We start from the raw sequence: 54,669 nt of genomic DNA on the forward strand, positions 1-54,669 counted from the left end.
TGTGTTTGGAGACAGCCAGTTTACCAGCACCCTGTCTGTCAACTTCCACTTCCCCAAGATCCCGCGAAGAACCTTTTTTATTGCCTGAAATTCAGCACTCACTGGAGGGCAAGCGGGCACTATGGTGCTGTTCGTCGTTCACTTGTTGCCTGCCTGTACCGGAAAAAGTTGCGGCTGCTCTGGCCGCATTGAACCCACATGTTGGCTCTCTCCGTTTTCATCATTTTTAGCGTAATAACCCAGTCGGAGCCGTTCTGTCTAAACCCGCCGCCCGCGCTGCGATTGGGGTTGTATCTGAATCATAACTCGGTAGAGTAAGGGGCATTCTGGGTTGGTCCGTGCCATGGTTTCGGTTTCTTTTTCTGGTATGGGACTCTCCGCCTGTTTTCATTCACCTTCACTCAGTGGTACCGATATGGAACAAGTAAACAAGTCAACCTTCAACGATGTGCTGGAATATGTGCGTATGTCCCGTCGTCAGAACAAGCTCAAGCGTGAAATCGCGGACAACGAGAAAAAGATCCGTGACAACCAGAAGCGGGTAATGTTGCTCGACAACCTGAGTGACTATATCAAGCCCGGTATGAGCATTGACGAGGTTCAGGCCATCATCGCCAACATGCGTACCGATTATGAAGAGCGCGTAGATGACCATATCATCAAAAATGCCGAGCTTTCCAAGGAGCGCAAGGAGCTGAGTACCAAGCTGAAGAGTATGAGCACCAGCAAATAATACCGCCCCGCTCTCGTCAACACCGGCCTCTGGCCGGTGTTTCATTTTCATGCCGCAGCTCGGATCTCTTGCCGCGTTGCAACAATCGGCTCCCATTTTCACAATCGCCCTGTTAACATCGCTGCAAAGCGGTCAATAGATTTCAAGCCCTTGACTTGAAACGACTAAGCTTGATTGAAAGACAATAAATTGCGCAACCATGGTGGGGCTGATATGGGCGCATCAAAACAGACGGATTCAAATAAAGTGGCATCTCAGGATTCATCCGTACCTAATACGGACGGGCAACAGCAGCGTAAACGCCGACCCTGGTGGCGCTGGTTGTTCTGTTTTATCTTTTTGCTTTGCCTGGCTGCCGTGATCGCCCTGGTGGGTTATGAAATGAAGACCTCCCGACTGCAGTCACAGGAGATCTCCCGCTATGCGGCCACCCTGACCTATCAGATCGAACCCGGCCCCAGCAAGCAAATTGCCTTCCCCGACGACGGCCCGTTCGACAAGCGACTCGGTTATGTGCTGATGCCCATGATCCAGGAACGTCTCGTTCAGCGTGGCTACCAGGTGAGCGAACAGGTCCGTTTTTCCGATGCGCTCTACAACTACGCCAGCCACGGTTTCTTCGTGCCTTATACCGAGAAGGTCCAGGCAGGATTGACACTCTATGACTGCCGTGCAGAACCTTTCTACCAGTACAAGTATCCGACTCATTACTATCCGGATTTCAATGCCATACCGCCCTTGGTCATCCAGTCTCTGCTGTTTATCGAGAACCGTGAACTCCTGAGCAACAAGGAACCGCTGGCCAACCCGGCCGTAGACTGGCCGCGCTTTGCCAAGGCGGCGCTGTCTCAGGTGGGCAAGGCGCTGGATATGCAGGATCAATCTGCTGGCGGTAGCACCCTGGCGACCCAGGTGGAGAAGTATCGTCATTCTCCCGATGGACTGACCGTTTCGCCGACCGAGAAGATCCGCCAGATGGTCTCGGCCAGCGTTCGTGCCTATCGGCTGGGGCCCGAGACCCTGGAGGCCCGCAAGCTGGTTGCCTGGGCCTACCTCAACTCGGTCCCGCTCTCTGCGGCGCCCGGTTATGGCGAGGTGCACGGTCTCGGTGATGGCCTCTGGGTCTGGTTTGGCGCCAATGTCGATGAGGTGAATCGACTGCTGGATCCCGCTCGCAACCAGGATTCTACCCTGGCCGAGCAGGGCCTTGCCTTGCGCCAGGTTGTCTCCCTGATGATCGCCCACCGCCGTCCTTCCTATTACCTGGCGCAGGGTAGAGAAGCACTGTCTACCCTGACAGACAGCTATCTGCGACTCTTCGTGCAGGAGGGAATGATCACGCCCCCCCTGATGGAGTCGGCTCTCAAGGCCAAGCTGGTCTTCCGCGATTTCCTGCAGGCACCTGCCATCACTCGAGTCAACAACAACAAGGGGCTGCAGGTGGCTCGCACTCGTCTCAGTCGTCAGCTCGGGGTGCAGCTTTATGATCTGGACCGCATGGATCTGACGGCCAACACCACCCTCAACATGCCGCTGCAGAACGAGGTGTCACGGTATCTGCAGCAACTGGCAGACCCTGCATTCGCAGCCCAGGTGGGCCTGTTTGGTGAGCGCCTGCTCTCGCCGGAGAAGACGGGTGATGTGAAGTACAGCTTTACCCTGTTCGAGAAGACGCCGGAAGGGGTCAAGGTGAGGGTGCAGACCGACAACACGGACCAGCCGTTCGACATCAATGAGGGCAGCAAGCTTGAACTGGGATCCACCGCCAAGTTGCGGGTGCTGACGACCTATCTCGAGATTGTCACCGAGTTGCATGACAGCTACGGCAACATGCCGGTGGAGAGCCTGCGAAAGATCGAAGTGTCCGATCAGGACAACATCAGCCGCTGGGCCATCGCCTATCTGATGAGTACCAAGGACAGAAGCCTGCCGGTGATGCTGGAGGCCGCGCTGGACCGCAAGTATTCAGCAAGCCCCTATGAAGGCTTCTTTACCGGTGGTGGCATGCACACCTTCAACAACTTCCGCAAGGAAGACAACGGCCGCATCCCGCCTATTCGTGATGCGCTGCGGGAATCCATCAACCTGCCCTTCGTGCGCTTGATGCGGGACATCGTCCGCTACAGCCTCTACAAGGAGGGCAATCGTGCCCAGTTGCTGAAAGATGACAGGGATCCGCGCCGTACCGAGTACCTGGCCAAGTTTGCCGACAAAGAGGGCCAGACCTATCTGCTGAGGTTCTGGCGTAAATATCGTGGCAAAAGTGCAGAAGAGCAGCTCGATACCTTCCTCGATGGTCTCAAACCCAGCGCGGTGCGTCTCGCCGCGGTGCATCGCTATCTGATGCCGGAAGCCTCCCAGGCCGACTTTGCCGCTTTCCTGGCCAAGCGCCTGCCGCGGGAGAAATTGACCGAGAAGCGCATAGAGCAGCTCTATACCAATTACGGCCCCGGCAAATATTCTCTGCCGGATCAAGGTTATATCGCACGGGTGCATCCACTCGAGCTGTGGTTGCTTGCCTATCTCAAGGAGTTTGACAAGGCCACCTTTACCGATGCGGTAACCGCCAGCCGTGACGAGCGTCAGGAGGTCTACAGCTGGCTGTTCAAGACCCGTCATCGCAGTGCCCGGGATAGCCGGATCCGCACCATGCTGGAGGTTGAGGCCTTCCTCGACATCCATCAGCGCTGGGCTCGCCTGGGCTACCCGTTCGATCACCTGGTTCCGTCCCTGGCGACCGCACTGGGCAGCTCGGGCGATCGTCCTGCAGCGTTGGCCGAGCTGATGGGGATCATCCAGAACGGCGGCATTCGTGCACCGACTTTGCGCATCGAGCACCTCTCCTTTGCCAAGGGGACCCCCTTCGCCACCGTCTTTGAGCCGGCGAACACCCAGGGGGAGCGGGTGATGCCTGCCGAGGTGGCCAACGCTTTGCGCAATGCACTCTCCAAGGTGGTGGAAGGGGGGACGGCGCGGCGTATCGCCGGGGCCTTCGCCTTGCAGGATGGTACTGTCCTGGCCCTGGGGGGCAAGACGGGGACCGGGGACAACCGGATCGAGACGGTTGGTCGCTACGGCAATGTGACCAGTTCACTGGCTCGCAACCGGACTGCGACTTTCGTCTTCTACATCGGGGATGATCACTTCGGCACGCTGACGGCCTATGTACCCGGCAGCCAGTCCGACAAGTTCCGCTTCACGTCGGCGCTGCCTGTACAGGTGCTCAAGGGGATGGCCCCCCTGCTGGTACCCTATCTGCAACCCGCTACTCACACCCAGTGCATGGCGGGCAGCTGAGCGGACATCGCATGAAAAAACGGGGCCATTTCGGCCCCGTTTGATTGTGTACTGCACGCCGCCATGAGGTGGACGTGAGTCATCACTTACAACAGATCTTCAATTTCACCGCGCAGGTACTGGTACATCTCGCGATAGGCTACCGGCGGCTTGTTCAGCTCCCGCTCCTTGTTGGTGGTGCGGATCAGCTGACGCAGCTTCTGGCGATCCAGCTCGTGGAACTGGGACATCAGCTCGTTGAGGGCGCTGTCGCCTTCGGTGATCAGCCGCTCGCGCCACTGTTCGAGGCGGTGCAGGCGGGCGTTCACGGTGGAGTGACGCATCTTGATGATGGAGAGGGCCTCTTCGATGGGGGCGACATCGCGGCTACGCATCAGACGGCCGATGAACTGGAGATGGCGGCGGAAGGACTCATCCTTCTTCGGCTTGAGCTTGCGGCCCAGCTCGACCGCTTCGGCAAGCTCTTCATCCAGGGGGATCTTCTCCAGCTCGCTGTGACTTAGGGAGACGATCTCTTCCCCCATCTTCTGCAAGGCCTCGGCATCACGCTTGAGCTGGCTCTTGCTGGGGCCCCAGTCTTCCCACTCGTTGTCGTCTTGATATTGACTCATCGGTCTCTGTATTCCTGTCATTCACGTTTGGCGGATATGTTACCAGCTTCTCCCGCTGGGCGCAGGGGTCTGATATGCTTAGCCCCTTTCCTTCCCTTCATACAGATGTGAGTTATGGACCAGCAAGATCAAATCCGCCAGGATCAATCCCATCTCGAGGCCGTGGTCGCCGAGGCCCTTGAGATAGCGAAAGGGCTGGGCGCGGGGCTTGCCGAAGTCTCCATCAGCAAACAGACCGGCCTCTCGGTGAACACCCGGGGCTGCGAGCTGGAAAGCATCGAATTCAACAAGGATGGCGCACTCGGCATCGCCGTCTATCGCGACGGATGCAAGGGTTCCTCCTCCACCACGGATCTGACCAAGCCGGCCATTCGCGCCGCCGTGGAAGCGGCCATGGAGATCGCCCGCCACACCTCTCCCGATGACTGCGCCGGTCTTGCGGATGCGGATCTGCTGGCCTGGGATGCCCCGGACCTGCAACTGTGCCACCAAATCGAGCTGGATCCCCAGCGTGGCATCGCGCTGGCCATCGAGTGCGAGCGGCTGGCCCTGGGGCGGGATGCCCGCATCAAGCACTCTGACGGAGCCAGTTTCTCCAGCCACCTGGGCGTCAAGGTCTATGGCAACAGCCACGGCTTCGTCAAAGGCTATGCAGCGTCCCGCAACTCCCTGAGCTGCGTACTGATCGGCGAGCAGGATGGCGACATGCAGCGCGACTACGGCTACTCCTCCAGCCGCTCCCTGGACGGGCTGTGGAGCCCCCAGCGCATCGCTGACGAGGCGGTGGAGCGTACTGTTTCCCGCCTGGGGGCTCGCAAGATCAGCACCCGCCATGCCCCTGTGCTGTTCCACCCCGATACCGCTGCCGGTCTGTGGGGCCATCTGGTGATGGCAATCAGCGGGGGCAACCTCTATCGCAAGTCGAGCTTCCTGCTGGACAAACTGGGCAAGCAGATCCTGCCCGAGTGGCTCACCATCCAGGAGTTCCCCCACTTGCCGGGAGGACTTGCCAGCACCCCGTTCGACGGGGAAGGGGTTCGCACCCGCGACATGGACATCATCCGCAACGGCGAGCTGATGAGCTGGCTGCTCACCTCCTACTCCGCCCGCAAACTGGGCCTGACCACCACGGGCCATGCCGGGGGTATCCATAACTGGCAGGTTTCCAATACCGGCCAGGACTTCCAGGGCATGCTCAAGGAGATGGGTACCGGGCTGCTGGTGACCGAGCTGATGGGGCAGGGGGTCAACATCGTCAATGGTGATTACTCCCGCGGCGCAGCCGGTTTCTGGGTTGAAAATGGCGAGATCCTCTATCCTGTGGAGGAGATCACCATTGCAGGCAATCTGGCCGACATGTTCAGCCATATCGTGGCGGTGGGCAGTGATGAGGATGAGCGTTCCAGCCTCAAGACCGGCTCCGTGCTGGTCGAGCAGATGAAACTGGCGGGGCACTGATCCCCTCCGTCCGATCTGGTACACGGCCATGAAAAAGGCCCCCTCGCTTTGCGAGGGGGCCTTTTTATCGTCGGCTCATGGTGAAGCCAGCTTATTCCTTGATGCGCTCGATGCGACCACCCAGGCCTTGCAGCTTGTGCTCGATGTCTTCGTAGCCACGGTCGATGTGATAGATGCGATCGACGATGGTGGCCCCTTCGGCCACGAAGCCGGCCAGCACCAGGCTGGCGGAGGCGCGCAGATCGGTCGCCATCACCTGGGCACCTTTGAGCTGCTGGGTGTCGCGGCAGATGGCCACATTGCCCTGCAGTTCGATGTCGGCACCCATCCGTACCAGCTCGGGCACGTGCATGAAGCGGTTCTCGAAGATGGTCTCGGTGACCATGCCGGTGCCCTGGGCGACCGCGTTCAGCACGGTGAACTGTGCCTGCATGTCGGTCGGGAACGCCGGGTAGGGGGCTGTCTTGATGGTGACAGGTTTCAGGGTACGACCTGTCATGTCGAGGGTGATCCAGTCGTCACCCTTTTCAATCAGGGCGCCAGCCTCTTCCAGTTTGACCAGTACGGCTTCCAGTAGGCTGGGGTCGGTGTTGCGGCAGGTGATCTTGCCACCGGTCACGGCGGCGCCCACCAGGAAGGTGCCGGTCTCGATGCGATCGGGCTGCACGCTGTAGCTGCCACCGTGCAGACGTTCTACGCCGTCGATGGTCAGGGTATCGGTGCCCGCGCCCTGGATCTTGGCGCCCAGCGCGTTGAGGAAGTTGGCCAGATCGACCACCTCGGGCTCACGGGCGGCGTTTTCGATCACGGTGCGACCGTCAGCCAGGGTGGCGGCCATCATCAGGTTCTCGGTACCGGTCACGGAAACCATGTCCATCAGGATGTGGGCACCTTTCAGGCGGCCGTCGACGCGGGCTTTGATGTAGCCCTCTTCGATGACGATCTTCGCGCCCATCAGCTCCAGGCCGTGGACATGCAGGTTGACCGGGCGGGCACCGATGGCACAGCCGCCGGGCAGGGAGACGTCTGCTGCACCGAAGCGGGCTGCCAGCGGGCCCAGGGCCAGGATGGAGGCTCGCATGGTCTTCACCAGCTCGTAGGGGGCGACATGATTGTTTACCGCACCGGTCAGCACGGTCACGTTGCCGTTGACCTTGGTGGTGGCGCCCAGCATCTCCAGCAGCTTGAGGGTGGTACCCACGTCTTTCAGGCGCGGTACGTTGGAGAGTTGAACCTCTTCATCACACAGCAGGGTGGCAAACAGGATGGGCAGGGCGGCATTCTTGGCGCCGGAGATGGTCACTTCACCGGAGAGGGTGCAGGGGCCGGTGATCTTGAATTTGTCCATGGTTTACTTCTTTACCAAATCAGGAGGGCAGCTGGAATTTACGCTCGCGTTTCCACTCGGCGTCGGTATAGGCCTTGATGGAGAGAGCGTGGATCTCGTTGGTGGCGATCTTGTCCATCAGCGGGGCATAGATGGCCTGTTGTTTCTTGATCCGGCTCATGCCGTCAAACATGTCGCCGACGGCGATCACCTGGTAGTGACTGCCATCCCCTTTGACATGGACTTCGGACAATGGCAAAGCCTCGAGGAGTATCGCTTCAATTTCAGAGACTTGCATTATGAGTCCTCAGTTGTGAGCGGGGTTGAATGAAAGAGGCTGGCCACACCGTAGAGGTTGGCCAGCGTATGGAAATCGTTGGAGGCACCCACCAGTGTCGGAGTAGCACCCCGTGCCAGTGCCGCCTTGGCCCACTTGACCAGCAGGGCAAGGCCGGCGGAATCCAGGGTAGTGACAGCACCGAGTTCGAGCCGATCGTTCTGCCACCAGTCGGCGCGGCGTTGCCACAGATCGTTGACCTGCGGGGCCTGCAAGTCACCGCTCAGGATCATGACTTGATCACCAGCGGCTTGGCGTTGTGTTCACGCAGCTGGGCGATCACCGCATCGATGCCGTTCTGGCGAATGAGGCCGCCCAGCTCGTTCTGCTTGGCGGAGAGCAGGCTGATCCCTTCGGCAACCATGTCGAAGGCTTTCCACTCGCCGGTCTTGTTGTTCTTGCGCAGCTTGAACTCGAGGAAGATGTCCGGCTTGCCGGCCTCTTTCACGCTGACGTTGACGGCGGTGATGTTGCTCTCGGCGGCTTTACCGGGCTGGACCTTGACGGTCTGCTTGTCAAAGTGTGCCAGGGCGTCGGCGTAGGAGCTCACCATGTACTCGGTGAAGACGTCCACAAAGGCGTCACGCTGGGCAGGGGTTGTCTGTTTGATCTGGTTGCCGAGCACCTTGTAGGCGGCGAAGCGGTTGTCCACGTAGGGCAGCAGCTCCTCGCGGATGATAACGCGCAGGTGATCGGGGTTGCTCTTCACCTGGGCCTGATCGGCTTTCAGGCGGGCAAAGGTCTGCTGGGCGGCCTGATCCACGAGGGCATAGGGGTCCGAAGTATTGACATCCGCACGGGCGACGAGGGAGAACAGCATGCTGGTCATCAGACCCAGCATCAGGGCGATCTTCTTGAACATGGTTACTCCTTGGTTGCGGGTGTGTTGGCCGGGGAGGACTGGCTATAGAGGAACTTGCCAATCAGATCTTCCAGCACGATGGCGGACTTGGTGTCTTCGATCATGTCGCCATCCTTGAGCATGCTGGTGCCCATCTCCTCATCGCTGAACCCCGGTGCCAAACCGATGTACTGCTCACCGAGCAGGCCAGAAGTCAGGATGGAGAGGGTGCTGGTCTCGGAAAACTCGCCGGCACTCTTCTGCATCTGCAGGGAAACGATGGGGACCTGGCTTTTGGGATCCAGGGTGATGTCGCTGACACGACCGACGACGACGCCGCCGACCTTGACCGGCGAGCGCACTTTCAGGCCGCCGATATTATCGAAATGGGCGCGCAGGGTATAGGTTTCTCCTTCCGGTTTGAAACTCAATCCCGCCACTTGCAGTGCCAATGCCAGAATGGCGGCGATGCCAGCCAGCATGAAGGCGCCAACCAGAAATTCTACTTTGCTGAACTTCATCTTTCCCTTATCCAAACATGACTGCGGTGAGTATAAAATCCAGACCGAGCACGGCCAGGGATGAGTGAACCACGGTACGGGTCGTCGCCTGACTGATCCCGGCCGAGGTCGGTTTGGCATCATAGCCGTTGAAGAGCGCTATCCAGGTCACCACCAGGGCGAAGATCAGGCTCTTGATGGCGCCCTGCATGATGTCGTCCTGCCAGTCGACGGAGGCCTGCATGGCGGACCAGAAACTGCCTTCGTCCACCCCCAGCCAGTCGACACCAACCAGCTTGCCGCCAAAGATGCCGATCAGGCTGAACATGAAGGCCAGCAGCGGCATGCTGATGACCCCGGCCCAGAAGCGGGGCGCCACGACCCGACGCAGCGGATCGACCGCCATCATCTCCAGGCTGGAGAGCTGCTCGGTGGCCTTCATCAGGCCGATCTCGGCGGTGAGGGCGGAGCCCGCACGACCGGCGAACAGCAGGGCGGTGACCACAGGGCCCAGCTCACGGAGCAGGGAGAGGGAAACCAGAGGCCCCAGGCTCTGCTCTGCGCCGAAATCCTTCAATACGTTGTAACCCTGCAGGGAGAGCACCATGCCGATGAAGAGGCCGGACACCAGTATGATGGCGACGGATTGCACTCCCACCACATATAGTTGCTGCACCAGCAGCGGGAAATGCTTGCGTGGCTGGGGCCGTCCTGCCAGTGCATGAAACAGCATGATGGTTGCCCGGCCGACGGCGTTGATGAAACGCACACCGCTGCGGCCCAGCTTGCTTATCTGACTTGTTAACATCACAGATCCTGTAGCAGGTCACCTGCCGGAAAATGAAACGGAACAGGACCGTCGGGCAATCCCTTGAGGAACTGCTCGACTTCGGGATTGTGCTCCTCGCGCAGCTGCTCCGGTGTGCCGTGTGCCACTACCTTGCGGTTGGCGATGATGTAGGCGTAGTCGGCGATGCTCAGCACCTCCTTCACGTCGTGGGTGACGATGACGGAGGTGATGCCGAGGGCATCGTTGAGCTCCTTGATGAGCTTCACCAGCACCGCCATGGTGATGGGGTCCTGCCCCACGAAGGGCTCGTCATACATGATGAGATCCGGATCCAGCGCGATGGATCTCGCCAGGGCCGCGCGACGCGCCATGCCACCGGAGAGCTCGGACGGCATCAGCTTGGCCGCCCCGCGCAGACCGACGGCCTGCAGTTTCATCATGACGATGGTGCGGATCAGCTCTTCCGGCAGGCCGGAGTGCTCCCGCAGCGGGAAGGCCACGTTGTCGAAGACGGTCATGCCGGTGAACAATGCGCCACTCTGGAACAGCATGCTCATCCGTTTCCGCACTTCATACAGGCGTGAACGGGAGAGCGTGGGAACGTCTTCCCCGTCAAACAGGATGTGACCGGACTCAGGCTTGAGCTGGCCCCCGATCAGGCGCAGCAAGGTGGTCTTGCCGATCCCGCTCGGACCCATGACGGCGGTGACCTTGCCACGGGGAATGGTCAGGTTGATCCTGTCGTACAGCAGCCGATCCCCGTGACTGAAGGTCAGGTCGGAGATGGTGATCAGGTCATCGTTCAAACAATTGTCCATCCGGTATAAATGAAGAGCGAATTTTATGGGCTAGTCTAGGTCTAAGCAACAGCGAGGAACAACTATTGAGCGGGTTTCCCCCCCAAGTACGCGACAGTTTTATGTAACAACCTGCGTCAATGACCGCCCATTCCGCATCCGATTCGCTTATCTCGGCAGACTTTTTTATAATCCCGCAGCAAATTTCGGCCCGGAGCTGTGCCTTTATGTCTGTAAAGCCTGAAAAAGTGTCTGAATTGTTCGATTTCCGTCGCAGCGCCCGAGCGGTGCTGGACATAGAAAAACAAGCCATTGATGGACTCTACCAGTACCTTGACGAGGCGTTCGAGCGCGCCTGCGAGATGGTGCTGCGCTGTGGCGGCAAGATAGTGGTGACCGGCATGGGCAAGTCGGGTCATATCGGCAACAAGATTGCCGCGACCCTGGCCAGCACGGGGACGCCCGCCTTTTTCCTGCACCCGGGCGAGGCCAGCCACGGGGATCTCGGCATGATCTCAGCCGGGGATCTCATCATCGCCATTTCCAACTCCGGCGAGAGCGACGAGATCCTGGCCCTGCTGCCGGTGCTCAAGCGCCGCGGCATTCCACTCATCTGCATGACAGGCAATCCGGCTTCCACCATGGCGAAAGAGGCCAACGTGCACCTGTGCATCAAGGTGGAGAAAGAGGCCTGCCCCCTCGGTCTGGCCCCGACATCCAGCACTACCGCCACCCTGGTGATGGGGGACGCGCTGGCCGTGGCCCTGCTGGAGGCCCGTGGCTTCACCGCCGATGACTTTGCGCTGTCGCATCCGGGCGGGTCCCTCGGCAAGCGGTTGCTGCTGCGAGTGGGCGATCTGATGCACGGCGGCGAGTTGTTGCCCAAGGTGGGGATAGATGCCACCATCAGCCAGGCGCTGCTGGAAGTAAGTCGCAAGGGGCTCGGCATGACGGCGGTGGTGGACGATCAAGGGCTGCTTGCCGGTCTGTTCACCGATGGTGACCTGCGCCGCATTCTGGACCTGCAGGTGGACATCCATCACACCCCCATCAGCCGCGTCATGACGGTGAACTGTGTTACCGTAGGGCCTGAGATGATGGCGGCCGAGGCCGTCAAGCTGATGGAAACCAGGAAAATCAACGGGTTGTTGGTCGTGGATGGGGAGAGACACCCGCTGGGTGCCTTCAACATGCATGACCTGCTGAAAGCCGGAGTAATTTGATGCAAGACGTACCGACCCTCTATGGTCCGGTGACGCGCAGCCAGTACGAGAAGGCGGCGCAGATCCGCCTGCTGGTGTGCGATGTGGATGGGGTGCTCTCCAACGGCCTCATCTATATGGACAATAACGGCGAAGAGCTGAAGACTTTCTGCACCCGTGACGGTGCCGGCATGCGTGCCCTGCTCAATGCGGGCATCGAGATTGCCATCATCACGGGGCGAACCTCCCGCATCGTCAGCGATCGCATGAAGAGTCTGGGAGTCCAGCATCTGGTGCAGGGGGCAGACAAAAAGCTGCCCCACTTCGAGGCCTTGCTGACCAAGCTCGGGCTGGATGCATCGCAAGCCGCCTATATGGGAGATGACACCATCGATTTGCCGGTGATGCAGGCTTGCGGCCTGGGTATCGCCGTTGCCGACGCCCATCCGCTTGTGCTGACGAAGGCGGATCTGGTGACGCGGCTTGGCGGTGGCGTCGGGGCCGTGCGCGAGGTGTGCGACCTGATCTTGCAGGCCCAGGGATTGGCTGACTATCAACCCGAGGCGTCGCGATGAGCAAACAGACTGTGCTGTTCGGCCTGCTGTTTCTGGCAACGCTGGCGGCCTGGCAGCTGGGGGAGATCGAGCTGGTCCCCGAGCCGACCACCAAGACGGAAAATTTTCAACCGGACTTCACCGCCAGAGAGTTGGTGACGACCCGTTTCAACGAGCAGGGCAAGCGCACCGAGCGGCTGGAATCCGAATATGCGGAGTACTACCAGGTGCTCGAGCAGGCCACTTTCACCAAGCCGGTGGTCTACATGTTCGATGACAAGGGCGCGGCCGAATGGAAGCTGACGGCCGAAACCGGGGTGCTCAACACCGATGACAATGTGATCCTCCGTGACAAGGTACATCTGGACGGTCTGCTGCCCGCTTCCTTCATCTCCACGCTGGATACCTCCTATCTGGAGCTGGATCTGGTGACGCAGGGGATGAGAAGCAACCAGCACATCAGCATTGTGGGCCAGGAGTTCCAGACCGAGGGCGTTGGCCTCAAGGGTCACCTGGAACGTAAATATTTCGAGTTACTGGATAAAGGCCATGCCACTTATTTCAATGAAAAACGTTAATCTGGCCCTCACGGCCCTGTTGCTGTGCGGTTCCCTGAATGCCAAAGAGTCCGACTTTGCCGAGAAGGTCTATGTGGATGCGGTCAAGCAGGTGGCCGAGATGCAGGACAACCGCATCACCTTCAGCGAGGATGTCATCATCACCCAGGGCACTATCAAGATTAAGGCCGACAAGGTGGTGGTGATCCGCTCCGGCGACAAGGGCGCCGAGGTCATGACCGCGTATGGCAACCCAGCCACCTTCTTCCAGGTGCTGGACAACGGCAAACCGGTCAATGCCCATGGCAACAGCATCCGCTACGAGCTTAAGAACCGGTTGGTGACCATCACCGGCAATGGCCAGCTCAAGCAGGAAGACAGCCAGGTGACCGGCGATCTCATTCGCTACGACATCGTCAAGCAGAAGATGATTGCCGAGAGCAAGGGGCCCACCCAGCGCGTCAAGACGGTGTTCCTGCCGGATCAGGTGGAGAACTTTGACAAACCCGCCGATCAGAAGAAGTAGGAAACAACAGCCATGGCAGTGTTAAAAGCAACGGGTCTGCAAAAGAGCTACAAGCGCCGCATGGTGGTCAGCGATGTGAGCCTGGAGGTGGGAACGGGCCAGATCGTGGGCCTGCTCGGCCCGAACGGCGCGGGCAAGACGACCTCCTTCTACATGATCGTGGGCCTGGTGCAGCGGGATGCCGGCCTCATCACCATCGACGAGCAGGACATCAGCCTGCAGCCCATGCATATCCGTGCCCGCAATGGCATCGGCTATCTGCCCCAGGAGGCCTCCATCTTCCGGCGCCTGTCGGTGTTCGACAACTTGATGGGGGTCATGCAGACCCGCAAGGGGTTGAGCCGCGAAGAGCGGGAGGATAAGGTCGAACAGTTGCTGGAAGAGTTCAATATCACCCATATCCGTGACAGCCTGGGCCAGAGCCTCTCGGGTGGGGAGCGGCGCCGGGTGGAAATCGCCCGGGCGCTGGCGGCAGAGCCGAGATTCATTCTGCTCGATGAGCCTTTCGCAGGTGTTGATCCTATTTCAGTCATCGATATCAAAAAGATCATCCAGCATCTGAAAGAACGCGGGTTGGGTGTGCTGATTACGGACCACAACGTCAGAGAGACGCTGGATGTGTGCGAGAAGGCCTACATCGTCAGCCACGGCAAGATGATTGCCGAGGGCGCACCGGCCGATATCCTCGCCGATGAGCAGGTCAAGCGCGTCTATTTGGGCGATCAATTCAGTCTATAGTAAGGGGGCACCCCTCATTTTTGTTAGGTGACTGCCTCGCTGAACATAAGGATATCCCGACGTAGATGAAGCCGACATTACAGTTGCGTCTCGGTCAGTCCCTGACCATGACGCCACAATTACAACAAGCGATTCGTCTGCTCCAGCTCTCCACCCTGGAACTCCAGCAGGAAATTCAGCAAGCGCTCGACAACAACCCCTTGCTGGAGCAAGAGGAGAACGAGGCGCAGGAAACCAGTCAGGCAGAGACACAGGACGCCAGTCAACTCGACTCCAGCGATGCCATGGCCCAGGAGAGCATGCCGGATGAACTGCCGGTGGACACCACCTGGGACGAGGTCTACTCGGCCGGTACAGCTCAGAGTGCAGGCCCCATCCATGACGGGGAAGACAGCGTCTATCAGGGGGAGACCACTGAGAACCTGCAAGACTACCTGCTGTGGCAGATGCGGCTCACCCCGTTCAGTGATGTGGATGCTGCCATCGCCCTTGCCATCATCGATGCCATCGACGAATCCGGGTATCTGACTGCCACCCTCGAGGATATTCAGGCTGCAGTCAGCAGCGAGGAGGTAGAAGTCGAACTGGATGAGATCGAAGCCGTGCTCAAGCGGGTGCAGCATTTCGATCCGGTCGGCATCGCCGCCCGTTCGGTGCAAGAGTGTCTGCTGATCCAGCTCGGCCAGTATTCGCCGGACCTGCCCTGGCTCGACGAAGCCAGAGAGGTGATCCGCGAACACATGGACCTGCTCGGCAATCGCGACTACCGCACCCTGGCTCGCAAGACCCGCCTCAAGGAGAGCGATCTCAAGGAGGTGCTGGATCTCATCCAGCAACTGGAGCCCAGGCCCGGCAACGGCATCATCCAGAGTGAATCCCAGTACGTGATCCCGGATGTGTCCGTGGTCAAGAAGGGCAGCAAGTGGGTGGTTGAACTCAATCCGGACTCTGCTCCGCGCATCCGTGTCAACGAGGCCTATGCGGCCATGGCACGCAATGCTCGCAGCAGCACGGATACCCAGTTCATCCGTTCCCATTTGCAGGAGGCCAAGTGGTTCATCAAGAGCCTGGAGAGTCGTAACGACACCCTGCTCAAGGTGGCCAGCTGCATCGTCGAGCAGCAGCAGGGCTTTTTCGAGTACGGCGAAGAGGCCATGAAACCCATGGTACTCAACGACATCGCGGAAGCGGTGGAGATGCATGAGTCGACCATTTCACGGGTCACGACTCAGAAGTACATGCATACGCCCCGCGGCATTTTTGAACTGAAGTTTTTTTTCTCCAGTCACGTCAATACGGAGGGAGGAGGAGAGTGCTCATCGACCGCTATTCGCGCCCTGATCAAGAAGCTGGTGACGGCGGAAAACCCCGCCAAGCCGCTTAGTGATAGCAAGATCGCGGATTTGCTGGCCGAACAGGGTATTATGGTGGCGAGACGCACGATCGCAAAGTACCGTGAATCCTTGTTGATTCCGCCATCCAATCAGCGCAAACGCCTGGTTTAGGCAAACAAAAGGAAGACGTTATGCAAATTAACCTGACCGGACACCATGTCGAGATTACCGAAGCTCTGCGTGATTATGTGAACAACAAATTTGCCAAACTCGAGCGTCACTTTGACCATATCAACAACGTACACGTGGTGTTGAGCGTCGAAAAACTGAACCAGATCGCCGAAGCCAAGCTGCATGTCAGCGGGGGAGAGGTGTTCGCCAATTCGCAGCATGCCGACATGTATGCGGCGATTGATACCCTGCTGGATAAACTGGATCGGCAGATCATCAAGCACAAAGATAAGTTAAATCAAAAATAACTATGCAACTTGAACACATACTGAGTCGGGACTGCACCAAGAGTGCGGTCCCTTGTACCAGCAAGAAACGCGCGCTCGAGATCATCAGTGAACTGGCCGCAGAGCGCCTCGGCGCTTCCCGCCAGGTCCTGTTTGAAAGCCTGCTGGCGCGAGAAAAGATGGGCAGTACCGGGATCGGAGCCGGTATCGCCATCCCCCACGGCCGGATTGACGACGCCTTCGCGCCGACCGCCGTGTTGATGACCTTCTCCGAGCCCATCCCTTTCGATTCTATCGACAATCAACCGGTTGACCTGCTCTTTGCATTGCTGGTGCCGGAAAGCGAGTGCAAGCAGCACCTCAAGACTCTTTCCCTGATGGCATCCAAACTGGGTGACAAGGCCGTCTGCCGCCAGTTGCGCCAGGCGACCAGCGACGAAGAACTCTATCAGATCATGACGTCGGCCTGAGGCCGGGTCTGACACAGCCACGTTGGCGTGAGGGGACAAGATGCAGTTAATAGTAGTAAGCGGTCGTTCGGGCTCCGGCAAGACGGTGGCCCTGAGGGTGCTCGAGGATCTCGGGTACTACTGCGTGGACAACCTGCCGGTCAACCTGCTGCCCCAGTTGATCGTGTCGGTGGAGAGTCAGTATGACAAGCTGGCGGTCAGCATCGACGTGCGCAACCTGCCTGCCCAGGCAGACAGGCTGGAGAACCTGCTGAGCCAGGTGCGCAACGAGGGGCGAGTCAAGTTTTCGAGCTTCTTCTTCGATGCGGACAACGCGACCCTGCTCAAACGCTACGGTGAGAGCCGCCGTCTGCACCCTCTGTCCCGCAACAAGCTTTCGCTGGACGAGGCGATCCGAGAAGAGACCCACCTTCTGGCACCGCTCTCCTCGACGGCCGACCTGCGCATCGATACCACCAATCTCAGCATTCACGACCTGAGCGAGCTCATCAAGACCCGAGTGCTCGGCAAGAAAGAGAACGAGCTGGTGCTGGTGTTTGAGTCGTTCGGCTTCAAGTACGGTATTCCCAAGGATGCCGACTTCGTGTTCGACGCCCGCTTCCTGCCCAATCCGCACTGGATCCCCGAGCTCAAACCCTTCACCGGCAAGGATGAGCCGGTGGCCCGCTACCTCTCCAGCCAGCCTGACGTGATGCAGTTCATCCTGCAGATCGAGAACATGCTGGCGACCTGGTTGCCTCATCTGGAGCGCAACAATCGCAGCTATGTGACGGTCGGCATCGGTTGTACCGGTGGCCAGCACAGATCGGTGTTCATTGCCGAGCAGCTGGCCGGTGCATTCCGGTTGCTTGGCAAGAACGTGCAGATCCGCCATCGCACGTTGGACAAGCGTTCAAACCCCGCCTGACAGATCCACAGGATGCTCAGATGACCGTTTCCGCCTCGGTAGAAGTCAAAAACAAGTTAGGCATTCACGCCCGACCGGCCATGATGCTGTTCGAGCTGGTGCAGGGGTTCGATGCCCACGTGCTGCTGCGCAACGAAGAGGGAGTCGAGGCCGACGCGGACAGCGTGATCGGCCTGCTGATGTTGGACTCCGCCCAGGGCAAACAGCTGGAGGTGCAGGTGGAGGGCCCCGAAGAGGTGGAGGCCCTGGCCGCCGTGGTGGCGCTGTTCACCTCGGGCTTCAATGAGGAGTAATACGCCTCGGCGTGCTCAAGGTGCGCTGCGAGCCAGCGCCTTGAAAGCGGCAAAATCCCGACAAGCCAGCAGACTTCTGCTGGCTTTTTCGTTCATCAGTGCCAGAAACAGATCATAAAGTCCCATGGCTTCCTCATAATCCGCCTTGGCGATGGCCAGCACGAAGATGAGGGTAGCGCTCTCGCCGTTACCCCAATCGATCCCCTGGGGGGCCAGCACGGTATAGACCAGGGTGCGGCGCGCCAGGAGGCCGAGGGAGTGGGGCAGAGCGATGCCGTCCCCCAGCATGGTTGAGACGATCTGCTCCCGCTCCTGCAAGGATCCCCGGAATCCGCTCTGCACCAGATCCTCCGCCTCAAGCTGGCTGCAGATGCGATCAAACAGCGCCCCCTGGCTGATGGGTTCATCAAGCACCATGAAGTGGTCGGCATCGAAATACTTGTCGAGCAGATAGGGACGGGTGCGATCGACGAGCACCAGCTTGCCGAGCTGCTCCAGCTGGTACTGGGTCGGGAAGGGGGAGACCTGCACCACGGGAGTATTCTTCTCGCTCACCTTGAGGGTGCTGATGACGAAATCCTGCTCGACTCGCACCAGTCCCTCATAGTCCCGCACCGATTCCAGCGTGGTCAGCTGCAGTTGGGGGTATTCCCACCGGATGCGTGCTTCCAGCACCCGGAAGGTGGCGTTGCCCGCATCGCACAGCAGCAGCGCCTGGGGGCGCCGGGTGTAACCGATGTCGTAGTGGCGCTCCAGGCCGACCCCGATGTGGATCACCAGGTAGCCGATCTCGTAGTGGGTCAACCGGTAGGGGGTCTGCCTGATCCACTCAGAGATGGCCGCCAGGGTGATGTCGTAGGCGAGGGGGTAATACTGCTTGATGTGGTCCGCCAGGGGATTGTGGCTGCCAATCTGGTATTTGACCCGCAGCAGCATGGCGCCGATGTGGGTCTGCAGGTCGGCTCGCAATTGCGGGTCGCCGCGCAGGTCATAGGGGTAGTGCTGGTGGATGTAACCCAGCAGGTGTGCAGTCAGTTGCTCGCTCTCGGCCGCCATGGCCGGGCTGAGCAGGGGCGTCTCTGCAGTGAGGCGAGCCTGGATCTGGATGGCGAGACAGGCGATCTCTTCCTGCCCCGGTGACGTCAGGGTCGGCAGCTCGGCATAGATGTCGCGGGCCACCACTGCCAGGGGCGGGGTGATGTCGTCGCTGGCAAACTGGCGCAACTCGTGGCCAGACGCCTGGCGAAGCAGGGCGACGGCACAGTAGACGGTGACTTGCTGCAGGCTCTCGTCGGCCAGGCGCAGCTGATGGCGACCGAGTTGCTCGTGAATGTGGTTGCCCACTACCTCCAGCGTCTTGCTGGGGCAGAGGGTGGGCAACAGGCTCTGGAGCGGATGCTGGTGCAGCAGCTCCTGGCAGAGCAGTTGGGTGAGGCAGGCGCGGATCGCCATCTCGCTTCCCGCAATGCGCATCCCCACTCTGGGTTTGCTGTCGATGGTGAGCCCGAAGTGGGCGAGCCGCTCCCGCACCTCCGTCATGTCCCCTTGCAAAGCCGCCCGGCTCAGATACCAGGTGTCCGCCAGCTCGTCGAGTTTGATCCCCTGTTCCGCCGTCAGCAGCAAGACCTGGAGGTGCAGCACCCGCTCGCGGCTGGTGCGAGGCAGAGGGCTCTCCTGCCCCTGGGCGGCCAGCAGCGCATCGAACAGTCCCTGATTGTAGATCTTGAGCTGGTAACCGCTGCCCCGCTGATGGATCAGGTGGGCGCCCCGGGTGGCAATGAGCTCGTTCAGGGTCGCCACGTCGGTACGCACCGTGCGGGTGGAAACATTGAGACGGCGGGCCAGCTCCTCCTGTGGCAGAGGCTCGGCGTGAAGCAGGGCGAGCAGTCGCTGGAGTCTGGGGTGGGGCAGCTTGGTCATGAGGGGGTGGGGACTCCTGTCGCGCATGGTGGGTCGATGTTAACAAGGGGGTCATTAACAAGCCAGGCACCGCCCAGTGATCGGACCGGTGCCTGTGGGGTTGCTATGCCAGCAGTGCCTTCACCATGGCGAGGAGGGTACGCACATCCTCCGGCCGGGTCTGGCCGCTCTCGCTGTCGATGATGGAGCTGTAGACGTGGGGGATCACCTTCTCGACTCCTGCCTCCAGCGCGATCCGCACTATCTCCTCGAAGTTCTCAAGATCGATGCCGCCGGTAGGCTCCAGCCAGAAGCCGTGGCGGACACAGGCCTCGGCCACTGCCTGATACTCGGCGCGGCAGGCGAGTCCCCCCATGGGGAAGAACTTGACCGAGCTGCCCCCCATGTCCTTGAGCAGGGCAATGGCGGTATCGATGGGGACGATGCCGTCAGGCTGCTGGCTACTCAGGGGGCCGGTGGAGATCTTCACCATGCCGGGGGTGCCGGTGGGGGAGACAAGGCCATTGACGAGGGTGTCAGCTTGACCGAGCAGCGCCCGGCTGGCCCCGACCCCGGTGAACACCTGATTGACATGCTGAGGCTGCAACTGGCGGGCCAGCTCGGCCACCATGGCGGACTGGCGCGGATCACCTGCTCCCAGTCCGATGGAGAGGGCGTTGTCGATAAGCTTGGCGTAGGCCTGCATGTCGGCGACGGCAGAGGGAATGTCCGGGTAGTTCTTGGAGAGCACACCGACCAGGACGTGGCCCTCGGCAGCCTCATAAATGTCGACGGCATTCTCTTTGGAACCTGCCAGCACGTTGAGGCAGACCCGATCGCGGTAGTAATTGGGGGTAAGAGACATCAGTTGTTCTCCTGAACGAGGTGGGCAATGGCGGAGTGGATCTGGTCGAGCTGGGGCTGGCTGACGCTGCGCACGTCTATCTCGATATGCCCCTCGTTGGCCTTGTAGCCGCGGCAGTAGATGGCAGGCGTGCCCTGTTGCAGACGGGAGACCACTTCCACCGTGGTCATGCGGATCTGCTGGTGGTCGAAGGCGATGTCGGTGCGGGCGATGTCGCGCCCCGCGCTATCCCACACCACCTTGGCGCTGACGCCGGGCAGCTGGTTGAGGCGCTCGATGAAGGGGGTCATCTTGGCGACCATGGCGGTGCCGCTCTCCTTCTCTTTGGCCAGGTAGAGCTCGATGGCGTGGGTCAGGCCGAGGATCCCCTCCTTGCCCACCTTCATGGCACGGCCTATGCCGCCAGCCTGCTGCTTGACCCACTCCACATACTGACGCCTGCCGAGCACCAGCCCGCTGGTGGGCCCTTCGATGGCCTTGGCGCCGCTGTAGATGACCAGATCCGCACCCAGGTTGTAGTAGAGACGCAGATCCTCTTCGGCCGCTGCATCGACGATGAGCGGGATCCCGTGGGCCTTGGCCACCTCGGCCGCCTCGGCCACCGACAGAATGCTCTTCTGCACGCAGTGGTGGGACTTGATGTAGAGGATGGCGGCGGTATTGGCATGGATGGCGGCGGCCAGCTGGGCGGGTGAGCACTCGTTGGCGTAGCCTGCCTCCACCACCCTGCCGCCCCCAAGGTTGACCATGGTGCCGACGGGGGCACCAAAGTTTACGTTGTGGCCCTTGGGCAGCACGATGTCGCTCGGCACGTCGTGGGCATGAGCATGCAACTGCTCGAGGCGATAGGGGTCGCCGCGCACGATCACGGCGGCCACCGACTGGGCGATGCCGGCGCTGGCGCAGGAGACCACCACCGCATCTTCAACGCCCAGCAGTTCGGCCAGGTAGGCGCCGGTCTTGTTGACCAGATCCTTCACCTCGAAGTAGTGGCCGAGGCCGAAGTTGACCGCATCGACCACCTCCTGCTCGGGAGTGGATACGCCGAGGATGGTCATGCGCCCGGAGGCGTTGATCACCGGTTTGAGCCGGTATTTCTCATACACAGAAGGCATGGTGTGATTTCCCGTAGTGAGTCAGAACCAGTTCGCCGCCCACCAGGGCGGCGAGAGGGAGCAGTTGCCGGTCACCGTTGCGGGCGCCGGCCTCGGTATCGGTAAAGAGAGCGGGGCCGCAGCTCACCTCGAACAGGGTGATGTCTGCATCGGCGCCCACCTCGAGTCGCCCCTTGCCGGGCAGGCGCAGGGCATCAGCGGCCTGGTGAGTGACGCAGGCGAGCACCTGCTCCAGGGTCATGCCGATGGCGAAGAACTTCGACATCACGTGGGCAAGGCTGTAGACGGGCCCCTTGATGCGGTTCTTGCAGTAGATGTCTGAACTGATGGTGTGGGGCAGGATGCCCTGGGCAATGGCCAGCTCTGCCACCTCGAAGCTGAAGCTGGCACCGCCATGGCCGATGTCGAGCAAGAGTCCCCGCCGCATCGCCTCGCGCACCGCCTGGCGCAGTTCACCCGCAGGGGTCAGGATGCGGTTGGGCTTGCCGTTGAAGCAGTGGGTCAGCAGATCGCCCTCCCCCAGCAGGGCGACGATCTCGTCCAGATCCGGCGGCGTGTTGCCCACGTGCACCATCAGTGGCAGGTTGCCATTGGCCTGCTGGATCTGCTTGGCCATGCACAGGGGTTGCAGACCGCTTTCACCCACCACGCTGCCGCTCATGCGCGCCTTGATGCCGACGATGAAGCCGGGATGGCGCCGGATGGCCGCCTGGGCGAGGGCGGGATCGATGTCTGCCGGATCCGCCAGCTCGTTCTGGCGCAGCAGGCCGATGCGGGAGATGTTGAGCAGGGCGTGCACCCGGGTCTTGCAGGTGGCGGCTATGCGCTGGAAGTCGTCCACGTCGTCGGCCCCGGTACTGCCGGCGTCGATGACGGTGGTGACACCGGACGCCACCCCTACCTTGTCCGGCTCATCGTGATAGATGGGGGAGGCGGGGTAGCAGTGGGTGTGGCCGTCAATCCAGCCGGCGCTCACATGGACCTGCCCGTCCAGAGTGAGGGTTTGCTTCGCCTCCGAGCTTTCTGGCAGCGAACCCAGCGCCGCTATCTTGCCATGCTTGATGGCGACGTCGACAAGCTGCCCGTTTCCCAGGCGTCCCGCCCTGATGATCATGTCGTACATGCTGATATCCCTCTTGGAACCTGCTTGCACTCTTACTGCGAGGGCGCTTCCAAGGCTCATGTGCTGCTCGCGTATTTGTAACCAGGAGTTCTCACGTCTATCCATACGCTCCGGCCCCTGCGCTGCTCTTCACCTTGCTGACGACCTTTCGCGGCAGAGCGCAAACAGGTTCTTGAATGCCGCCGAAGAGACGGCCTTGGATTAAGCCAGGGCGATGGGGAAGGCGGTCCCGAACAGCATGGCCCCCAGAATGGCGCCGCCCGTGATGGGCTTCTCCCAGATGTAGAACAGCAGGGCACCCAGCAGGGAGCCTATCCCGATGGGAATGGAGGTGCCCATGGCGGAGAGGATGATGAGGGGACCGAGGAAGCGGCCGGAGCTGTTGCCAGCCCCCATCATGACGTCCGCCCCGTAGGTGGAGTTGCTCTGGTTGATGGTGAACTTGCGCGCCAGGATGATCACGTAGCCGATGGCCATCCCAATCCCCATGCCGGTGATCAGGGAAGCGGTGAAGTTTTCCACCGGATAGATGATGCCGGCCCCCAGCAGCAGGGCGGGCACTCCGAGGCCGACTCCGGTCTGGATGGCGCCGCCGATGTCGAGGATGCCCACCAGGGAGCCCTCGATGATGCGGGCGAACAGGAAGCTGGCACCGAAGGCGGCGACTGCACCATAGGCCCCCGTGTCCATGCCGGCCTTGAGCATGGCAACGAAGGCCACCTCGTTGAATGCGCCGACCCCGTAGAGGTAGAACATGTGGGTACCGGCGAAGACGCCGGAAGAGAGCAGACCGACAAAGATGGGGAAGGACCAGTCGGCATACCAGAAGTTGTTTCTCAGTTTCTCATCCATGGTGTGCTTCCTTATTTGCCGCTCATGAGGTTGTGGACGTTTTCCAGCCACAGGGGAACGCCCATGTGGAAGGATTCAATGAGTTTCATGTCAAAGCCTCGGAAGAAGCCGCTCAGCACGAACAGCAGGACGATGGCACTCATCATCACCTTGGTGACGTGGTTCCAGCCGCTCTCTTCCACCCCCTTGCCGATCAGGATGCCAAGCACCAGACCTGGTACCGCGTTGCCCATGATGAGCTGGGCCAGACCGCCGAAGATGGTGGCCCAGAAGCCGGACTTCTTGCCTGCCTCGATGGCGGCCAGCCAGAAGATCACCGGCATGACGGTGTTGACCAGCAGGTTGGCGGCGGGCACCAGTACCTTGACCGCGGTGACCTGCAGGGCGGCTGGCACGGCGGCGGCGGTGCTGTTGAGGAAGGCGACCACGATGGCACCTATGATGCCGCAGGCGATGGCCATCTTCTTCGGGTCATGCAGGGTGGTGGCGAGATCCCGGTTCTTGATCATCAGGGCCGCTGCACCCCAGTTCGGCAGGATGCGGTGATCCACGTCCTGGGTGAAGGCGCCGGCCGCGACCGTGGAGGCCCAGGCGTTGAAGAAGAAGCCAAGGCCGAACGAGAAGTGGGAGGCGGGGTCCCCTTCGCAGGAGTTGAGCTCGCCCAGGGTACGGAACGCGCCCATCCCCTGCACGGTCGGGGCGTGGAACATCCGCGCCGCGCCAGCCCCCACCCCGACGCCTACCAGGCCGCCGATGATGAGTGACTTCATCAAAATGATTAGAAACATCCAACTTGTCCTTTTGGTTGTGGGGTCAGGCCCGGGTGAAATCCACCTTGTCGACATCCAGGCTGGTGACCTTGACGGTGATCGCCAGCCGGACCCGGAACTCATGGCGCTGGCGTGGCAGGAAGAAGAACAGGAACTTCTCCACCCGTACCGACTCCTCGGCCTCGAGCACCTCGACTTCGAGGGGTTCGAGGCGCAGCATCACCTTGGGGCTCTCCTTGAGCAGGCTGGGTTGCACCTGGCTGAGGGCGGCGGCGAACGCCTGCTGGCGAGTCGCCCCCTTGCCGTTGACCGTGATCCGAGTGGTGAAGTGCTCTTTCATCAGGCGCGTCCGTGTTTCTTGGCGAAGGCTTCGATCAGCTTCTGGCCCAGCTCTTCCTTGTCCATGAAGCCGAAGCCCAGTACCACGCACCCCTCGTTGATGGCGGTGACACCCTCCTCGATGGATCGCATGCCGTAGCGGCACTTGTAGCCGTACTTGGTCTGGGCCGTGATGGCGCCCGCGCCACCGCTGCCGCAGAAGGAGATGCCAAGGTCGGCCTGCTCCTTGTTCATCACATCACCGAGCTTCATGTCGGCGGCCATGCCGGGGATGACGGTCACGGTGGCGCCGGCGGCTTCTGCGCCCGCCCCCACTTTCTGACCCTTGCCGAGACGATCTCCAATCACGAGTTTGATGGCAGTCATTTAACGTTCTCCTTTTACTGAGCTGAGTTCGTTTTCTTTGGCCACTTCAAAATGGACGGACAAGAGGTGTGCCTCCTCGTAGGCGAGGCGGTCGAGCCAGGCAACGACCTGCTCTGCCAGGCGCAGGGAGAGGGGGGAGATCTCCTCGAACAGGCTGAGGTCGACTTCCGGCAGGGATTCCCCGCTGTAGGAGCGCCACACCATGGCCTTGACGTGGGAGACTAGCATCTGTTGCTGCACGTCGTTGGGGCGTATGCCCTGATCCGCCAGCAGGTTGTGAATGCGGGCCAGGGTCAGGTCGGTCTTGCGCAGCAGTGCCGGGCTGTCCGGGGTCAGGGGGGCGTCATGGGTGTCGGTATTCAAGGTCTGCTCTCCAGGCTGGCAGAAAGGATGGGATCACCATAAAGCGGAGGAGAGTGCGGGAGGAGGCAGGTTTTTTCAGATTCGAAGTGGAAATCCGGAGGGAAAGGCATCAAAAGAAGCCCTTTTGGCGATCAGGAAGAGGAAAGGAGCGGACTGGCGGCAAGGGAGTGTGATCGGTGGCGGGTTTTGACGGCGCCTTCGCCCGATCGTTTATTGGCGCAATGTGTGAGCTGTCTCACGCACAGGTGGGAGCCGGAGGAAAGCGGGCACAAAAAAGGGCCCTGTCGGGCCCTGCGAGGATCCGCCCTTCAGGTGGCGGGTGCCGCACTGCTGGTCGGCAGGGTCTGATTCTGGTAGCGCAGGTCCTCTTCGATGATGACATCGACGTCCAGCGGCTTGCCGTTGCGGATCACCGAGATGGTGAGCTTGGTGCCGGGGCGGCTCTCTACGATCTTGTCCATGACGGGACGCACGCCGGTGATGGCCTCTCCGTTGATCTTGAGCAGCACATCCCCACGTTTGAGACCGGCCTTGGTGGCTGGGCCATTGGGATCCAGGCTCTCCACCACCAACCCCTGCAAGTCCCCCAGGTTCAGCATGCGCGCGACGATGGGATTGATCTCGACGCTGGAGATGCCGAGGTAGCCGCGGATGACCCGACCGTTGGCGATCAGCTCGTCCATGATGCGCTTGGCCAGCTTGTAGGGGATGGCAAAACTGATGCCATAGCTCTCCTGATTGCCGTTGAGGTGGTAGGCGGCGGTATTGATACCCACCAGATCGCCACGGCCATTGACCAGGGCGCCTCCGGAGTTGCCCTCGTTGATGGCGGCATCGGTTTGCAGCAGATCCTGTCTGCCATTGCTGTCCGGCCCCATGCTGGAGAGGCCGATACGCCCGGTGGCGCTGATGATGCCTTGGGTGATGGTCTGGCCGACGTTGTAGGGGTTGCCGATGGCGAGCACCACGTCTCCCACGTCCGGCAGACGATCCGGGTCCTGAGGGATCACCGGCAGGTTGTCCGATTCGATGTAGAGCACCGCCAGATCGGTCAGTTTGTCGGTGCCGACCAGCTCTGCACTGAATACCCGACCATCTTGCAGGGCGACGATGATCTGGTCCGCATCGGCGATGACGTGATAGTTGGTGAGCACGTGACCGCGCTGGTTCATGATGACGCCGGACCCCAGCCCCTGGGGTCTGAGTTCGGCTTTTTCACCGCGATTGCCGGCGAAGCTGCGGGTGTAGATGTTGACGACGGCAGGGCCGGCACGATGGGCCGCGTAGGAGAAGCTCAGCTCGCGGGCATTGGTGATGAGGCCCGGCAGGGGGGCGCCGCCGCGAAAATTGGGAAACACCAGCAACAAAAGCGCAGCCATGGCGAGGCCAAAGCCGACGGACTTGCCCAAGTAGCTGATCAGAGGTGGGATTTTCATGTCTTTCTCGTCCGTACAGGCTGCGGGCAGAGAATAACATTATCGATGGATAAAAATCACCCGCGGCGGTTGCCGCGGGTGTGAGGGGCTTAACGGATCACCAAATAGAGCGAGGAGTCGCCGCGCTGAATGTTCAGCGCCAGGACTTCCGGCTTGTTTTTCAACACCTTGGTCAGTTCACCCATGGAGTTGATGCGCTGGCGGTTGACTCCGATGATGATGTCACCCTTCTGCAGGCCGGAGGCGGCTGCCGGTGAGCGGGGATCGATGTCGGAGACGGCCACGCCGGTCACGGGGTCCGTGATGGTGCTCAGCTTGGCCCCTTCCAGGGCCGGATGCAGGGCGCTGGCCAGGATCTCGCTGTCATCCGCCTTCTTCAGGGTGACCTTGACGGTCTGCTCCTTGCCGTCACGAATGAGGCCGAGCGAGACCTGCTTGTCGGCCCCCATGGTGGCGATTTTGGCACGCAGCTCGCCGAAGGAGCGGATGGGCTTGCCATCGATGCTGATGATGATGTCGCCTGCCTTGATGCCTGCCTTGGCGGCAGCGGAGTCAGGCATGACCTGGTTGACGAAGGCACCGTCCTTCTTGTTGTAGCCGAAGGTCTTGGCGATTTCGCTGGTGAGCTCGGTGCCGGTGATCCCCAGCTGGCCACGGCGCACTTCGCCGTATTTCACGATCTGCTCGGAGAGATCGCGCACCATGTTGGACGGGATGGCAAAGCCGATGCCGATGTTGCCGCCGTTGGGGCCCAGGATGGCGGTGTTGATGCCGATCAGCTCCCCGCGCAGGTTGAGCAGGGCGCCGCCCGAGTTGCCGGAGTTGATGGCCGCATCGGTCTGGATGAAGTTCTCCAGATTTTCGATGTTGAGGCCGCTGCGACCCAGGGCGCTGACAATGCCGGAGGTGACGGTCTGGCCCAGGCCGAACGGGTTGCCGATGGCCAGCGCGTAGTCACCGACTCTCAGCTCGTCGGAGTCGGCGAACTTGATCTGCACCAGATCCTCGGCCTTGATTTGCAGCAGGGCGATATCCGACTGTTTGTCTTCCCCTATTTTTTTGGCCGCATACTCACGGCCATCCTTCAGGTTGACCTTGATCTCGTCCGCCTCGTGGACCACGTGGGCGTTGGTGATCACGTAGCCTTTCTTGGCATCGATGATGACGCCGGAACCAAGCGCCTGGAAGGGCTGCTCGCTCACCTGCTCGTCAGGCATGTTGGGGCCGAAGAAGAAGCGGAATTGTTCCGGCAGGCGCTGGCGGGTGATCTTCTTGCCAGAGACGGAGATGTTGACCACGGCAGGGGTCACCTGCTCGAGGACGGGGGCCAGGCTCGGCATCTCCTGGTTGTTCGCCATCAGGGGCAGTGCGGCCTGCGCCGGTGCTGAGGACATGGCGATACCGACACTGAGGGCTAAGACACTGAATACAGAAAGAGATTTACGCATATGAGAAACAGCTCCCAGAAAAAGTTGCAGTGCAATCGTCAAGGTCTGACCACGATAAAGCGTAATTAGTTCAACCGACGATCAGCCCGGCTGCTTGAGCAGGCCGGACGCACCGGCGTAATCGCGGGGAGGAAGGCCCGGCTCCTCGCTGTTGGCGGCATCGCCTGTTTCTTCCACTTCGGGTTCGCGGAACAGTGGTTCCTGTACCTTGGCCAGGAACTTGCTCTGTTCCGCCATGTGGCGATAAAGGGTCTGGTACTGTTCGGCCAGTTGCTCCATCAGGGCGGCGCTGTCGGCGAAGTGGGTGGTGATCTGCCCCTGGTAGCTTTCCAGCTCCTTGTGGGCTTTTTTCAGCTCCTGTTCCAGGCGTCCGGCATCCCGGCTACGGACAGAGAAGCGGCCGATCAGCACGCCGATGATCAGGGCGGCGATCGCCAGCAGGATCCCGTTAAACAGAGTCATAGAAGCTCCTTGTTACAGCTAACACGATGAATTTGAAGCGGTCGGATGGACCGCAACGCCTCGTTGGCACTATACCGTGCCCCCCGAGAGCGTGATACCATTTTGTCCCTCATTCAGGGACTTGGAGGCGGTTTACAGGATGACCCCGCAGCAAAAATATCAGCAGGATTTGCAGCGCCCCGGCTTTGTGGCCGATCCGGCCCAGGCCATGGCAGTCGCCCGCCTGGAGCGACTCTATCAGGATCTGTGCGCAAGCCCGACTCCGACCAGATCCCGTGGCCTGCTAGGTTGGCTGCAAAAGCCGAAAACCCGTGACCCCGTCCAGGGGTTATATATGTGGGGCGGTGTGGGCAGAGGCAAGACCTGGCTGATGGATACTTTTTTTGAGAGCCTGCCGGGGGAGCGCAAACTGCGCATCCACTTCCACCGTTTCATGCACCGTGTGCACGGCGAGCTCAAAGGGCTGACCGGTCAGTCCGATCCGCTCAAGCTGATCGCCCGCAAGCTGGCCGACGAGACCGACGTCATCTGCTTCGACGAGTTTTTCGTCTCGGATATCACGGATGCCATGCTGCTCGGCACTCTGTTCCAGGAACTCTTTGGCCATGGCGTGGTGCTGGTGGCCACATCCAACATTCCCCCTCAGGATCTCTACCGCAACGGGTTGCAGCGTGCTCGCTTCCTGCCTGCTATCGCGCTTATCGAGCGTCACTGCGAGGTGATCAATGTCGATGGCGGTGTCGATTACCGGCTGCGAACCCTGGAACAGGCAGAGATCTATCACTTCCCGTTGGATGAGCAGGCCAGGAGCAACCTGGATCGTTATTTCAGCCAGTTGACCGGGATTGGGCCGGTGACTGCCGCCGCACTGGAAGTCAACCATCGCCAACTGAGTGCACTGGGCGTGGGGGAAGGGGTGCTTTATATGGAGTTTGAACAGCTGTGCTGTACTCCACGCTCCCAGGGCGACTACATCGAACTGGCCCGTGAGTTCCACACCGTCCTGCTGGCCAATGTGCAACCCATGGGCAGCGGCACGGATGACGCGGCCCGCCGCTTCATCGCCATGGTGGATGAGTTTTATGAGCGGCACGTCAAGCTCATCATATCGGCGGCGGTCCCCATGACCGGGCTATATGGCGAAGGCCTGCTGAATTTCGAATTCAAGCGTTGCCTTTCACGGCTTCAGGAGATGCAATCGCACGAATACCTTGCCAGAGTGCACCTTCCTTAGTCACAATACCGCGCCTGCCAGTCGGATGGGCATCTGCGGCAGGTAGGGCCGGGCGACATTTGCTAGCTTCATGGCAGTGAAATTAGCAGGTGATATTTAAGGCAACTTCACTTATAATCGCCCGGCCCACGTTACAGCTGTCGATAAGACAGCAACACTTTAAGCTTTACTTGTATTCGAAGGGGTACAGGTAGGCCATCGTTTGTTGTTTGTGGGAGAGCCCCCATAAGCAATTGGGTCTGTAACAGGTAATTGGGTTTAACTTAATGAAAACTTTCGTTGCCAAGCCAGAAACCGTAAAACGTGACTGGTACATTGTGGACGCAGAAGGTAAAACTCTGGGTCGTATCGCAACCGAGATCGCTGCTCGTCTGCGTGGTAAGCACAAAGCCGAGTACACTCCGCACGTTGACACCGGTGACTACATCATCGTTGTAAACGCTGAGAAGGTACACGTAACCGGTAAGAAATTTACCGACAAAATGTACCACGCTCACTCCGGTTTCCCGGGTGGTATCAAGTCCATCAGCTTCGACAAGCTGATTCAGCGTAAGCCGGAAATGGTAATCGAAGCTGCCGTCAAGGGCATGCTGCCGAAGGGTCCGCTGGGCCGTGCCATGTTCCGTAAGCTGAAAGTTTACGCAGGCGCAGAGCACGCTCATGCTGCTCAGCAACCTCAAGTACTGGATATCTAACGGGAACTGGCAACATGGCAGAAAATCAATACTACGGTACCGGCCGTCGCAAAAGCTCCACTGCTCGCGTATTCATCAAAGCGGGTAGCGGTAAAATCGTAATCAACCAGCGCTCCCTGGAGCAATACTTCGGCCGTCCGACTGCCCGCATGGTAGTTCGTCAGCCGCTGGAACTGGTCGAGATGACCGAGAAACTGGATCTGTACATCACCGTTAACGGTGGTGGCATCTCCGGTCAAGCTGGTGCGATCCGCCACGGTATCACTCGTGCTCTGATGCAGTACGACGAGACCCTGCGTTCCGAACTGCGTAAAGCTGGCTTTGTTACTCGTGATGCCCGTAAGGTTGAGCGTAAGAAAGTCGGTCTGCACAAAGCGCGTAAGCGTCCGCAGTACTCCAAGCGTTAATTCGCTTTTGGTACGCACTCTCAGGAGTGTCAAAAAAGCCTGGCAATTTGCCAGGCTTTTTTTATTGGTAATGTTACATGTGACAATGCTAAGCATACGTCACAAAAGACAAAAAATTGTGTATTTATTGTTTTTGCCCATCGACTCCCTTTCTTGTCAAATTGTTATCTTTTCTTTAAAATTTCCATGGTCTTTCTGTGTCAATTGCCACTCCGCTTCCATTGCAGTTGTCAGAGGGAGAGGAGAAGTAAACAGGGACACTATAAGAATGAGCGGAGTCCACATGGGAGAGTTTTTGGATGAGCAATGCGCCAGTTGATACCGGTCGCCGCAGATTTCTTACCTGGTCAACGGTTGCCGTTGGCGGTGTAGGAGCTGCTTTTACCGCAGTGCCGTTTATTAAGTCATGGAATCCGAGTGCCAAAGCCAAGGCGGCAGGCGCCCCGGTTGAAGTGGATATCAGCAAGCTGGAGCCGGGTCAGCTAATCCGCGTCGAGTGGCGTGGTAAACCGGTCTGGGTGGTGAAGCGCACCAAGCAGACGCTGGATGCTCTGGCTGCGCACGATGACAAGCTGCGGGATCCTGCGTCAGACGAGCCACAGCAACCGGACTATGCCCACAATGGCTACAGATCCATCAAACCGGAAATCTTCGTGGCCGTTGGCATCTGCACTCATCTGGGATGCTCCCCCTCCTATCTGCCCGACAGCTTCGGCGAGCAGGTTCAAGGGGTAACTTCCGGCTTCTTCTGCCCCTGCCATGGCTCCAAATTCGACATGGCTGGTCGAGTGTTCCAGGGCGTCCCCGCACCGCTGAACCTGGTCATTCCGCCATACCAATTTCTTAGCGACACCACCATTCTGGTCGGTGCCGATGGCAAGGAGGCCTGACCATGTTTGCCAAACTCATGGACTGGATCGATGATCGTTTCCCGCTCACGGCCATGTACAACGACCATATGGCCAAGTATCCGGCGCCCAAGAACCTGAACTTCTGGTACTTCTTCGGCTCGCTTGCCATGTTGGTGCTGGTCAACCAGATCATCACCGGCATCTGGCTGACCATGAACTACAACCCTTCGGCGGAAGGTGCCTTCGCTTCCGTGGAATACATCATGCGGGATGTGGATTACGGCTGGCTGCTTCGCTACATGCACTCCACCGGGGCATCCGCCTTCTTCATCGTGGTCTACCTGCACATGTTCCGCGGCATGATCTACGGCTCTTACCAAAAGCCACGGGAACTGCTGTGGATCTTCGGCATGCTGATCTTCCTGGTGCTGATGGCCGAGGCCTTCATGGGTTACCTGCTGCCCTGGGGGCAGATGTCGTTCTGGGGGGCCCAGGTCATCATCTCGCTGTTCGGTGCCATCCCCGTTATCGGTGACGATCTGACCCTGTGGATCCGGGGGGACTATGTCATCTCGGGTGCGACCCTGAACCGCTTCTTTGCGCTGCACGTCATCGCTTTGCCGCTGGTACTGGTGATGCTGGTGGCCATGCATATCCTGGCGCTGCACGAGGTGGGCTCCAACAACCCCGATGGCATCGACATCAAGAAGCACAAGGACGAGAACGGCTGGCCACTGGATGCGGTCGCGTTCCACCCCTATTTCACCGTGAAGGACATGATCGGGGTAGCCGGTTTCCTGTTCTTCTTCTGTGCCATCATCTTCTTCAAGCCGGACATGTGGGGCTATTTCCTCGAGAAACCGAACTTTGAGGTGGCCAACGGCCTGAAGACACCGGCACATATCGCCCCGGTCTGGTACTTCACCCCCTTCTACGCCATCCTGCGTGCGGTGCCGGACAAGCTGCTGGGGGTCATCATGATGGGCCTCTCCATCGTGGTGCTGTTCCTGTTGCCCTGGCTGGATCGTTGCAAGGTGCGCTCGGTGCGTTATCGCAGCACCCTGCACAAGCTGAACATCGCCCAGTTCGTGGTCTGCTTCATTATCCTGGGGGTGCTGGGCGTGCTGCCATCAACCCCGACCCTGACGCTGATTGCACAGCTCTGTACTCTGGGTTATTTCGGATTCTTCGTCCTGTTGTTCTTCTACAGCAAGAATGAGAACACCAAGCCGCTGCCGGAGAGGGTGACATTCAAATGAAAAGAATAATTTTTGCAGTGCTGGCCCTGCTGCCTGGTCTGGTGTTGGCCTCTGGCGGTGGCTTCCCCCTCGACAAGGCGGAGTACGATCTGAGTGACAAGGCATCCCTGCAACGGGGGGCCGCCACCTTCATGAACTACTGTGCCGGCTGTCACTCCACCCAGTACCAGCGTTATAACCGGGTGGCGGCCGACATCGGCATTCCGGACGATCTGATGAAGGAGAACCTGGTCTTCACCGGCGCCAAGATCGGCGATCTGATGAAGAGCGCCATGTCCGAGAAGGATGCTGCTCGCTGGTTCGGCGCGCCGCCCCCCGACCTGACCCTGGTTGCCCGGGTGCGTGGTGCAGACTGGATCTACACCTATCTGCGTTCCTTCTACGTGGACGAGACCCGTCCATTCGGGGTGAACAACGCCGTCTTCCCGTCCGTGGGTATGCCCCATGTGCTGGAGCCGTTGCAGGGGACGCCCCGCGCCGAGTTCGAGACGCACACCCTGGATGGCGTGGAGATGCAGCAAGTCGTCAGCATCAAATCTGACGGCAACGGTGAAATGAACAACGAAGAATATGATCAGACGGTACTGGATCTGGTAAACTTCTTGGTCTACTCGGCTGAGCCGGTGCAGCAGGAGCGCGAACGCATGGGCTTCTGGGTACTCGGATTCATCGCTATCTTCTTCATCTTCACTGTGCTGTTGAAGAAGGAATTCTGGCGCGACGTTCACTAAGCGACCAGATCGGAGTAATATGACGCACGGCAATGAAGACAGACATGCTTCATTGCCGTTTCTGCTTTTTAATGACGGGAGGGTTCAATGGCTGTAGCTGCCAATAAGCGTTCGGTAATGACGCTGTTTTCCGGTGCCAACGATATGTTCAGCCATCAGGTGCGTATTGTCCTGGCGGAGAAGGGTGTTAGCGTGGATATCTGCCAGGTTGATCCTGCCAACCTGCCGGATGAGCTGGCCGAGCTGAACCCGTACAACACTGTACCGACTCTGGTGGATCGCGAGCTGGCGTTGTACACCTCGCGCATCATCATGGAGTATCTGGACGAGCGTTTCCCGCATCCGCCCCTGATGCCGGTTTATCCGGTCGCGCGCGGCAACAGCCGTCTGATGATGCACCGCATCGAGCTGGACTGGTACTCTCTGGCCGACAAGATCATGGCGGGCACCGATACCGAAGCCGCCCGTGCCGAGCTGCGCGACAACCTGCTGGCCATCGCCCCCATCTTCGGTGAGATGCCCTACTTCATGAGCGAAGAGTTCGGTCTGGTCGACTGCTACATGGCGCCGTTGCTGTGGCGTCTGCCGAGCCTGGGCATCGACTTTACCGGTCGTGGCGCCAAAGAGCTGAAGGCTTACATGGTTCGCCTGTTCGAGCGTGAATCTTTCCAGGCTTCCCTGACCGAGGCCGAGCGCGAGATCCGTGCCGGCGTATGAGCATGGAACCGACAATGACACCCAGTCGCCCGTATCTGCTGCGGGCGTTTTTTGACTGGTTGCTGGATAACGATCTGACTCCCCATCTGGTGGTCAATGCCAACATTCCCCATGTGATGGTACCGATGCAGTTCGTGCAGGATGGCCAGATTGTTCTGAACATCGCCCCCCGGGCCGTGGGCCAGTTCCACATGGACAATGACGCTGTCAGCTTCAGCGCCCGTTTCGGTGGCGTATCGCAGCAGGTCTATATTCCCATGGCGGCCGTACTGGCCATCCATGCCAGGGAGAACGGAGTAGGGACCCTGTTCCCGCCGGAGCCCGGGTATGACCTCTGGCTGGAACAGGCACAGACACCAACGTCGGTTGACCCCGAGCCGGAACCACCACGCCCGAGCGGTCGCCCGACCCTGAAAGTCATCAAATAAAAAACGCAGCCTGAAGGCTGCGTTTTTTCATCCTGCCAGATGGTCAATTCTGGGCAAACTCGAAGGCTTTGATCACCTGCTTAACGCCGCTGACGTGGCGGGCGATTTCCACGGCCTGATCCCCTTCCTGGCGGGTGACCAACCCAATGAGAAATACCTCGCCATTCTCGGTGACAACCTTCACCTTGGCGCTGTCGAAGTTCTTGGTGCCCAGCATGTCGGCCCGCACCTTGGAGGTGATCCAGGTGTCATTGCTGCGCACGCCGATGCTGACTGGTTTGCCAAGGCGCAGCTCGTTGTAGACATGGCGAACCCCTTCAATCCGGCTCACGATTCTGCCCGCTTCCTGTTTGTAAGCGTCAGAGGGTGTCTGACCCACCAGCAGCACACGGCCGTTGTTGCTGTAGACACTGATCTTGCTGGCGGCGCTCAGGGGCTTGTTGTCGGCCAACAGGTTGGCGGCTTTCAGCTCTATGGTCTGATCGTCCCACTGGGCACCCAGGGTGCGGCGATCGCCGCTCGCCTTGGCGGTGCCAGCCGCGCCACCGACCACCACGGCAGCACAGCCTTGCAGCAGCAGGACGCCGGTCAGCAGGGCAAGAGCTAGAATAGGCTTCTTCATGGTTTCAGTCTTCCTGTTGCGGGAAAAGTGTCTGGTCGATGAGATCACAGAGACAGTGCAGGGTCAACAGGTTCACTTCCAGAATACGAGGACGGCGAGCGGAAGGAACGCGGATCTCCACGTCATTGGGGCCCAGCAGACCGGCGATCTCTCCCCCGTCTCCGCCACCGAGAACAATGATGGTCATGTCGCGGGAGAGGGCGGCCTCCGCAGCCTTGATGAGGCTGCGGCTGTTGCCTGTCGTGGTGATGACCACCAGGATGTCGCCTGGTTGTCCCAGAGCACGTATCTGTTTGGCATAGACCTCTTCGAAACCGTGATCCGTGGCGATGGCGCTGATGGTCGCCATGTCAGGCGTCAGGGCGAGACCGGGCAGGGAGGGGCGAGGAGTTTCATAGCAGTTCACCAGTTCGGAAATGAACAGCTGTGCCAATGCCGAGGAGGGACCATTGCCACATGCCATCACCTTGTGGCCATTGAGCAGGCAGATGGTCAGCATCTGGGCTGCCGTATGGATGGCATCCGGCAGTGCTTCGGCGGCAGCTATCTTGGTCTGGATGCTTTCGGTGTAATTCTCTTTGATGGGATCAGTCATGGGGTCCTCTTAAAACGCGTTCTGGATCCAGTCCGGCTGGTCGCCCTCGAACGCGATCACATCGAATCGACAGGCCTGGTTGGCCTCATTGATGGCATGTTGCTTGAAATAGTGGCGCGCGGCCAGCACGATCTTGTGCTGCTTGCGCCGGGTGACCGAGCTGGCTGCACCGCCATGGGTGGCGTTGGCGCGATATCTCACTTCAACGAACACCAGGGTATCCCCCTGGCGCATGATGAGATCGATCTCGCCGCCACGGCAGCGGTAGTTGCGGGTCACGGGTTGCAGGCCTCGGGCCTGCAACCAGTGTTCCGCTATTTGCTCAAAGTGTTGTCCCTTGCTCGTCGCTGCCGACGGCAACAGGTTCAACCACTGCTGGTGAAGTTGTGTCAGTAGCCTCTTCATGAGTCGCATCCTCCAGCTGGGGGGCGGCGCTGTCGCTGACCAGCTTGCCATTCTGGTAGGTGGCCCAGTCCAGCATGCGCACTATGTTGCCCTGGGGATCCACGCTCAGCTGGCCACTCATGCCGGGTTGCTGCATAGCATTGACCTTGCGCATTTGCGGCAGGTTGCCTGCCAGGCTGACGGCATCGTAGCCGAGGGCGAACAGGCGCAGCAGGTCGCCCTGGGTCTGGGGCCAGAGCAGGGCAATCTGTTCACGCTGCGTCTCGAAGCCACCCAGCAGCAGTGGCATGTCGGAGATATGCATGCCGTTGAGCTCGGAGGCTACCTCGGTCGTCCCGCCGTCGTATCCCCGAGAGCTGCTGTAGATGGGCAGGCTGCCCATGGGGTTGACCGAGATGTCCACATAGGGCTTGATCATCCGGGTCTCCAGGCTGTTGGCCACCACATAGACGGCGTCGATGCTGCGCGGCGCGGCATCGGACAGCTGGACAATCTCCCCGGCTCGTGCGGTGGAACGGCCGCTCAGAGCGTTCTTGACCATGCCCTGCACTTCGTTGCGTGCCCCGAAGGTGGCAACCACGGGCTTCTCCTGGCTGACGCCGGCCCAGGCCTGTTCAAACGCCTTGATACTGCTGTAGCCAATCCGGCCTTGTGCCGCGATCAGCAGCGGCTTGCGGTAGCCCTGACCATAGAGGTACTGGGCCGCCTGGCTCGCATCGGCAGCGGCGGAGAGCGAGAAATAGAAGGTGTTGTCGTTGACGATCGGCTTGTCCAGCTCGTTGAGCGCCAGTACCGGCACGGTCGGATTCGACTTGAGCAGCTCCTCCACCTGATCCTTGAGCAGGGGGCCGATGATCATGTTGGCCCCTTCCTGAATCGCCTGCTTGTAGAGGTCCCCCATTGCCTTGCCCTGGGTATCGTAGAAGTTCAGGGTGAACTGGCTCTGATTTTCCTTGTAGGACATCAGCATGCCGTTGCGGATGGCTGCGCCCTGGGCTTCCAGGTTGCCGGAGAGCGGCAGGAAGACGGCGATCTGCTGCAGCGAACCGTTGTCCGTGATAGCGAGATCCCCAAGGCCGGCCGGCATGTCGCTCTGGGCAGGGTGGTTAGGGAAGCTCTGCTTCCAGCCGGCAAGCTGGCGGGCCAGCTGGCTCGGCTGTGCCCCGAACTCGTTCACCAGCGCCGCAAGACGCAGCCAGCCGGTGGTCACATCGGGAGCTGGCTCCTCTTCGAGCGCCTGCAGGGTGGAGGGGGTCATGCTTTTCAGCAGTGACCAGATCTGCTGGTGATTGGTGGCCAGCTCATTCTTGGCCAGATAAGGTTCTAGCAGGATCAGCGACTTGGCCGCACCAAACTTGTTGTTGATGTCGAGCTGCAGCACCACGCGCTGGCGGTACCAGTCCTTCTGGGTATCGGCATCCAGCACCACATCCGGCTTGCCTTCCAGCAGGATCAGCGCCTGGTTGGCGTTGCCCTGGGCGAGCAGCAGGTGTGCCTGCAGCAGTTGCAACTGCGCCTGCTGCTCCGGGCTCTTCGCCTGCTTCTGCAACTGCTGATACAGGGCGGCAGCCGGTTTGGCCTGGCCGAGCGCCAGATAGCTGCGCGCCGCCATCATCTGCCACACGAAGGCCTCTGCCGGTTTGGCGGGATCCACCTGCTCCAGATACCACTGGGCATTCTTGGTCAGATCCGAGAAGGCTGACGGCATGCCGGGTTGTCCGGAAGATTGATTGGGCTCCGACGCACAGGCGGCGAGCAGGACTGCCGCGAGTAGGATGCCGAAGAGTCGTGATACACTTAGCTGCTTTATAACCCGGTTCAAGTTCATTCCCCGACCAGTGTTGAAATTCTCCATAGTGTAAACGGGCCAATATGGCGACACAATTGTCGGGACACTCGGAGCTCCCATGAGTGACATCCCAACCCTGTATATAGTCCCCACTCCGATCGGCAATCTGGCCGACATCACCCAGCGAGCACTGGACGTGCTGCGCAGCGTCGATCTGGTGGCCGCCGAGGATACCCGGCATACCGGGATCCTGCTCAGCCACTACCAGATCTCGGTACCGACCTTTGCCCTGCACGATCACAACGAGCAGCAAAAGGCGGATGTGCTGATCGCCCGCATCAAGGAGGGCAAGAGCGTGGCCCTGGTCTCCGATGCGGGGACGCCGCTCATCAGCGACCCCGGTTATCATCTGGTCACCCGTTGTCGCGAAGCCGGGGTCAAGGTGGTGCCGCTGCCCGGTCCCTGCGCTGCCATCACGGCGCTGTCCGCCGCCGGGCTGCCCACCGACCGCTTCGCCTTCGAGGGTTTCCTGCCGGCCAAGGCCAAGGGGCGGGATGATCGCCTGCAAGCCGTCATCGAAGACACCCGCTCTCTGGTGTTCTACGAATCGCCGCGCCGGGTGCAGGATACCGTGGAAGCGATTGCTCGCATCCTTGGCGAGCGCCAGGTGGTGGTGTGCCGCGAGCTGACCAAGACCTTCGAGTCCATCCACGGTCTGCCCGCCTCCGAGATGCTGGCCTGGCTCGGAGAGGACGATAACCGTTGCCGCGGGGAGATCGTGCTGGTGGTCGCCGGTGCCAGCAAGGTGGATGACGAGTTGCCTGCGGAGGCGATCCGCACCCTGGGCCTGCTGGTCAGCGAGCTGCCCCTCAAGAAGGCTGCGGCCCTCACCGCCGAGATCCACGGGGTGAAGAAGAACGCCCTCTACAAATACGGTCTCGAGCACTATTAATTGCCGTAAACCGGAATTGACGGTTTACCCCGTCCGTCTCGCGAGGCTATAATACGCGCCTCGGAGTTGGCTGGGCAATCGCTGCTTCGTCGTTGTGTCCCTCGGGACAGACGGGCGGAGGGGAGGAAAGTCCGGGCTTCACAGGGCAGGGTGCCAGGTAACGCCTGGGGGGCGCGAGCCTACGACCAGTGCAACAGAGAGCAGACCGCCGATGGCCCGCAAGGGATCAGGTAAGGGTGAAAGGGTGCGGTAAGAGCGCACCGCGCGACTGGCAACAGTTCGTGGCACGGTAAACTCCACCCGAAGCAAGACCAAATAGGCCCCTATTGGCGCGGCCCGCGTTGGGGGCGGGTAGGTTGCTTGAGCCAGCGAGCGATTGCTGGCCTAGAGGAATGATTGCTACCCGGGGCAACCCGGTACAGAACCCGGCTTACAGGCCGACTCCGACCTCTTTCTGGTAAGTGATTACCTCGAAATCCCGGCACCTTTTGGTGCCGGGATTTTTATTTTCGGCTGGTCACGCGGTCGCGTGGCGCCTTTTGGGGTTTTGTAATAAAGTTCTCGCCCCTTTCGGTCGCTCTGTGTCGTCTGGGCTATCGGTATCGATCATGGAGCCGGCATGTCTCCATGCAGCAGGACGAGATGAAAATGGCAAAGGTGGATTTGTAATGTCATCAAGCGGCGTAATGCACACCCCTTCCCGGTTGATCTGTGCCGAGCGGGGCAGAGCCCTGCCTCAATATGACTTGCTGGGGGTCGAGAGGGCCAACCAGGCCCGTCTCAGGCAACTCAACACCCAACTGAGCGTTTTTTCCCAGCAGGCATCGGGCTGCATGGCCCAGTTGTTCAATGCGGCGGATTGCGATCTGGGTTACCAGGACTTTTCTTCTGCGTTGCCGCAAGAGGAGGATGATCATCAGGTCTGGGTCGAAGCCCGTACTCCTCTGGATGCCCAGCGTGTCGCCTTTTTCTCCATCTCTCCTGCGGTCATCTATCGGCTTGCCGTGCTGTTTTTCGGCGGCACTCTGCAACACAAGGGGGCCACGGCACCCCATGGCAGGGGATTGACCGACACCGAACAGCGACTGCTGCTGCGGCTGTGCCAGTACCAGGTGGAAATCTGGTCGACCTGTCAAGGTCAGGGAGACCTCTCCTGGCAGCTGAATCTGATCTCCCGGGAGGCCCTGCCAGCAGGCCCGCTCTGGAAGGCGCAGGCCAGTATGCTGGCCGGTGGCAGCCAGCACGATTGGCAGTTCTGGCTGGCGCCCCCCGAAGAGGCGCCCGGTATCGCTGAAGGTCAGCGTGTGCAGGTGGCGCAACTGGAAGAGGCGCTGATCCAGGTGCCGGTGCGGCTGCGGGTAGTCATGGGGCAGATGTCCATGACGCTGGCGGATCTCGAATGCCTCAAGGTGGGAGACGTGCTCTCGCTGGATTTACCCGAGGTGGTGCCGGCCCTGATCGGCCAGCGCCCCTGTTTCAATGGACGCATTGCCGAACATAAAGGCAGCCTGGTGTACCAGGTCGCAACAGTGGTAGAGGAGTAGTCGAATCGTGAACGAGCACAACATGAATGACCCGCTGGATCTGGATGGCCTGGATCAGCTGTTTGGGGACGACATCAGCATGCCGAGTGCGGCCGACTACATGGCGCCGACCAGCAGTACCAAGCAGCGGGATCTCTCCTTCTTTCACCACATTCCGGTCAAGGTGACGCTGGAAGTGGCCAGCACCGAGGTGGCGCTGGGCGAGCTGATGAAGGTGGAAGAGGGGGCCGTCATCGAGCTGGACAAGCTGGCGGGCGAGCCGCTGGATGTCCGCGTCAACGGGCGCCTGCTGGCCAGGGGAGAGGTGGTGGTGGTCAACGGCAAATACGGGCTGCGGCTGGTGGATGTCGTGGACACCAAATTGCTGGGCGGCATGAACGACTGATGCGTTACCTGCTGGTTGCCCTGCTCCTGCTGGCGTTGCCGAGCTGGGGCGCGGACATGACGCTGTTCTCGGTATCGCCGAGCGAAGCAGGGGGAGAGGACTACAGCGTCAAGCTGCAGATCCTCTTCTTCATGACCCTGCTGGGTCTGCTGCCGACCCTGCTGCTGATGATGACCAGTTTTACCCGGATCATCATAGTGCTGGCCATCCTGCGTCAGGCCCTGGGATTGCAGCAAAGCCCACCCAACCGGGTGCTGATCGGCATCAGCCTGATCCTGACCCTGGTGATCATGAGGCCGGTCTGGACCGAGATGTACCAGAACGCCTTCGTGCCATACGACCAGAACGAAATTACGTTGACGGAAGGGCTGGCCCGCGCCGAAAAACCGCTGCGCCAATTCATGCTGGCCCAGACCCGGGAGCCGGATCTCGAGCAGATGCTGCGCATCTCCGGAGAGCCGACCACCCTCGCCAAGAGCGAGGTGCCGTTCGGCGTGCTGTTGCCGGCCTTCGTGCTGAGCGAGCTGAACACCGCCTTCCAGATAGGTTTCATGCTGTTCATCCCCTTTCTGGTCATCGATCTGGTGGTCGCCAGCGTGTTGATGGCCATGGGGATGATGATGCTCTCCCCTCTCATCATCTCGCTGCCATTCAAGTTGATGGTCTTCGTGCTGGTGGATGGCTGGTCCATGACGGTTGGTACCCTGGCGGCCAGTTTCGGCGGGGGAGGCTGACGTGACCCCCGAGCAGAGTGTGGCCCTGGTGGGCGGGGCCGTGAACCTGGTGGTCATCATGGTCTCGGTGCTGATCGTGCCCGGTCTCATCGTCGGGCTGGTGGTCAGCATCTTCCAGGCGGCGACCCAGATCCAGGAACAGACACTGAGCTTCCTGCCCCGTTTCATCGTGACCCTGCTGACCCTCATCTTCACGGGAAACTGGCTGCTGTCGCAGATCACCACCCTGTTCGCCGACCTGTTCCAGAAGATCCCCGGGCTTATCGGATGAACTCCCTGCTGTCGTTCAGTGCGGCCGAGCTGACCGCCTGGCTGGGACAGTGGTGGTGGCCCTTCATTCGCATCGCGGCCGCCTTCTGGGTGATGCCGGTATTCGGCGACGGCCGGGTGCCTGCACAGGTTCGCATCCTGCTGGCCTTCGTCATCAGTCTGCTGATCGCCCCCATGATGAAAGGCATGCCGGCGCTGGATCCCCTCAGTGCCGGCATGGTGGTGCTGACCCTGGAGCAGTTGCTGTTCGGTCTGCTGTTTGGGCTCTGCATACAGATGCTGTTCATGGTGATGACCATGGCGGGGCAGATCCTCTCCATGCAGATGGGGTTGGGGATGGCGGTGATGAACGATCCTTCCAACGGAGACACGGCGCCCATCGTCAGCCAGATCATGCTGGTCTTCTGCTCCCTGTTGTTCCTCGGTCTGAACGGCCATCTGGTGACTTTGGACGTCCTGGTGCAGAGCCTGCGCACCTGGCCGCCGGGAACCTCGCTCTACGTCCTCGATCTGAAGGGGGTCATCGGCTTGTTTGGCTGGAGCATCGGAGCTGCCCTCATCCTGACCCTGCCTGCCGTGGTGGCCATGCTGATGGTGAACCTCACCTTCGGGGTGCTCAATCGTACGGCCCCTTCCCTGAACATCTTCTCTCTGGGCTTCCCCATGACGTTGCTGCTGGGGCTGCTCACCATGGCCATCTCCATCAGCGGCGTCCCGGCCCGCTACCTGAATCTGGTCGGTTACGTGCTGACCCAGCTCAGGGCATTGACGCCGACATGAGCCAGCACAGCGCCCAGGACAAAACCGAAGAGGCCTCTTCCCAGAAACGGCGCAAGGCGCGGGAAGAGGGCCAGATTGCACGTTCCAGGGAGTTGAGCTCGGCCGGCCTGCTGCTCGTCGGCGGTCTGGTCATGCAGTGGATGGTACCGAGTTTCGGGCTCTTCTTTGCCGAGCTGATGAAGCAGCCCCAGCGTTTCAACTGGCAGGGGGCACGGGATCCCCAGATGATGATCCAGTGGACCGCGGACGCCCTGATCGGGATGCTGTGGGTGCTGCTGCCTCTGTTCGGCGTGCTGGCCCTGCTGCTGGTGCTGCTCAGTAGCGTGCCTGGCGGCATGGTGCTGGTCTGGAAGAAGCTGATGCCAAGCGGGGAGAAGCTCAACCCGCTCAAGGGGCTCAAGCGGATGTTCTCCACCCACAGTCTGATGGAACTTCTGAAATCCCTGCTCAAGGTGCTGCTGATCGGCGGCACCCTGGCCATGATGCTCCAGCACCAGTGGCCCACCCTGATGATGATGAACCGCATGCCGCCCCAGACGGCCATGGAACAGGCGCTGCGGATCCTCTCCCAGGCATTCATCTTGCTAGGCAGTGTGCAGATGCTCATCGCGGTGCTGGATGTGCCCTACCAGCGCTGGTCCTTGAACAAGCAGTTGAAGATGACCAAGCAGGAGGTCAAGGACGAGCACAAGAACAGCGAGGGGCGTCCGGAGATCAAGGCGAGGATCCGCCAGGTGCAGGGGATGCTGGCCAGGGCCCGCATCGAACAGCGGGTGCCCCAGGCCGATGTCATCATAGTGAACCCGACCCATTATGCGGTGGCCATCAAGTACGATCCCGAGCGGGCCAACGCCCCCTATGTGATTGCCAAGGGGGTGGACGGTATGGCGGAGCGGATCCGCGAGGTGGCCAAAGCCCATGACAAGCGGGTGATGAGCCTGCCCGAGCTGACCCGGGCCATCTACTACTCCACCCGGGTGGATCAGGAAGTGCCGGCGGGTCTGTACACCGCGGTCGCCTATGTATTGAACCATGTATTGCAGCTACGGGCCTATGAGGCTGGCAAGGGCAGGAAACCCAATCCCCTTGCCCCCCTGCACGTACCGCCCGAATTACGTCAACCTGAGAGGTAAGTTGTGAACTGGCGTGTCTTTACCCAATCCTATACAGCCATCCCCATGATGCTGCTGGCCATCCTGGCGATGATGATACTGCCTCTGCCGGGCTGGCTGCTGGATGCCCTGTTCACCTTCAACATCGTGCTGGCGGTGCTGGTGCTGCTGGTCTCCGTCTCGGCCCGCCGGCCCCTCGACTTCTCCGTCTTCCCGACCGTGCTGTTGGTGGCGACCCTGATGCGGCTCTCACTCAACGTCGCCTCCACCCGGGTGGTGCTGCTGCACGGCCATGAGGGCAACGAAGCGGCCGGCAAGGTGATCCAGGCCTTCGGCGAAGTGGTCATCGGTGGCAACTACGTGGTGGGTCTGGTGGTCTTCGTCATTCTGATGATCATCAACTTCGTGGTGATCACCAAGGGGGGCGAGCGGATCTCGGAAGTGTCCGCCCGCTTCACCCTGGACGCCATGCCGGGAAAGCAGATGGCCATCGACGCCGACCTCAATGCGGGGACCCTAGATCAGCACCAGGCACGGGCAAGGCGGGAGGAGATCGCCAGGGAAGCGGACTTCTACGGGGCTATGGACGGGGCCTCCAAGTTCGTGCGTGGTGACGCCATCGCCGGTCTGCTGGTGCTCATCATCAACCTGGTGGGGGGCCTGGCCATCGGCATCTTCCAGCACTCGCTGCCGGTTTCCGATGCCTTCCGCATCTATGCCCTGCTCACCATAGGTGACGGTCTGGTCGCCCAGATTCCCTCCCTGCTGATGTCCACGGCGGCAGCCATCATCGTCACCCGCGTGAGTGACGAAGGGGAGATGTCGGATCAGGTTGGCCAGCAGATCCTGGCCTCTCCTCGGGTGATCTACACGGCGGCGACCGTCATGCTGATCCTGGGGCTGGTTCCCGGCATGCCCATGCTGGCCTTCCTCAGCTTTGCGGCCGTGCTGGCCTGGACCGGCTGGAGCGTCAGCAAGCGCCGGGTGCAGGATCCCGCGCTGGATGCGGCCGAGGCGCTGACGCGCCAGATGGTGCAGCCGGAGCCCCAGGGACTGGAGTGGCAGGATCTGCCCCCGGTGGATGCGGTCGCCATCGAACTGGGTTATCGCCTGGTACCACTGGCGGAGGCGGACAAGGGGGCCGAGCTGCTGGCCCGGGTGCGCGGTATTCGCAAGACACTCTCCGAGCAGTACGGCTTCCTGCTGCCCGAGATCCGGGTGAGGGACAACCTGCAATTGCAGCCGGACCAGTACCGCATCAAGCTCTCCGGCATCCCTTTGGCCTCGGGCAATGTGGATTGCCAGCGGTTGATGGCCATCAGCAGCGGTGAGACCTATGGCGCCCTGGATGGCGAGCTGACACAGGATCCTGCCTATGGCATGAGTGCGGTCTGGATTTCGCCGGACAACAAGGCCAAGGCCCTCAATCTGGGCTACTCGGTGGTGGATTCCGCCACCGTCATCGCGACTCACGCCAGCAAGCTGCTCAGGGAGCAGCTCGACGGCCTGTTTGGTCATGACGAGGTGGGCAAGCTGGGTCAGCATCTGGCGACTCAGTCCCCCCGTCTTGCGGAAGAGCTCAATCTGGCCCTGACCCAGATGCAGCAGCTGCGGGTCTTCCGCCAGTTGCTCAAGGAGCAGATCAGCCTCACCGATATCCGCACCATCGCCACCACCTTGCTGGATGCGAGCGAGCTGACCAAGGATCCCGTCCTGTTGGCGTCCGATGTGCGCTGCGCACTGAAGCGCCAGATCGTCAGACAGGCGATAGGGTCCCGCGACGTGCTGGCGGCCTTCACCCTGGATGACCGGCTGGAGCAGACCCTGCTGACGGCCATGAGCCAGTCACAGCAGCAGGGCAAGATCCAGTTGGACAGCTTCCCGGTCGATCCCCAGTTGCTGGCGCAGTTGCAGCAGAACATGCCGCTGGTGAAGGAGCAACTGCAGCAACAGGGATATGCGCCCGTGCTGGTGGTCATGCCCCAGCTCAGGCCTCTGATCGCCCGTTATGCCCGCTCCTTCTCGAAAGGGCTCAAAGTACTCTCTTATAACGAGATTCCGGAAGAATTGCGGGTCGAGGTGATTGGGACCCTGGGCTGAAGTTGAATTGCCTTGGCCCTCTGCCGGCAGGAAGAGGCTATTCCGCATATCTGCTTGAATTGTCATATAAAGCCGTTATGATGTGACGGCTTTTGACGCGACACAGACTGACAGTGAAAAATTAAAATAGAAACAGTCAGATGTGTCTCATGGCTTGAAGGATCACAAAGCCATGCCATCCAAATACGGGTCGTCGCATGATAAAGGCAAACTGAACTGAAAAGTCAGGACGCAAAGCCTCCGGTCTAACAGCATTGATGCTAATGATAGCGGGGTTACCAAGGCCATGATTCCCGCCTTGTTTTTATACCAATACAGGGTAAACGCTCAATAAGAAGCGCTGCTCTGTCTCCGGTATGTCTTCATTTTTCAGGTGTCAGTTCTGTTGATTGATTCATGTGCAATCACAGGTTCGGGTTTATATGATTTCTGATTTATCTATCAAGGAAAATTCAATACCCGTCGGTATTGAAGCGCGTGCGCATTTATTATTGGTCTCCTCATCGTTATCAAATGGAAACAATATTGGGGATATATTGTTGAATTCCGGTTATCGTGTTTCCTGTCTGGATTCAGTGACGCTGGCAAAGCAATTTCTCTCGAACCATTCTGCCGATCTCATCCTGCTCGACATGGCGGTCATGACCGAGGCCGGGCCTGCCATGGTGCAGACGCTGGCGGGAACCGACTGCGTCATCCTGGTCAACGAGCACCAGGCCTATCTGGCGGCCGAGGCCATGCGGGCCGGCGCCATCGACTACATCATCAAGCCCTTCAGCCAGCGACAGATCCTCGATGTGGTCAGGGGAGCCCTGCGCCTGCGCCAGGCCATCCCCAACCTGATCGCCACCTCCCCCCAGAGCCTGCAGGTGCTGCAGCTCGCCAGGCGGGCGGCCAAGACCTCGGCCACCATCCTCATCGGCGGCGAGTCGGGGACGGGCAAGGAGCGGCTGGCCCGCTACATCCACGAGATGTCCAGCCGGGCGGCCAAACCCTTCGTGGCCATCAACTGCGCGGCCATCCCCGAGGCCATGCTCGAATCCATTCTCTTTGGCCACAGCAAGGGGGCCTTCACCGGGGCGACGGCCAGCCAGCAGGGCAAGTTCGAGCTGGCCCAGGGCGGCACCCTGCTGCTCGACGAGATCTCCGAGCTGCCGCTGGCGCTGCAGGCCAAGCTGCTGCGGGTGCTGCAGGAGAAGGAGGTCGAGCGGCTGGGCAGCCACCAGGTGATCCCGCTGGATGTGCGGATCATCGCCGCCAGCAACCGGGATCTGAGGGAGCTGGTGCTGCGGGGGGCGTTTCGCGAGGATCTCTTCTACCGGCTCGACGTGCTGCCCATGAGCTGGCCCGCCCTGCGGGAGCGGCGGGATGACATCCTGCCTCTGGCGGAATACTTCATCGAACGCTACGCCGCACAGCAGGGGTATCGCCTCGGAGAGAGTGCGCGCAGGCAGCTGCTCTCCTACGACTGGCCGGGCAATGTGCGGGAGCTGGATAACGTCATCCAGCGCGCGCTAATTATGGCTCGCGGATTGCATATTCAGGCCGTCGATCTGATGCTGCCCCATTACGCCGCCGAAGCCGATCCCCCGCAGCCGCAGACGCTCGCGGCCCCGGAGGGGCTCAACGAGACCAAGCGGCATGCCGAATTTCAATTCGTCCTTGAGACGTTGCGCCGTTTCCGTGGTCACCGGACACGCACGGCCGAGGCCCTCGGGATGACGACCCGGGCACTTAGATACAAGCTGGCTGCCATGCGCGAGCAGGGCATCGATGTCGAGCAGCAGATACAAAACTAAGGGATAACCGAGTGAAGATTGAGATGATGTCATCACAGGTGACGCTCCTGCAGCAGATGCAGGAAATGCAGCGAGTCGCCAGCCAAACCCCTTCCATCGAGCCGAACGAGGCGTCTGCCGTCTCGTTCAGCGACGCCATGCGCGACGTCGTCGGCCGCGTTAACGAGCAGCAGAATATCGCCTCCAGGCTGATGACCGCCGTCGACGCCGGTCAGAGCGACGATCTGGTGGGGGCCATGGTGGCCAGCCAGAAGGCAGGCCTCAGTTTTTCCGCCCTGATGCAGGTGCGCAACAAACTGATGACCGGCTTCGATGACATCATGCGCATGCCGCTCTGAGGGTAGGTCATGACTGAACTGGTATCATCCTCGCCGGGGGCGTCCGGCTCCCTGATCGCCCGGGTACAGGAAGGGATGCGCAACTGGCGCACCCTGTCGCGGGACAACAAGTCCATCCTCACCATCGCCCTGCTGGCCGCCGTGGTCGCCGCCACCATAGTGGTGATCCTCTGGACCTCCAGCAAGAACTATGTGCCCCTCTACGGCAAGCAGGAGCTCTACGACACCGCCAACATCATGGAGATGCTGGAGAAGGAGCAGGTGCCTTTTCGGCTGGAGAAGAGCTCGGGCCAGATCCTGGTGCCGGAGAGCCAGCTGGCCCACGTGCGTATGGCGCTGGCGGCGCGGGGGGTCCGGGCGGCCATGCCGGCGGGCCTGGAGGGGCTGGACAATGTCACCGGCCTCGGCACCAGCGAGTTCATGGAAGGAGCGCGCTACCGCCATGCCCTGGAGGGAGAGCTGGCCAGAACCATCATCTCCCTCGACGCGGTGCGTAGTGCCCGGGTGCATCTGGCCATCCCGAAGCGGACCCTGTTCGTCGGCCGTGACGAGGAGAAGCCCAGCGCCTCCGTGATGCTGGATCTGCAACCCGGGCAATCCATGGAGCCGGGCCAGGTGGAGGCGATCGCCAACCTGGTGGCGGGCAGCATCTCCGGCATGAAGCCCGGCGCCGTGACCGTGGTGGATCAGGCGGGCCAGCTGCTGAGCGCCGAGCTGGGGGACAAGGCCGGGTTCGGCAAGCAGAGCGTCCAGCAGATGGAATACGTGCGCAAGCTGGAGCAGTACATCCGCCAGCGCGCCAATGACATGCTCTATCCCATGCTGGGCACCGGCAACTTCCGGGTGCAGATCGCCGCAGACGTCAACTTCAATGCGGTGGAGGAGACCCAGCAGCAGCTGGATCCCAATGGTGTGGTGACCAAGGAATCCAACAAGTCCGACAAGACCATAGATGCCCTGGCCCTCGGCATCCCGGGGGCCCTCTCCAACCGCCCCCCGGAAACGGCACCCCAGACCGATCAGGCTGCCACCGAGGAGAACAAGGCACAGGAGCCTGCCAAGAACGACACCCGCACCGAGCGGCAGGAGGTCAGCAAGCAGTATGAAAACAGCCGCACCATAGTGCATACCCGCTACCAGCAGGGGCGGCTGGAGCGGATGAACGTCTCCATCCTACTCAATCAGCAGATCGGCCCCAAAGGGGGCTGGAGTGCCGAGCAGCTGGAACAGATCCGCCAGATGGTGGAACGCTCGGTGGGCTTCGACAGCGCCCGTGGCGACCAGATCAGCCTGCAGGTGTTCGATTTCACCGGTGCCGAGCCGGTGACACCGCCGGAGTCGAGCTGGCTGGAGACCCCCTACTGGCAGGATTCCCTGCGCTATCTGGTGGGCGGCCTGCTGGGGCTTACCCTGGTGTTCTTCGGCATTCGTCCCCTGGTCAAGCACCTGGTGCGCACCCAGCAATATCCTGATGCCGAGGCCGGACAGGAGCCGGACGAGGAGCAGGAACCCAGCATCGGTCTCGCCATGCGGCGGGAGGGCGATGAGGATCACGAGGTGCCGGCCTCCGGCAAGGGCCTGCAACAGGCCGAATACAGGCTGGAGCCCCAGTTCTCCTCCCTGGATCTGGAGGCGCTGCCGGAGCCGGGCTCCGAGCTGGAGGTCCAGCTCAAGCACCTGCAACTGCTGGTGGACAAGGACACCGCCCGGGTGGCGGAAGTGGTCAGACAATGGGTGAGCGGCAATGAGCAACGGTAATCTGAATCAGAACGCGGTCGACATCGACATCGACAACCTCGAGAAGGCCGCCATCCTGCTGCTGAGCATGGGCACCGAGGCGGCCGCCAAGGTGATGCAGAAGCTGTCGCGGGACGAGGTGCAGCGCCTCATCTCCAAGATGGCCGGCCTCTCCGGCGTGAGCTCGATCGAAGCCAAGTGGACCCTGCAGCAGTTCTTCACTCAGTATCGCGAGCAGAGCGGCATCGGCAGCGCCTCCCGGGAATACCTGGAGCAGACCCTGGATCTGGCCCTCGGCCAGCGCCTCTCCCGCAGCCTGCTCGACAGCCTCTACGGGGATGCGATGAGCCAGGATATCCAGCGCCTGCAATGGGTGCCGGCGGATGTGCTGGCCCGCTTCTTCCGCAACGAACACCCCCAGATGCAGGCGGTGCTGCTCGCCTTCCTGCCGCCCCAGACCGCCTCGGCCGTGCTCGATGCCCTGCCGGGCTCGGTCCACGACGATCTGCTGGTGCGGGTTGCCAGCCTCAGCTCGGTCAGCGAGCACGTGCTGGGGGAGCTGCGGCTGACCCTGGATCGCTGCCTCGCCTATGTGGCCGACCAGTCCGGCGCCAAGGTCAACGGGGTGCGCCAGGTGGCCGACATCCTCAACCGCTATCAGGGCAACAAGGAGCAGATGCTCACCCTGCTGCGGGAGCACGACGGCGAGATGGCCCTCGAGATCGAGAAGAACATGTTCGACTTCATGGCCCTGCGTCGCCAGAGCGACGACACCCTGCAGCGCCTGGTGCAGGAGCTGCCGGCTGATCTGCTGGCGCTGGCCCTGAAGAACACCGAGGCCGGTTTCCGCAAGGTGGTGCTGGGGGCCATGCCGAAGCGAATGGCGCAGGCGCTGGAGGCCCAGATCCAGGATCAGGGCAGCGTCTCCCTGCGCAAGGTGGAGCAGGCCCGGGAAGAGGTGATGAAGCTGGTGCGGGAACTGGTGGAGCAGGGCGAGATCGAGTTCCAGCTGTTCGAAGAGCCCACCGTCAGCTAACAGGAGACAGGCATGAGTCAGCATGTTCGCAAACTGGCGGCCGGGGCCACCCGTCTCTACCGTTTCCCGGCGCTGGGACAGAGCGGGGAAGAGGCCAGGAGCCAGCAGGAAGAGTTCGAATACGGCTATCAGCAGGGGCTGGAGCAGGGGCAGGCCGAAGGGTACCAGTCCGGCTACCAGCAGGGGCTGGCCAGCGGCCTCATCGAGGGGGAAGCCAAGGGGCTGCAGCAGGGTCAGGTGCGCGGCCTGGCCCAGGGGCTGACCGAGGGGCGCGCCGCCTTCGATCAGGCCATGATCCCCTTCGCCAGGTTGCAGCAGCAGTGGGAGTCCCTGACCCGGGCCCGGATGCTGGAGCAGAAGGCCCTGGTGGCCCAGCTGGTCGCCCAGGTGGCCAGGCGGGTGATCCAGGCCGAATTCACCCTCAATCCCCAGCAGGTGCTCCATCAGGTGGAGCAGGCCATGGCCAGCCTGCCGAGCGAGCCGGAGGAGCTGGTGATCTACCTCAACGAGGGGGACAGACAGCGGCTGATCGAGCAGGGGGTGACCCGCTGCGAGAAGTGGCCGCTGCAGGTGGACCCGGCGCTGGCGGTCGGCGACGCGCGGATCGAGACCCGCACAGCTGTGATCGAGATCAACACGGGGGAGCGGCTCGGCCGCTGTATCGAGCAGCTCAACCAGACCCTGGAGCTGCCGCAGGATGCATGAGGCGCTGCAGCAGGCGCTGACCTCGGCCCTCGACAGCCTGGAGGAGGTCCCGGGGTTTCGCCGTTACGGCAGGCTGGTGCGCGTCACCGGGCTGACCCTGGAAGTTGTGGGGTGCCAGCTCATCATGGGGCAGCGCTGCGAGGTGGAGACGGCCACCGGGACCGCCCTGCTGGCCGAGGTGGTCGGCTTCAACCGGGATATCTCCTACCTGATGCCGCTCCAGCCCATGAGCGGCCTCTATGCCGGTGCCCGGGTCCTGCCCGTCGACGGGGAGGAGACCATCCGGGTCGGCGAGCACCTGCTTGGCCGGGTGCTCGACGGCCTGCTGCAGCCCCTGGACGGCCGTCCCCTGAAAGAGGAAGGGGTGCGGGTGCCGCTGTTTTCCTCCCCTCCCAACCCCCTGCTGCGCACCCCGGTGCGCGAACCGCTCGACGTGGGCATCCGTGCCATCAACGGCCTGCTGACCGTGGGCAAGGGCCAGCGCCTGGGGCTGTTTGCAGGTTCCGGGGTGGGCAAGAGCATGCTGCTAGGCATGATGACCCGCAACACCAGCGCCCGCATCGTGGTGGTGGGGCTCATCGGCGAGCGGGGTCGGGAGGTGCGGGAGTTCATCGAGCACAGCCTGGGGAGCGAGGGGCTGGCCCGCGCCGTGGTCATTGCGGCCCCGGCAGACCAGTCCCCCCTGATGCGGCTGCGGGCCGCCCAGCTGTGCCACCGCATCGCCGAATATTTCCGCGAGCAGGGGCAGGACGTGCTGCTGCTGATGGACTCCCTGACCCGCTACGCCCAGGCCCAGCGGGAGATAGCCCTGGCGATCGGCGAGCCTCCCGCGACCCGGGGTTATCCGCCCTCGGTGTTCAGCATGCTGACCCAGCTGGTGGAGCGGGCGGGCAACGGCACCCATCCGGACGGCAGCCTGAGCGCCTTCTACACAGTGCTGGCGGAAGGGGATGATCAGCAGGACCCAGTGGTGGATTCGGCCAGGGCCATTCTCGACGGTCACATAGTGCTGACGCGCCGCCTGGCGGAAGAGGGACACTACCCGGCCATCGACATCGGCGCCTCGGTGAGCCGGGTGATGCCCCAGGTGGTGCCGCCAGAATGGCAGACCCTGGCGGTGAACCTGCGCCAGCTGTGGGGCCGCTATCAGCAGGTGCGCGAGCTGCTGCCGCTGGGGGGCTACCAGCCGGGGGCCGATCCCCAGATGGATGAGGCGGTCCAGCGCTATCCCGCCATCGCCGGCTTCCTGCAGCAGGGCCTGCACGAGGAGACCCCCATCACCCAGGTGATGGCCGGGTTGAAACAAGTGCTCGGCAGGGCTTAAGGACGCGGCATGCTGAAATCCTACCTCGGCCTGCAACAGGATGCGCTGGACGCCATGGGCAAGGAGCGCCAGCGCCTGCGGGAAGTGGCGCAGCGGGAGGAGCGCAGGGCCCTGAAACTGCAGGAGGTCATCGAGACGATGCAGCCGGGCGCCGCCAGCTTCCACCCCCTGCTGTGGCAGAACAAGCAGCAGATGCAGGGGCAGCTTCGCCACCTGCTGGCGCACCAGCAGCAGCAGTGTGCCCTGGCCAGCCAGGATCTGGCGCACCACGAGGGGCAGCTGATCAGGCAGTTTGGTCGGGTCAAGGGGCTGGAGCTGCTGCTGGACAAACGGGCCCTGGCGGCACGCCAGCGCCAGGAGTCAGGGGAGCAGCGTCAGCTGGACGAGCTCGCCGCGCTGCGCCATCGCGCCCTGCAGGGGAAGTGAGGGTTCAGTCGGGGAAGTGTTCCTGCCTGCCATAGGCGGATTCCTGGCCCAGCAGGGTATGGATGGTCTCGATCTGCCCCGCCAGCAGGCGGCCATTCTGTTCGTTCTGGCGCTGGCACTGCCGCAGCAACAGCTCGAGCGTCTGCCATTGCTCGCCGACCCTTTGTTGCAGCGGAGCGGGCAGCTTGCCGATGAGGGTCGCCATGCCCTGCTCGTCGGGCTTGAGGCCCAGGGCCCTCAGGTGCTGGCAGCGCAGCTGGACCTGCTGCTGGATCTCGCTCATCACCCGGGTCTGCTGCTGGTTGTGCGCCGCCAGCCCGTCCACGTCGTGGCTGGCCAGCAGGCGGTACTGGTTGAGCAGCAGCTGCTGCAGCTCGGCGTAGCGGCCACAATCCTGCTGGATGCCGACGATCAACTGCTGGACCCTCAGCCTGGGGGTCATGGTCATCGGCGGTGCATGTCCAGGATGGCCTGGCCCAGGGCATCCATGTCGAGCTCGAGCCGGCCTTCGGCGATGGCCTGGCGGATCTGGTTCACCTTCTCCATGTCCACGTCGGAGGTGGAGGCCAGCTCGGCCCTCGCCTGATTGATGGTCTGGGCCGTGGCGCTGATCCTGGCGTCCCCCTGGCTGGCCCGTGGCTGGGCTGCGGGCGCGGCATCGGCCTTGCGCTGCGACTGGGGTTGAACGTAGATAGGGTCGGTGCGTGTGATTTTCATAACGTGAATTCCTGGTGGTCTCTCTCTGACAGGCGACCCGAAGGCGGCCGAACTTGAATCAAACTCGCCTTTTGTGGGCTAAAAACGGGTTTCGACCTCCCCCTTGTCGATCACCCAGGCCTGGATCTCCTTGCCCGAGCCGAGGTTTCTGACCCGGATCCCTTCTCCGATGGCGCCGTTCGCCAGCGCCTGGCCACGGGTGGTGGCGG

Annotated in this window: 63 protein-coding genes, 1 other RNA gene and 1 riboswitch (1 of these 65 only partly in view); of the genes, 37 read left to right on the plus strand and 27 right to left on the minus strand. The window is 61.0% G+C overall.

The genetic code is table 11. The annotated features are described in order from the left end of the window. Positions 1-415 precede the first annotated feature (415 nt). Positions 416-733 (plus strand): PTS system regulator TmaR, encoded by a 318-nt coding sequence (tmaR, locus tag PG887_RS08465; RefSeq protein WP_270821469.1) that lies wholly within the window; start codon positions 416-418, stop codon positions 731-733. A gap of 213 nt (positions 734-946) precedes the next feature. Beyond that, positions 947-4,030 carry a transglycosylase domain-containing protein gene (locus tag PG887_RS08470; RefSeq protein WP_104454891.1) on the plus strand — a complete coding sequence of 1,028 codons (3,084 nt, stop codon included), beginning with the start codon at positions 947-949 and terminating at the stop codon, positions 4,028-4,030. Between the two features lie 86 nt (positions 4,031-4,116). On the opposite strand, the gene yjgA is transcribed toward PG887_RS08470, so the two are convergent. Continuing rightward, positions 4,117-4,641, minus strand: coding sequence for a ribosome biogenesis factor YjgA (gene yjgA, locus PG887_RS08475; RefSeq protein WP_324806246.1), 525 nt, complete (start codon positions 4,639-4,641; stop codon positions 4,117-4,119). 114 nt (positions 4,642-4,755) lie between these two features. Between yjgA and pmbA the strand changes: the two genes are divergently transcribed. After that, positions 4,756-6,099, plus strand: coding sequence for a metalloprotease PmbA (gene pmbA, locus PG887_RS08480; RefSeq protein ID WP_010672690.1), 1,344 nt, complete (start codon positions 4,756-4,758; stop codon positions 6,097-6,099). A 91-nt stretch (positions 6,100-6,190) separates the two neighbouring features. On the opposite strand, the gene murA is transcribed toward pmbA, so the two are convergent. From murA to mlaF, 7 genes are read right to left on the minus strand one after another with little or no spacing between them, the layout of a single operon-like run. Continuing rightward, a complete protein-coding gene (gene murA, locus PG887_RS08485) occupies positions 6,191-7,447 on the minus strand; it encodes a UDP-N-acetylglucosamine 1-carboxyvinyltransferase (protein ID WP_039040468.1) in 1,257 nt (418 codons plus the stop codon). Between the two features lie 19 nt (positions 7,448-7,466). Further along, positions 7,467-7,724, minus strand: coding sequence for a BolA family iron metabolism protein IbaG (gene ibaG / locus PG887_RS08490; RefSeq protein ID WP_104454889.1), 258 nt, complete (start codon positions 7,722-7,724; stop codon positions 7,467-7,469). Beyond that, the gene (locus tag PG887_RS08495) at positions 7,724-7,996 is read right to left on the minus strand and encodes an STAS domain-containing protein (RefSeq protein ID WP_069652284.1); all 273 of its coding nucleotides are present in this window, start codon (positions 7,994-7,996) and stop codon (positions 7,724-7,726) included. Before PG887_RS08495 ends, ibaG begins: the two co-directional genes overlap by 1 nt. Further along, a complete protein-coding gene (gene mlaC / locus PG887_RS08500; RefSeq protein ID WP_039040470.1) occupies positions 7,993-8,625 on the minus strand; it encodes a phospholipid-binding protein MlaC in 633 nt (210 codons plus the stop codon). The genes PG887_RS08495 and mlaC overlap by 4 nt, the downstream gene beginning before the upstream one ends. A 2-nt stretch (positions 8,626-8,627) precedes the next feature. Next, complete coding sequence (mlaD, locus tag PG887_RS08505) at positions 8,628-9,125, minus strand: outer membrane lipid asymmetry maintenance protein MlaD (protein ID WP_010675879.1); 498 nt, start codon at positions 9,123-9,125, stop codon at positions 8,628-8,630. A gap of 7 nt (positions 9,126-9,132) precedes the next feature. Continuing rightward, positions 9,133-9,912: a lipid asymmetry maintenance ABC transporter permease subunit MlaE gene (gene mlaE / locus PG887_RS08510; protein WP_010675878.1), complete on the minus strand. Its 780-nt coding sequence runs from the start codon at positions 9,910-9,912 to the stop codon at positions 9,133-9,135. Then, entirely contained in the window at positions 9,912-10,712 is an 801-nt protein-coding gene (gene mlaF / locus PG887_RS08515) for a phospholipid ABC transporter ATP-binding protein MlaF (protein WP_029314846.1), read from the minus strand. Before mlaF ends, mlaE begins: the two co-directional genes overlap by 1 nt. A gap of 206 nt (positions 10,713-10,918) precedes the next feature. Between mlaF and PG887_RS08520 the strand changes: the two genes are divergently transcribed. The 10 genes from PG887_RS08520 (at position 10,919) to npr (ending at position 17,730) form a co-directional block, all read left to right on the plus strand. Beyond that, positions 10,919-11,914 (plus strand): KpsF/GutQ family sugar-phosphate isomerase, encoded by a 996-nt coding sequence (locus PG887_RS08520; protein WP_042880205.1) that lies wholly within the window; start codon positions 10,919-10,921, stop codon positions 11,912-11,914. Then, entirely contained in the window at positions 11,914-12,468 is a 555-nt protein-coding gene (kdsC, locus tag PG887_RS08525; RefSeq protein WP_128296853.1) for a 3-deoxy-manno-octulosonate-8-phosphatase KdsC, read from the plus strand. The genes PG887_RS08520 and kdsC overlap by 1 nt, the downstream gene beginning before the upstream one ends. Then, on the plus strand, positions 12,465-13,025 hold the full coding sequence (lptC, locus tag PG887_RS08530; RefSeq protein ID WP_104454887.1) for an LPS export ABC transporter periplasmic protein LptC: 561 nt from the start codon (positions 12,465-12,467) through the stop codon (positions 13,023-13,025). The genes kdsC and lptC overlap by 4 nt, the downstream gene beginning before the upstream one ends. Then, on the plus strand, positions 13,012-13,530 hold the full coding sequence (gene lptA / locus PG887_RS08535; protein WP_010675873.1) for a lipopolysaccharide transport periplasmic protein LptA: 519 nt from the start codon (positions 13,012-13,014) through the stop codon (positions 13,528-13,530). The genes lptC and lptA overlap by 14 nt, the downstream gene beginning before the upstream one ends. 12 nt (positions 13,531-13,542) lie before the next feature. After that, the gene (gene lptB, locus PG887_RS08540) at positions 13,543-14,268 is read left to right on the plus strand and encodes an LPS export ABC transporter ATP-binding protein (protein WP_010675872.1); all 726 of its coding nucleotides are present in this window, start codon (positions 13,543-13,545) and stop codon (positions 14,266-14,268) included. Positions 14,269-14,333: 65 nt separating this feature from the next. After that, complete coding sequence (locus PG887_RS08545; protein WP_041211850.1) at positions 14,334-15,773, plus strand: RNA polymerase factor sigma-54; 1,440 nt, start codon at positions 14,334-14,336, stop codon at positions 15,771-15,773. 20 nt (positions 15,774-15,793) lie between these two features. After that, the gene (gene hpf, locus PG887_RS08550) at positions 15,794-16,081 is read left to right on the plus strand and encodes a ribosome hibernation promoting factor (RefSeq protein WP_005305957.1); all 288 of its coding nucleotides are present in this window, start codon (positions 15,794-15,796) and stop codon (positions 16,079-16,081) included. A gap of 2 nt (positions 16,082-16,083) precedes the next feature. After that, positions 16,084-16,530: a PTS IIA-like nitrogen regulatory protein PtsN gene (ptsN, locus tag PG887_RS08555; protein WP_010675870.1), complete on the plus strand. Its 447-nt coding sequence runs from the start codon at positions 16,084-16,086 to the stop codon at positions 16,528-16,530. A 40-nt stretch (positions 16,531-16,570) separates the two neighbouring features. After that, entirely contained in the window at positions 16,571-17,437 is an 867-nt protein-coding gene (rapZ, locus tag PG887_RS08560; protein WP_270821470.1) for an RNase adapter RapZ, read from the plus strand. Positions 17,438-17,457: 20 nt separating this feature from the next. Beyond that, positions 17,458-17,730 (plus strand): PTS phosphocarrier protein NPr, encoded by a 273-nt coding sequence (gene npr, locus PG887_RS08565; RefSeq protein ID WP_270821471.1) that lies wholly within the window; start codon positions 17,458-17,460, stop codon positions 17,728-17,730. Positions 17,731-17,745: 15 nt separating this feature from the next. On the opposite strand, the gene PG887_RS08570 is transcribed toward npr, so the two are convergent. The 12 genes from PG887_RS08570 to PG887_RS08625 form a co-directional block, all read right to left on the minus strand. Continuing rightward, complete coding sequence (locus PG887_RS08570; protein WP_270821473.1) at positions 17,746-19,650, minus strand: BglG family transcription antiterminator; 1,905 nt, start codon at positions 19,648-19,650, stop codon at positions 17,746-17,748. Between the two features lie 103 nt (positions 19,651-19,753). Continuing rightward, positions 19,754-20,494 (minus strand): 2-dehydro-3-deoxy-phosphogluconate aldolase, encoded by a 741-nt coding sequence (gene dagF, locus PG887_RS08575; RefSeq protein ID WP_270821474.1) that lies wholly within the window; start codon positions 20,492-20,494, stop codon positions 19,754-19,756. Then, a complete protein-coding gene (locus tag PG887_RS08580) occupies positions 20,494-21,609 on the minus strand; it encodes a DgaE family pyridoxal phosphate-dependent ammonia lyase (RefSeq protein ID WP_270821476.1) in 1,116 nt (371 codons plus the stop codon). Before PG887_RS08580 ends, dagF begins: the two co-directional genes overlap by 1 nt. Then, positions 21,593-22,732 (minus strand): amidohydrolase/deacetylase family metallohydrolase, encoded by a 1,140-nt coding sequence (locus PG887_RS08585; RefSeq protein ID WP_270821477.1) that lies wholly within the window; start codon positions 22,730-22,732, stop codon positions 21,593-21,595. Before PG887_RS08585 ends, PG887_RS08580 begins: the two co-directional genes overlap by 17 nt. Positions 22,733-22,933: 201 nt before the next feature. Beyond that, positions 22,934-23,584: a DUF4310 family protein gene (locus PG887_RS08590; RefSeq protein WP_270821478.1), complete on the minus strand. Its 651-nt coding sequence runs from the start codon at positions 23,582-23,584 to the stop codon at positions 22,934-22,936. An 11-nt stretch (positions 23,585-23,595) separates the two neighbouring features. Next, on the minus strand, positions 23,596-24,372 hold the full coding sequence (locus PG887_RS08595) for a DUF4311 domain-containing protein (RefSeq protein ID WP_041211842.1): 777 nt from the start codon (positions 24,370-24,372) through the stop codon (positions 23,596-23,598). Between the two features lie 25 nt (positions 24,373-24,397). Further along, the gene (locus PG887_RS08600; RefSeq protein WP_182976116.1) at positions 24,398-24,694 is read right to left on the minus strand and encodes a DUF4312 family protein; all 297 of its coding nucleotides are present in this window, start codon (positions 24,692-24,694) and stop codon (positions 24,398-24,400) included. Continuing rightward, the gene (locus PG887_RS08605; protein WP_010675860.1) at positions 24,694-25,059 is read right to left on the minus strand and encodes an SFCGS family glycine-rich protein; all 366 of its coding nucleotides are present in this window, start codon (positions 25,057-25,059) and stop codon (positions 24,694-24,696) included. Before PG887_RS08605 ends, PG887_RS08600 begins: the two co-directional genes overlap by 1 nt. After that, positions 25,060-25,422 carry a transcriptional regulator gene (locus PG887_RS08610; RefSeq protein WP_270821480.1) on the minus strand — a complete coding sequence of 121 codons (363 nt, stop codon included), beginning with the start codon at positions 25,420-25,422 and terminating at the stop codon, positions 25,060-25,062. Positions 25,423-25,730: 308 nt separating this feature from the next. Then, positions 25,731-26,858 (minus strand): outer membrane-stress sensor serine endopeptidase DegS, encoded by a 1,128-nt coding sequence (gene degS / locus PG887_RS08615; protein ID WP_010675858.1) that lies wholly within the window; start codon positions 26,856-26,858, stop codon positions 25,731-25,733. Between the two features lie 89 nt (positions 26,859-26,947). Further along, the gene (locus PG887_RS08620) at positions 26,948-28,306 is read right to left on the minus strand and encodes a Do family serine endopeptidase (RefSeq protein WP_029314844.1); all 1,359 of its coding nucleotides are present in this window, start codon (positions 28,304-28,306) and stop codon (positions 26,948-26,950) included. 81 nt (positions 28,307-28,387) lie between these two features. Further along, positions 28,388-28,768, minus strand: coding sequence for a YhcB family protein (locus PG887_RS08625; protein WP_010675856.1), 381 nt, complete (start codon positions 28,766-28,768; stop codon positions 28,388-28,390). 139 nt (positions 28,769-28,907) lie between these two features. Between PG887_RS08625 and zapE the strand changes: the two genes are divergently transcribed. The 8 genes from zapE (at position 28,908) to PG887_RS08665 (ending at position 35,090) form a co-directional block, all read left to right on the plus strand. Next, a complete protein-coding gene (zapE, locus tag PG887_RS08630; protein ID WP_104454880.1) occupies positions 28,908-30,002 on the plus strand; it encodes a cell division protein ZapE in 1,095 nt (364 codons plus the stop codon). Between the two features lie 266 nt (positions 30,003-30,268). Then, a complete protein-coding gene (gene rplM, locus PG887_RS08635) occupies positions 30,269-30,697 on the plus strand; it encodes a 50S ribosomal protein L13 (RefSeq protein WP_005336289.1) in 429 nt (142 codons plus the stop codon). A 14-nt stretch (positions 30,698-30,711) separates the two neighbouring features. Continuing rightward, the gene (gene rpsI / locus PG887_RS08640) at positions 30,712-31,104 is read left to right on the plus strand and encodes a 30S ribosomal protein S9 (protein WP_005336286.1); all 393 of its coding nucleotides are present in this window, start codon (positions 30,712-30,714) and stop codon (positions 31,102-31,104) included. A 299-nt stretch (positions 31,105-31,403) separates the two neighbouring features. Continuing rightward, positions 31,404-31,994 (plus strand): ubiquinol-cytochrome c reductase iron-sulfur subunit, encoded by a 591-nt coding sequence (gene petA, locus PG887_RS08645; RefSeq protein ID WP_010675854.1) that lies wholly within the window; start codon positions 31,404-31,406, stop codon positions 31,992-31,994. Between the two features lie 2 nt (positions 31,995-31,996). Continuing rightward, on the plus strand, positions 31,997-33,214 hold the full coding sequence (locus PG887_RS08650) for a cytochrome b (protein WP_104454879.1): 1,218 nt from the start codon (positions 31,997-31,999) through the stop codon (positions 33,212-33,214). Next, entirely contained in the window at positions 33,211-33,945 is a 735-nt protein-coding gene (locus PG887_RS08655) for a cytochrome c1 (protein WP_039040484.1), read from the plus strand. Before PG887_RS08650 ends, PG887_RS08655 begins: the two co-directional genes overlap by 4 nt. A gap of 87 nt (positions 33,946-34,032) precedes the next feature. Then, positions 34,033-34,662: a stringent starvation protein SspA gene (sspA, locus tag PG887_RS08660; RefSeq protein WP_039040485.1), complete on the plus strand. Its 630-nt coding sequence runs from the start codon at positions 34,033-34,035 to the stop codon at positions 34,660-34,662. Then, a complete protein-coding gene (locus PG887_RS08665) occupies positions 34,659-35,090 on the plus strand; it encodes a ClpXP protease specificity-enhancing factor (protein WP_029314842.1) in 432 nt (143 codons plus the stop codon). Before sspA ends, PG887_RS08665 begins: the two co-directional genes overlap by 4 nt. A 43-nt stretch (positions 35,091-35,133) precedes the next feature. Here the strand turns inward: PG887_RS08665 and dolP are convergent, their stop codons facing one another. The 4 genes from dolP to PG887_RS08685 are packed head-to-tail and all read right to left on the minus strand — an operon-like array spanning position 35,134 to position 38,420. Continuing rightward, complete coding sequence (dolP, locus tag PG887_RS08670; protein WP_010675849.1) at positions 35,134-35,712, minus strand: division/outer membrane stress-associated lipid-binding lipoprotein; 579 nt, start codon at positions 35,710-35,712, stop codon at positions 35,134-35,136. A 4-nt stretch (positions 35,713-35,716) separates the two neighbouring features. After that, a complete protein-coding gene (locus PG887_RS08675; protein WP_010675848.1) occupies positions 35,717-36,307 on the minus strand; it encodes a D-sedoheptulose-7-phosphate isomerase in 591 nt (196 codons plus the stop codon). A 9-nt stretch (positions 36,308-36,316) separates the two neighbouring features. After that, complete coding sequence (locus PG887_RS08680; protein ID WP_410488092.1) at positions 36,317-36,721, minus strand: YraN family protein; 405 nt, start codon at positions 36,719-36,721, stop codon at positions 36,317-36,319. Next, complete coding sequence (locus PG887_RS08685) at positions 36,630-38,420, minus strand: penicillin-binding protein activator (protein ID WP_223952598.1); 1,791 nt, start codon at positions 38,418-38,420, stop codon at positions 36,630-36,632. The genes PG887_RS08680 and PG887_RS08685 overlap by 92 nt, the downstream gene beginning before the upstream one ends. Before the next feature lie 199 nt (positions 38,421-38,619). On the opposite strand from PG887_RS08685, the gene rsmI reads away from it, so the two are divergent. The 16 genes from rsmI (at position 38,620) to lfiJ (ending at position 53,743) form a co-directional block, all read left to right on the plus strand. Further along, positions 38,620-39,453, plus strand: a complete 834-nt coding sequence (rsmI, locus tag PG887_RS08690; RefSeq protein WP_052814457.1) for a 16S rRNA (cytidine(1402)-2'-O)-methyltransferase — start codon at positions 38,620-38,622, stop codon at positions 39,451-39,453. Positions 39,454-39,515: 62 nt separating this feature from the next. Continuing rightward, an RNA gene (rnpB, locus tag PG887_RS08695) (RNase P RNA component class A) lies at positions 39,516-39,902 on the plus strand. Positions 39,903-40,121: 219 nt separating this feature from the next. After that, positions 40,122-40,997 carry a lateral flagellar motor switch protein LfiM gene (gene lfiM / locus PG887_RS08700; RefSeq protein ID WP_183148999.1) on the plus strand — a complete coding sequence of 292 codons (876 nt, stop codon included), beginning with the start codon at positions 40,122-40,124 and terminating at the stop codon, positions 40,995-40,997. A 7-nt stretch (positions 40,998-41,004) separates the two neighbouring features. Continuing rightward, entirely contained in the window at positions 41,005-41,382 is a 378-nt protein-coding gene (gene lfiN / locus PG887_RS08705) for a lateral flagellar motor switch protein LfiN (RefSeq protein WP_041211834.1), read from the plus strand. Next, positions 41,382-42,116 (plus strand): flagellar type III secretion system pore protein FliP, encoded by a 735-nt coding sequence (fliP, locus tag PG887_RS08710; protein ID WP_041211833.1) that lies wholly within the window; start codon positions 41,382-41,384, stop codon positions 42,114-42,116. The genes lfiN and fliP overlap by 1 nt, the downstream gene beginning before the upstream one ends. A gap of 1 nt (position 42,117) precedes the next feature. Then, positions 42,118-42,387: a flagellar biosynthesis protein FliQ gene (gene fliQ / locus PG887_RS08715; RefSeq protein ID WP_041211832.1), complete on the plus strand. Its 270-nt coding sequence runs from the start codon at positions 42,118-42,120 to the stop codon at positions 42,385-42,387. Then, complete coding sequence (lfiR, locus tag PG887_RS08720; RefSeq protein ID WP_270821482.1) at positions 42,384-43,166, plus strand: lateral flagellar biosynthetic protein LfiR; 783 nt, start codon at positions 42,384-42,386, stop codon at positions 43,164-43,166. The genes fliQ and lfiR overlap by 4 nt, the downstream gene beginning before the upstream one ends. Then, positions 43,163-44,299, plus strand: coding sequence for a flagellar biosynthesis protein FlhB (flhB, locus tag PG887_RS08725; RefSeq protein ID WP_270821483.1), 1,137 nt, complete (start codon positions 43,163-43,165; stop codon positions 44,297-44,299). Before lfiR ends, flhB begins: the two co-directional genes overlap by 4 nt. Positions 44,300-44,302: 3 nt before the next feature. Next, the gene (gene lfhA, locus PG887_RS08730; RefSeq protein ID WP_104454875.1) at positions 44,303-46,378 is read left to right on the plus strand and encodes a lateral flagellar biosynthesis protein LfhA; all 2,076 of its coding nucleotides are present in this window, start codon (positions 44,303-44,305) and stop codon (positions 46,376-46,378) included. Positions 46,379-46,573: 195 nt separating this feature from the next. Next, a riboswitch (cyclic di-GMP riboswitch) is annotated at positions 46,574-46,661 on the plus strand. 139 nt (positions 46,662-46,800) lie between these two features. Then, on the plus strand, positions 46,801-48,177 hold the full coding sequence (lafK, locus tag PG887_RS08735) for a lateral flagellar response regulator transcription factor LafK (protein ID WP_104454874.1): 1,377 nt from the start codon (positions 46,801-46,803) through the stop codon (positions 48,175-48,177). An 11-nt stretch (positions 48,178-48,188) separates the two neighbouring features. Next, entirely contained in the window at positions 48,189-48,515 is a 327-nt protein-coding gene (lfiE, locus tag PG887_RS08740) for a lateral flagellar hook-basal body complex protein LfiE (protein WP_104454873.1), read from the plus strand. A gap of 18 nt (positions 48,516-48,533) precedes the next feature. Then, positions 48,534-50,273, plus strand: a complete 1,740-nt coding sequence (fliFL, locus tag PG887_RS08745; RefSeq protein WP_408867700.1) for a lateral flagellar M-ring protein FliFL — start codon at positions 48,534-48,536, stop codon at positions 50,271-50,273. After that, positions 50,260-51,288 (plus strand): lateral flagellar motor switch protein FliGL, encoded by a 1,029-nt coding sequence (fliGL, locus tag PG887_RS08750; RefSeq protein WP_104454871.1) that lies wholly within the window; start codon positions 50,260-50,262, stop codon positions 51,286-51,288. The genes fliFL and fliGL overlap by 14 nt, the downstream gene beginning before the upstream one ends. A gap of 12 nt (positions 51,289-51,300) precedes the next feature. Next, the gene (lfiH, locus tag PG887_RS08755) at positions 51,301-51,993 is read left to right on the plus strand and encodes a lateral flagellar assembly protein FliH (RefSeq protein ID WP_270821487.1); all 693 of its coding nucleotides are present in this window, start codon (positions 51,301-51,303) and stop codon (positions 51,991-51,993) included. After that, entirely contained in the window at positions 51,986-53,317 is a 1,332-nt protein-coding gene (gene lfiI, locus PG887_RS08760; protein ID WP_270821488.1) for a lateral flagellar FliI-like assembly ATPase LfiI, read from the plus strand. The genes lfiH and lfiI overlap by 8 nt, the downstream gene beginning before the upstream one ends. Before the next feature lie 9 nt (positions 53,318-53,326). After that, positions 53,327-53,743: a lateral flagellar protein LfiJ gene (gene lfiJ, locus PG887_RS08765; RefSeq protein WP_209794223.1), complete on the plus strand. Its 417-nt coding sequence runs from the start codon at positions 53,327-53,329 to the stop codon at positions 53,741-53,743. Between the two features lie 4 nt (positions 53,744-53,747). Here the strand turns inward: lfiJ and PG887_RS08770 are convergent, their stop codons facing one another. From PG887_RS08770 to lfgA, 3 genes are all read right to left on the minus strand, one after another. Then, a complete protein-coding gene (locus PG887_RS08770; protein WP_270821489.1) occupies positions 53,748-54,191 on the minus strand; it encodes a flagellar protein FlgN in 444 nt (147 codons plus the stop codon). Beyond that, the gene (gene flgM, locus PG887_RS08775) at positions 54,188-54,460 is read right to left on the minus strand and encodes a flagellar biosynthesis anti-sigma factor FlgM (protein WP_209794221.1); all 273 of its coding nucleotides are present in this window, start codon (positions 54,458-54,460) and stop codon (positions 54,188-54,190) included. Before flgM ends, PG887_RS08770 begins: the two co-directional genes overlap by 4 nt. Positions 54,461-54,538: 78 nt before the next feature. Further along, a protein-coding gene (gene lfgA, locus PG887_RS08780) for a lateral flagellar basal body P-ring formation protein LfgA (protein ID WP_270821490.1) crosses the window boundary here: on the minus strand, positions 54,539-54,669 show its 3' portion. Its footprint extends 661 nt past the window's final position; only the last 131 of its 792 coding nucleotides appear in the window; its start codon lies off the right edge, out of view; the stop codon is at positions 54,539-54,541.

This window comes from Aeromonas sp. QDB14 (assembly GCF_027707845.1).
Lineage (GTDB): Bacteria > Pseudomonadota > Gammaproteobacteria > Enterobacterales > Aeromonadaceae > Aeromonas > Aeromonas caviae.

Excerpts from the sequence above, each read along its gene's own strand:
- tmaR (WP_270821469.1), top strand. The coding sequence starts at position 416 with ATGGAACAAGTAAACAAGTCAACCTTCAACGATGTGCTGGAATATGTG.
- PG887_RS08470 (WP_104454891.1), top strand. The coding sequence starts at position 947 with ATGGGCGCATCAAAACAGACGGATTCAAATAAAGTGGCATCTCAGGAT.
- yjgA (WP_324806246.1), bottom strand. The coding sequence starts at position 4,641 with ATGAGTCAATATCAAGACGACAACGAGTGGGAAGACTGGGGCCCCAGC.
- pmbA (WP_010672690.1), top strand. The coding sequence starts at position 4,756 with ATGGACCAGCAAGATCAAATCCGCCAGGATCAATCCCATCTCGAGGCC.
- murA (WP_039040468.1), bottom strand. The coding sequence starts at position 7,447 with ATGGACAAATTCAAGATCACCGGCCCCTGCACCCTCTCCGGTGAAGTG.
- ibaG (WP_104454889.1), bottom strand. The coding sequence starts at position 7,724 with ATGCAAGTCTCTGAAATTGAAGCGATACTCCTCGAGGCTTTGCCATTG.
- PG887_RS08495 (WP_069652284.1), bottom strand. The coding sequence starts at position 7,996 with ATGATCCTGAGCGGTGACTTGCAGGCCCCGCAGGTCAACGATCTGTGG.
- mlaC (WP_039040470.1), bottom strand. The coding sequence starts at position 8,625 with ATGTTCAAGAAGATCGCCCTGATGCTGGGTCTGATGACCAGCATGCTG.
- mlaD (WP_010675879.1), bottom strand. The coding sequence starts at position 9,125 with ATGAAGTTCAGCAAAGTAGAATTTCTGGTTGGCGCCTTCATGCTGGCT.
- mlaE (WP_010675878.1), bottom strand. The coding sequence starts at position 9,912 with ATGTTAACAAGTCAGATAAGCAAGCTGGGCCGCAGCGGTGTGCGTTTC.
- mlaF (WP_029314846.1), bottom strand. The coding sequence starts at position 10,712 with ATGGACAATTGTTTGAACGATGACCTGATCACCATCTCCGACCTGACC.
- PG887_RS08520 (WP_042880205.1), top strand. The coding sequence starts at position 10,919 with ATGTCTGTAAAGCCTGAAAAAGTGTCTGAATTGTTCGATTTCCGTCGC.
- kdsC (WP_128296853.1), top strand. The coding sequence starts at position 11,914 with ATGCAAGACGTACCGACCCTCTATGGTCCGGTGACGCGCAGCCAGTAC.
- lptC (WP_104454887.1), top strand. The coding sequence starts at position 12,465 with ATGAGCAAACAGACTGTGCTGTTCGGCCTGCTGTTTCTGGCAACGCTG.
- lptA (WP_010675873.1), top strand. The coding sequence starts at position 13,012 with ATGAAAAACGTTAATCTGGCCCTCACGGCCCTGTTGCTGTGCGGTTCC.
- lptB (WP_010675872.1), top strand. The coding sequence starts at position 13,543 with ATGGCAGTGTTAAAAGCAACGGGTCTGCAAAAGAGCTACAAGCGCCGC.
- PG887_RS08545 (WP_041211850.1), top strand. The coding sequence starts at position 14,334 with ATGAAGCCGACATTACAGTTGCGTCTCGGTCAGTCCCTGACCATGACG.
- hpf (WP_005305957.1), top strand. The coding sequence starts at position 15,794 with ATGCAAATTAACCTGACCGGACACCATGTCGAGATTACCGAAGCTCTG.
- ptsN (WP_010675870.1), top strand. The coding sequence starts at position 16,084 with ATGCAACTTGAACACATACTGAGTCGGGACTGCACCAAGAGTGCGGTC.
- rapZ (WP_270821470.1), top strand. The coding sequence starts at position 16,571 with ATGCAGTTAATAGTAGTAAGCGGTCGTTCGGGCTCCGGCAAGACGGTG.
- npr (WP_270821471.1), top strand. The coding sequence starts at position 17,458 with ATGACCGTTTCCGCCTCGGTAGAAGTCAAAAACAAGTTAGGCATTCAC.
- PG887_RS08570 (WP_270821473.1), bottom strand. The coding sequence starts at position 19,650 with ATGACCAAGCTGCCCCACCCCAGACTCCAGCGACTGCTCGCCCTGCTT.
- dagF (WP_270821474.1), bottom strand. The coding sequence starts at position 20,494 with ATGTCTCTTACCCCCAATTACTACCGCGATCGGGTCTGCCTCAACGTG.
- PG887_RS08580 (WP_270821476.1), bottom strand. The coding sequence starts at position 21,609 with ATGCCTTCTGTGTATGAGAAATACCGGCTCAAACCGGTGATCAACGCC.
- PG887_RS08585 (WP_270821477.1), bottom strand. The coding sequence starts at position 22,732 with ATGTACGACATGATCATCAGGGCGGGACGCCTGGGAAACGGGCAGCTT.
- PG887_RS08590 (WP_270821478.1), bottom strand. The coding sequence starts at position 23,584 with ATGGATGAGAAACTGAGAAACAACTTCTGGTATGCCGACTGGTCCTTC.
- PG887_RS08595 (WP_041211842.1), bottom strand. The coding sequence starts at position 24,372 with ATGTTTCTAATCATTTTGATGAAGTCACTCATCATCGGCGGCCTGGTA.
- PG887_RS08600 (WP_182976116.1), bottom strand. The coding sequence starts at position 24,694 with ATGAAAGAGCACTTCACCACTCGGATCACGGTCAACGGCAAGGGGGCG.
- PG887_RS08605 (WP_010675860.1), bottom strand. The coding sequence starts at position 25,059 with ATGACTGCCATCAAACTCGTGATTGGAGATCGTCTCGGCAAGGGTCAG.
- degS (WP_010675858.1), bottom strand. The coding sequence starts at position 26,858 with ATGAAAATCCCACCTCTGATCAGCTACTTGGGCAAGTCCGTCGGCTTT.
- PG887_RS08620 (WP_029314844.1), bottom strand. The coding sequence starts at position 28,306 with ATGCGTAAATCTCTTTCTGTATTCAGTGTCTTAGCCCTCAGTGTCGGT.
- PG887_RS08625 (WP_010675856.1), bottom strand. The coding sequence starts at position 28,768 with ATGACTCTGTTTAACGGGATCCTGCTGGCGATCGCCGCCCTGATCATC.
- zapE (WP_104454880.1), top strand. The coding sequence starts at position 28,908 with ATGACCCCGCAGCAAAAATATCAGCAGGATTTGCAGCGCCCCGGCTTT.
- rplM (WP_005336289.1), top strand. The coding sequence starts at position 30,269 with ATGAAAACTTTCGTTGCCAAGCCAGAAACCGTAAAACGTGACTGGTAC.
- rpsI (WP_005336286.1), top strand. The coding sequence starts at position 30,712 with ATGGCAGAAAATCAATACTACGGTACCGGCCGTCGCAAAAGCTCCACT.
- petA (WP_010675854.1), top strand. The coding sequence starts at position 31,404 with ATGAGCAATGCGCCAGTTGATACCGGTCGCCGCAGATTTCTTACCTGG.
- PG887_RS08650 (WP_104454879.1), top strand. The coding sequence starts at position 31,997 with ATGTTTGCCAAACTCATGGACTGGATCGATGATCGTTTCCCGCTCACG.
- PG887_RS08655 (WP_039040484.1), top strand. The coding sequence starts at position 33,211 with ATGAAAAGAATAATTTTTGCAGTGCTGGCCCTGCTGCCTGGTCTGGTG.
- sspA (WP_039040485.1), top strand. The coding sequence starts at position 34,033 with ATGGCTGTAGCTGCCAATAAGCGTTCGGTAATGACGCTGTTTTCCGGT.
- PG887_RS08665 (WP_029314842.1), top strand. The coding sequence starts at position 34,659 with ATGAGCATGGAACCGACAATGACACCCAGTCGCCCGTATCTGCTGCGG.
- dolP (WP_010675849.1), bottom strand. The coding sequence starts at position 35,712 with ATGAAGAAGCCTATTCTAGCTCTTGCCCTGCTGACCGGCGTCCTGCTG.
- PG887_RS08675 (WP_010675848.1), bottom strand. The coding sequence starts at position 36,307 with ATGACTGATCCCATCAAAGAGAATTACACCGAAAGCATCCAGACCAAG.
- PG887_RS08680 (WP_410488092.1), bottom strand. The coding sequence starts at position 36,721 with ATGCGACTCATGAAGAGGCTACTGACACAACTTCACCAGCAGTGGTTG.
- PG887_RS08685 (WP_223952598.1), bottom strand. The coding sequence starts at position 38,420 with ATGCCGTCAGCCTTCTCGGATCTGACCAAGAATGCCCAGTGGTATCTG.
- rsmI (WP_052814457.1), top strand. The coding sequence starts at position 38,620 with ATGAGTGACATCCCAACCCTGTATATAGTCCCCACTCCGATCGGCAAT.
- lfiM (WP_183148999.1), top strand. The coding sequence starts at position 40,122 with ATGTCATCAAGCGGCGTAATGCACACCCCTTCCCGGTTGATCTGTGCC.
- fliP (WP_041211833.1), top strand. The coding sequence starts at position 41,382 with ATGCGTTACCTGCTGGTTGCCCTGCTCCTGCTGGCGTTGCCGAGCTGG.
- lfiR (WP_270821482.1), top strand. The coding sequence starts at position 42,384 with ATGAACTCCCTGCTGTCGTTCAGTGCGGCCGAGCTGACCGCCTGGCTG.
- flhB (WP_270821483.1), top strand. The coding sequence starts at position 43,163 with ATGAGCCAGCACAGCGCCCAGGACAAAACCGAAGAGGCCTCTTCCCAG.
- lafK (WP_104454874.1), top strand. The coding sequence starts at position 46,801 with ATGATTTCTGATTTATCTATCAAGGAAAATTCAATACCCGTCGGTATT.
- fliGL (WP_104454871.1), top strand. The coding sequence starts at position 50,260 with ATGAGCAACGGTAATCTGAATCAGAACGCGGTCGACATCGACATCGAC.
- lfiH (WP_270821487.1), top strand. The coding sequence starts at position 51,301 with ATGAGTCAGCATGTTCGCAAACTGGCGGCCGGGGCCACCCGTCTCTAC.
- lfiI (WP_270821488.1), top strand. The coding sequence starts at position 51,986 with ATGCATGAGGCGCTGCAGCAGGCGCTGACCTCGGCCCTCGACAGCCTG.
- lfiJ (WP_209794223.1), top strand. The coding sequence starts at position 53,327 with ATGCTGAAATCCTACCTCGGCCTGCAACAGGATGCGCTGGACGCCATG.
- PG887_RS08770 (WP_270821489.1), bottom strand. The coding sequence starts at position 54,191 with ATGACCATGACCCCCAGGCTGAGGGTCCAGCAGTTGATCGTCGGCATC.
- flgM (WP_209794221.1), bottom strand. The coding sequence starts at position 54,460 with ATGAAAATCACACGCACCGACCCTATCTACGTTCAACCCCAGTCGCAG.